Source organism: Terriglobales bacterium (assembly GCA_035651655.1).
Taxonomy (GTDB): Bacteria; Acidobacteriota; Terriglobia; order Terriglobales; family Acidobacteriaceae; genus DASRFG01.
Genome location: DASRFG010000028.1, coordinates 1 through 57671 on the forward strand (window position 1 = coordinate 1; position 57671 = coordinate 57671).

The 57671-nt window shown below is 57.4% G+C and carries 45 protein-coding genes (1 of these 45 running past the window's edge); 23 read left to right on the forward strand and 22 right to left on the reverse strand.

Going from position 1 to position 57671, the window contains the following annotated elements:
- Positions 1-5 precede the first annotated feature (5 nt).
- The 5 genes from VFA76_13750 to lpdA all read right to left on the reverse strand — a co-directional run bounded on the left by VFA76_13750 (position 6) and on the right by lpdA (position 5208).
- A complete protein-coding gene (locus tag VFA76_13750) occupies positions 6-503 on the reverse strand; it encodes a cytochrome c (GenBank protein ID HZR32904.1) in 498 nt (165 codons plus the stop codon).
- An 80-nt stretch (positions 504-583) separates the two neighbouring features.
- On the reverse strand, positions 584-1558 hold the full coding sequence (locus VFA76_13755; GenBank protein ID HZR32905.1) for an alpha-ketoacid dehydrogenase subunit beta: 975 nt from the start codon (positions 1556-1558) through the stop codon (positions 584-586).
- An 84-nt stretch (positions 1559-1642) separates the two neighbouring features.
- Positions 1643-2974, reverse strand: coding sequence for a thiamine pyrophosphate-dependent dehydrogenase E1 component subunit alpha (locus VFA76_13760; protein ID HZR32906.1), 1332 nt, complete (start codon positions 2972-2974; stop codon positions 1643-1645).
- Between the two features lie 39 nt (positions 2975-3013).
- Positions 3014-3769 (reverse strand): lipoyl(octanoyl) transferase LipB, encoded by a 756-nt coding sequence (gene lipB, locus VFA76_13765; GenBank protein HZR32907.1) that lies wholly within the window; start codon positions 3767-3769, stop codon positions 3014-3016.
- A gap of 20 nt (positions 3770-3789) precedes the next feature.
- Positions 3790-5208 carry a dihydrolipoyl dehydrogenase gene (gene lpdA, locus VFA76_13770; protein HZR32908.1) on the reverse strand — a complete coding sequence of 473 codons (1419 nt, stop codon included), beginning with the start codon at positions 5206-5208 and terminating at the stop codon, positions 3790-3792.
- A 199-nt stretch (positions 5209-5407) separates the two neighbouring features.
- Between lpdA and VFA76_13775 the strand changes: the two genes are divergently transcribed.
- Entirely contained in the window at positions 5408-5842 is a 435-nt protein-coding gene (locus VFA76_13775; GenBank protein HZR32909.1) for a VOC family protein, read from the forward strand.
- A 76-nt stretch (positions 5843-5918) separates the two neighbouring features.
- On the opposite strand, the gene hemB is transcribed toward VFA76_13775, so the two are convergent.
- Complete coding sequence (hemB, locus tag VFA76_13780) at positions 5919-7025, reverse strand: porphobilinogen synthase (protein HZR32910.1); 1107 nt, start codon at positions 7023-7025, stop codon at positions 5919-5921.
- Between the two features lie 80 nt (positions 7026-7105).
- Here hemB and VFA76_13785 point away from each other — a divergent pair, with 80 nt between their 5' ends.
- Entirely contained in the window at positions 7106-9562 is a 2457-nt protein-coding gene (locus VFA76_13785; GenBank protein ID HZR32911.1) for a Smr/MutS family protein, read from the forward strand.
- 11 nt (positions 9563-9573) lie between these two features.
- Here the strand turns inward: VFA76_13785 and VFA76_13790 are convergent, their stop codons facing one another.
- The 4 genes from VFA76_13790 to fusA form a co-directional block, all read right to left on the reverse strand.
- A complete protein-coding gene (locus tag VFA76_13790) occupies positions 9574-11259 on the reverse strand; it encodes a methyl-accepting chemotaxis protein (protein ID HZR32912.1) in 1686 nt (561 codons plus the stop codon).
- A gap of 63 nt (positions 11260-11322) precedes the next feature.
- Entirely contained in the window at positions 11323-11835 is a 513-nt protein-coding gene (locus VFA76_13795) for a hypothetical protein (protein HZR32913.1), read from the reverse strand.
- 10 nt (positions 11836-11845) lie between these two features.
- Complete coding sequence (locus VFA76_13800) at positions 11846-12817, reverse strand: hypothetical protein (protein HZR32914.1); 972 nt, start codon at positions 12815-12817, stop codon at positions 11846-11848.
- A gap of 545 nt (positions 12818-13362) precedes the next feature.
- Positions 13363-15468 carry an elongation factor G gene (gene fusA / locus VFA76_13805; GenBank protein ID HZR32915.1) on the reverse strand — a complete coding sequence of 702 codons (2106 nt, stop codon included), beginning with the start codon at positions 15466-15468 and terminating at the stop codon, positions 13363-13365.
- A 693-nt stretch (positions 15469-16161) separates the two neighbouring features.
- Between fusA and VFA76_13810 the strand changes: the two genes are divergently transcribed.
- Both VFA76_13810 and VFA76_13815 read left to right on the forward strand, forming a co-directional pair.
- The gene (locus VFA76_13810; GenBank protein HZR32916.1) at positions 16162-18378 is read left to right on the forward strand and encodes a TonB-dependent receptor; all 2217 of its coding nucleotides are present in this window, start codon (positions 16162-16164) and stop codon (positions 18376-18378) included.
- Positions 18379-18519: 141 nt separating this feature from the next.
- A complete protein-coding gene (locus VFA76_13815; protein HZR32917.1) occupies positions 18520-19122 on the forward strand; it encodes a thioredoxin domain-containing protein in 603 nt (200 codons plus the stop codon).
- On the opposite strand, the gene VFA76_13820 is transcribed toward VFA76_13815, so the two are convergent.
- A complete protein-coding gene (locus VFA76_13820; protein ID HZR32918.1) occupies positions 19119-20900 on the reverse strand; it encodes an amidase in 1782 nt (593 codons plus the stop codon). The two genes, VFA76_13815 and VFA76_13820, sit on opposite strands and share 4 nt — an antisense overlap.
- Before the next feature lie 168 nt (positions 20901-21068).
- Here VFA76_13820 and VFA76_13825 point away from each other — a divergent pair, with 168 nt between their 5' ends.
- Entirely contained in the window at positions 21069-21779 is a 711-nt protein-coding gene (locus tag VFA76_13825) for a tetratricopeptide repeat protein (GenBank protein ID HZR32919.1), read from the forward strand.
- A 15-nt stretch (positions 21780-21794) separates the two neighbouring features.
- Here the strand turns inward: VFA76_13825 and VFA76_13830 are convergent, their stop codons facing one another.
- Positions 21795-22676, reverse strand: coding sequence for a hypothetical protein (locus VFA76_13830; protein ID HZR32920.1), 882 nt, complete (start codon positions 22674-22676; stop codon positions 21795-21797).
- Between the two features lie 121 nt (positions 22677-22797).
- Positions 22798-23925, reverse strand: coding sequence for an aldo/keto reductase (locus tag VFA76_13835; GenBank protein ID HZR32921.1), 1128 nt, complete (start codon positions 23923-23925; stop codon positions 22798-22800).
- Positions 23926-24084: 159 nt separating this feature from the next.
- Here VFA76_13835 and VFA76_13840 point away from each other — a divergent pair, with 159 nt between their 5' ends.
- The 4 genes from VFA76_13840 (at position 24085) to VFA76_13855 (ending at position 29049) form a co-directional block, all read left to right on the forward strand.
- The gene (locus VFA76_13840) at positions 24085-25203 is read left to right on the forward strand and encodes a hypothetical protein (GenBank protein ID HZR32922.1); all 1119 of its coding nucleotides are present in this window, start codon (positions 24085-24087) and stop codon (positions 25201-25203) included.
- A 173-nt stretch (positions 25204-25376) separates the two neighbouring features.
- A complete protein-coding gene (locus tag VFA76_13845) occupies positions 25377-25871 on the forward strand; it encodes a ferritin-like domain-containing protein (protein ID HZR32923.1) in 495 nt (164 codons plus the stop codon).
- Between the two features lie 385 nt (positions 25872-26256).
- Entirely contained in the window at positions 26257-27396 is a 1140-nt protein-coding gene (locus tag VFA76_13850) for an acyltransferase (protein ID HZR32924.1), read from the forward strand.
- A 480-nt stretch (positions 27397-27876) separates the two neighbouring features.
- Positions 27877-29049, forward strand: a complete 1173-nt coding sequence (locus VFA76_13855; protein HZR32925.1) for a HEAT repeat domain-containing protein — start codon at positions 27877-27879, stop codon at positions 29047-29049.
- A 440-nt stretch (positions 29050-29489) separates the two neighbouring features.
- Here the strand turns inward: VFA76_13855 and VFA76_13860 are convergent, their stop codons facing one another.
- A complete protein-coding gene (locus VFA76_13860; protein ID HZR32926.1) occupies positions 29490-30488 on the reverse strand; it encodes a hypothetical protein in 999 nt (332 codons plus the stop codon).
- A gap of 1818 nt (positions 30489-32306) precedes the next feature.
- Between VFA76_13860 and VFA76_13865 the strand changes: the two genes are divergently transcribed.
- Positions 32307-35108: a valine--tRNA ligase gene (locus tag VFA76_13865; protein ID HZR32927.1), complete on the forward strand. Its 2802-nt coding sequence runs from the start codon at positions 32307-32309 to the stop codon at positions 35106-35108.
- 82 nt (positions 35109-35190) lie between these two features.
- Entirely contained in the window at positions 35191-36069 is an 879-nt protein-coding gene (gene nadC / locus VFA76_13870; protein HZR32928.1) for a carboxylating nicotinate-nucleotide diphosphorylase, read from the forward strand.
- Between the two features lie 6 nt (positions 36070-36075).
- Here the strand turns inward: nadC and VFA76_13875 are convergent, their stop codons facing one another.
- On the reverse strand, positions 36076-36522 hold the full coding sequence (locus VFA76_13875; protein HZR32929.1) for a hypothetical protein: 447 nt from the start codon (positions 36520-36522) through the stop codon (positions 36076-36078).
- A gap of 396 nt (positions 36523-36918) precedes the next feature.
- Between VFA76_13875 and VFA76_13880 the strand changes: the two genes are divergently transcribed.
- The 6 genes from VFA76_13880 to VFA76_13905 all read left to right on the forward strand — a co-directional run bounded on the left by VFA76_13880 (position 36919) and on the right by VFA76_13905 (position 44597).
- The gene (locus VFA76_13880; GenBank protein HZR32930.1) at positions 36919-37671 is read left to right on the forward strand and encodes an SIMPL domain-containing protein; all 753 of its coding nucleotides are present in this window, start codon (positions 36919-36921) and stop codon (positions 37669-37671) included.
- 216 nt (positions 37672-37887) lie between these two features.
- Complete coding sequence (locus tag VFA76_13885; GenBank protein HZR32931.1) at positions 37888-38904, forward strand: biotin--[acetyl-CoA-carboxylase] ligase; 1017 nt, start codon at positions 37888-37890, stop codon at positions 38902-38904.
- A gap of 23 nt (positions 38905-38927) precedes the next feature.
- Positions 38928-39794, forward strand: coding sequence for a type III pantothenate kinase (locus VFA76_13890; GenBank protein HZR32932.1), 867 nt, complete (start codon positions 38928-38930; stop codon positions 39792-39794).
- Positions 39795-39796: 2 nt separating this feature from the next.
- Positions 39797-40531, forward strand: coding sequence for a hypothetical protein (locus tag VFA76_13895; protein ID HZR32933.1), 735 nt, complete (start codon positions 39797-39799; stop codon positions 40529-40531).
- A gap of 31 nt (positions 40532-40562) precedes the next feature.
- Complete coding sequence (rlmD, locus tag VFA76_13900) at positions 40563-41930, forward strand: 23S rRNA (uracil(1939)-C(5))-methyltransferase RlmD (GenBank protein ID HZR32934.1); 1368 nt, start codon at positions 40563-40565, stop codon at positions 41928-41930.
- Between the two features lie 66 nt (positions 41931-41996).
- Positions 41997-44597: a ComEC/Rec2 family competence protein gene (locus VFA76_13905; GenBank protein ID HZR32935.1), complete on the forward strand. Its 2601-nt coding sequence runs from the start codon at positions 41997-41999 to the stop codon at positions 44595-44597.
- Here the strand turns inward: VFA76_13905 and VFA76_13910 are convergent.
- Positions 44569-44901 (reverse strand): DUF2007 domain-containing protein, encoded by a 333-nt coding sequence (locus VFA76_13910; protein ID HZR32936.1) that lies wholly within the window; start codon positions 44899-44901, stop codon positions 44569-44571. The genes VFA76_13905 and VFA76_13910 overlap by 29 nt on opposite strands.
- Positions 44902-45179: 278 nt before the next feature.
- Between VFA76_13910 and VFA76_13915 the strand changes: the two genes are divergently transcribed.
- The 3 genes from VFA76_13915 to VFA76_13925 all read left to right on the forward strand — a co-directional run bounded on the left by VFA76_13915 (position 45180) and on the right by VFA76_13925 (position 48401).
- On the forward strand, positions 45180-45446 hold the full coding sequence (locus VFA76_13915) for a hypothetical protein (protein ID HZR32937.1): 267 nt from the start codon (positions 45180-45182) through the stop codon (positions 45444-45446).
- Positions 45447-45517: 71 nt separating this feature from the next.
- Positions 45518-46717, forward strand: coding sequence for an acyltransferase (locus VFA76_13920; GenBank protein ID HZR32938.1), 1200 nt, complete (start codon positions 45518-45520; stop codon positions 46715-46717).
- Between the two features lie 76 nt (positions 46718-46793).
- The gene (locus VFA76_13925) at positions 46794-48401 is read left to right on the forward strand and encodes a hypothetical protein (GenBank protein ID HZR32939.1); all 1608 of its coding nucleotides are present in this window, start codon (positions 46794-46796) and stop codon (positions 48399-48401) included.
- Here VFA76_13925 and VFA76_13930 read toward each other — a convergent pair whose 3' ends face one another.
- From VFA76_13930 to VFA76_13950, 5 genes are read right to left on the reverse strand one after another with little or no spacing between them, the layout of a single operon-like run.
- The gene (locus VFA76_13930) at positions 48402-49226 is read right to left on the reverse strand and encodes a DUF3108 domain-containing protein (protein HZR32940.1); all 825 of its coding nucleotides are present in this window, start codon (positions 49224-49226) and stop codon (positions 48402-48404) included.
- On the reverse strand, positions 49226-49786 hold the full coding sequence (locus VFA76_13935) for an isoprenylcysteine carboxylmethyltransferase family protein (protein HZR32941.1): 561 nt from the start codon (positions 49784-49786) through the stop codon (positions 49226-49228). Before VFA76_13935 ends, VFA76_13930 begins: the two co-directional genes overlap by 1 nt.
- Positions 49779-50924: a glycosyltransferase family 9 protein gene (locus VFA76_13940; GenBank protein ID HZR32942.1), complete on the reverse strand. Its 1146-nt coding sequence runs from the start codon at positions 50922-50924 to the stop codon at positions 49779-49781. The genes VFA76_13935 and VFA76_13940 overlap by 8 nt, the downstream gene beginning before the upstream one ends.
- Before the next feature lies 1 nt (position 50925).
- A complete protein-coding gene (locus VFA76_13945; GenBank protein HZR32943.1) occupies positions 50926-51507 on the reverse strand; it encodes an adenylyltransferase/cytidyltransferase family protein in 582 nt (193 codons plus the stop codon).
- Positions 51507-52577, reverse strand: a complete 1071-nt coding sequence (locus VFA76_13950) for a PfkB family carbohydrate kinase (protein ID HZR32944.1) — start codon at positions 52575-52577, stop codon at positions 51507-51509. Before VFA76_13950 ends, VFA76_13945 begins: the two co-directional genes overlap by 1 nt.
- Before the next feature lie 100 nt (positions 52578-52677).
- Between VFA76_13950 and glyA the strand changes: the two genes are divergently transcribed.
- The 3 genes from glyA to VFA76_13965 all read left to right on the forward strand — a co-directional run bounded on the left by glyA (position 52678) and on the right by VFA76_13965 (position 56240).
- Positions 52678-53967: a serine hydroxymethyltransferase gene (gene glyA, locus VFA76_13955; protein ID HZR32945.1), complete on the forward strand. Its 1290-nt coding sequence runs from the start codon at positions 52678-52680 to the stop codon at positions 53965-53967.
- Positions 53968-54022: 55 nt separating this feature from the next.
- Positions 54023-55225, forward strand: coding sequence for a glycosyltransferase family 1 protein (locus tag VFA76_13960; GenBank protein ID HZR32946.1), 1203 nt, complete (start codon positions 54023-54025; stop codon positions 55223-55225).
- Positions 55226-55346: 121 nt separating this feature from the next.
- The gene (locus tag VFA76_13965; protein HZR32947.1) at positions 55347-56240 is read left to right on the forward strand and encodes an outer membrane lipoprotein-sorting protein; all 894 of its coding nucleotides are present in this window, start codon (positions 55347-55349) and stop codon (positions 56238-56240) included.
- A gap of 24 nt (positions 56241-56264) precedes the next feature.
- On the opposite strand, the gene VFA76_13970 is transcribed toward VFA76_13965, so the two are convergent.
- Positions 56265-57671, reverse strand: the 3' portion of a protein-coding gene (locus VFA76_13970) for a chloride channel protein (protein ID HZR32948.1). It continues 345 nt past the right edge of the window; 1407 of the gene's 1752 nt are visible here — the last part of the coding sequence; its start codon lies beyond the right edge, outside the window; its stop codon occupies positions 56265-56267.

Here is a 57671-nt window from a genome sequence, read left to right on the forward strand (position 1 = left end):
GCAGTTCACCTGATCAGCTTCTGTACTGCGGGCGGAAGCTTTTCCACGCGGCTGATAAACATGGTCACTCGCCAGAGATCGTCATCTTTGACAGTTTCGCCCCATGCGGGCATGCCACTCCAGCGGACGCCGTGCTTGACGGTAAAGAAAATGCGCCATTCCGGATCATCAAGCGGATGGATGATCAACTGCGGAGCCGGCGGATAAAACGAACGACCGAAGGCGGAGGGCTTTTTGTCCATGCCGCCGTGGCAGCCAGCGCAGTTCATAATGTAAAAACGCATGCCCTCAATCAGATGGGCGTCGGTGGCTGGCACGGGGCTGTTGATGCGCGGCGCCTGGTGCTGCATGGAAGCGTCCAGCGCGGTAGTGGCCAGGTAGTTCTCAATCGCTCCAGGAGTGCGGTCGGCCCGCAAGTCCATACCTCCGGTGCGGGTGTAAACCAGGCCGCCGCCCCCGATCAACAGCACCGTAATCAGAACTCCTAACAAAAAGCTGCGCATGCATACCTCCGCGGGTCACTCCCAGTGTGCCACTTCCAAAGAGATCGTGGAAAATGTGATTGGTCAGGGAACAGCTTACGTCAGTAGGCGTGCAGGCGGCGAGCCTCGCGTACCACGTCTGCTACCTGCGGCAGAAAGTGCTCTTCGAGCGGCGGGGAAAAAGGCACCGGCGTATCGCGTGAGGTGATGCGGACAATTGGGCCGTCAAGGTCGTCGAATGCCTCTTCGTTGATGATGGCAGCGATCTCGCCGGCGATGCCGCCCGTGCGGGTGTCCTCGTGCAGGATGATCACCTTGTTGGTGCGGCGGACGGTATTGGCGATGGCTTGGCGGTCGAGCGGCAGCAGCGTGCGCAGGTCCACCACTTCCAGTTCGATTCCTTCTTTGGCCAGGATTCCCGCTGCCTCCAGCGCGACGTGCAACATGGCGGCGTAGGTAATCACGCTGACGTGGCGGCCTTCGCGCGCCACGCGGGCTTTGCCGATGGGAACGGTGTAGTCCTCGGCGGGTAGATCTTCTTTGATCCGGCGATAGAGAAACTTGTGCTCGAAGAAAATCACGGGGTTGTTATCGCGTATGGCGGATTTAATAAGCCCCTTGGCGTCATAAGCCGTAGCCGGGCAGATCACTTTTAGACCGGGCGTGTGCACAAAATACATCTCCGGATTCTGGGAGTGGAAGGGGCCTCCGTGAACTCCGCCCCCACTCGGCCCACGCAGCACGAGCGGCGCTGGCGCTCCCCAGCGATAGTGAGACTTGGCCGCCATGTTGGTGATCTGGTTGAAGGCGCAGCCGATAAAATCCATGAATTGAAACTCGGCTACCGGACGCAACCCGGTGAGCGCCGCGCCGAAAGCTGCGCCCACGATGGCAGATTCGGCAATCGGGGTGTCAATCACGCGCTCGGGGCCGAAGCGGTCAATGAAGCCGTCTGTGACTTTGAAGGCGCCGCCGTAAATGCCAATGTCCTCGCCCAGGCAGAAGACCGCTGAGTCGCGTTCCATCTCCTCCCAGATACCCTGGCGAATGGCTTCGAGATAGGTGGTTTGGGACATCCTGTTACTCGCTAAATCGTCCTATGTGGGCGAGCTCTGCTCGCCTGCACAGGCGTGGGCGCCTGTGCCCACGTGGTTCGGTGGCTATTTTAAATGCACTGCGGCGTCTTGTGGCTTCTGGCGGACTCTGCCTTTCGGCATCGCAGTTTTCAGTACGCCGTACTTCGGTTTGATTTCATGGCAACCATCGCAGTAGGCATCGAGCGGCGTAGTCGCAGGATCGGGCATGGGCGAGTTCACTGCGAAGTCGCGGTCGGCCTCAAGCTGCCGGTCAACGTCGGCGATCAGCGCCTGGTTTTGAGCGGGCGTCAGCCATTTCTTTTGCAGCAGGAAATTTTCGAAACGAGTGATTGGGTCGCGCTTCCGCCAATACTCCAACAGTGCCTTGGGAACATACTCAGCGGCGTCGTGAATGGCGTGTCCTTTCATGCGCATCATTTTTGCTTCGATCAAGGTGGGCCCTTGGCCGCGCCGCGCCCGCTCGCAGGCTTCGTTAGTAGCGTCGTAAACCTGGCAAGGATCGGTGCCGTCAACGATTACGCCGGGAATCCCGTAGGCTATCGAGCGCTCCGCAAGATCTTTCACCGAGAACTGCATGTCCGCGGGAGTGGAGTATCCCCAAAGATTGTTTTCAACGATCAGCACCAGGCCGAGCTTCTGCACGGCGGCGAAGTTGATGCCTTCGTAAGTCACCCCGGTGGATTGGCCGCCATCACCGATGTAGGTGAGGGCGGCAATGTTGCGGCCCTGAAGTCGCGCTCCCAGCGCCACGCCCGCCAGCACCGGAATCAGGTCCCCCAGGGTAGAAATGGGTGAGACTACCTGTCGCTGGTAAATATCGCCGAAGTGTGAAGACGCATCTTTGCCGTGAGTCGGCGACCCCGCCTTGGCCATGTACTGCATCATGATGTCGCGCGCCGAGAAGCCGCGCACCAGCAGCGAGCCCTGGTTGCGGATCATGGGCGCGAGCCAGTCTTCCGAACGAAGCGCATAGGCCGAGGCGCAGGAGCAGGCCTCCTGGCCGAGACCGAAGTAAACCCCGCCCACCACTTTGCCCTGCTTGTAAAGATTTTCCAGGGCCTGTTCCATCTTGCGGTTCAGCAGCATCCAGCGGTAGATCTCGACGCATTGTTCGGGGCTGAGGTATTTGGACTGGCGAATGGGAGGCACGGGGGCACTCAGGTTCCCACGCACTTCATAATGAACTTCCTCGCCGGGAATCTGGCGGATTTCGATGTCGAGGTGCTCGAGGCGGTAGTCGGGAATGGTGTAGGTACGCTGGGCAGAGCGGCTTCCGTTACGTGACAGCCTATTTACGTTGCTGGATGGTATCGGCGCTACTTTTCCGGAACTGTCGGCCCGGGGGCTTTTCCGGGCGGCCCGCTGTTTTGGGGAGTGGGAATTCTTCTTCGCCATGGTAAGGCGGCTGCTAAAAAGCCAAGTATACCGTGCTCACTAGGCCAGAAAGATTTCTTCCTCGTGCAACTCCCTTAGCTCCGCCGGAGGGCGTAGGGGTACGCCGACAGTTCGGCCAAGCAGGGCGTCGAGTGTATCCAGCCAGCGTATTTCAGCCGCGAAGACCTTGCCGAAGTGTTGGGCCACCGATTGCGCAATCTTATCGAGGGCAAGTTGACGCTGCAATTCTTTGTTCAACGAGGTCACTGGTCTGGAGGTAATTCCGCAGGGCACAATCAGGTTGAAATATTCCAGATCAGTGTTCACATTCAGCGCGAAACCGTGGGAGGTGACGCCGCGGGAGATGTGAACGCCGATGGCGGCAATCTTGGCGGGGACTTCACCGCTCGTCCATACGCCAGTCAATCCGGCGATTCTTTGGGCGGCGACTCCGAAATCGGCACAGGCGCGAATAATGACTTCTTCTAACCGCCGCACAAACTCCACTGCGCCGAGCTTTGGCTGGAAGCCGCGCAGATCAAAAATGGGATAGCCGACCAGCTGACCCGGGCCGTGGAAGGTGACGTCGCCGCCGCGATCGCAGTCGAAGAGCTCGACGCCCTTTTCCGCCAGCAACTCCTGAGAGGCCAAGAGATTGTTGCGGCTGGCGTTGCGGCCGAGGGTGATTACGGGAGAGTGCTCCAGCAGCAGCAGCGTATCTCCGATTCCCTCTTGTTTGCGCAGATCAACCAGCGACTGCTGAAGGCGCAGCCCGGTGGCGTAATCGAGCGTGCCGAGTTGGACGACAGAGATCATGGTGTCCAGCAAATCAGCAGCTACACATTGATGGCAATGCCTTCCACGCTGTTGGCGGCGTCGAGCATAGCCTCAGACAGCGTCGGGTGAGCGTGGATGGTCCACATCAGGTCCTGTGCAGTGGCCTCGAGGTCCATGGCGGCTACCGCTTCGGCGATCAGCTCAGTGGCCAGGGGGCCGATGATGTGCACGCCCAGAATCTCTTCGTACTTTGCGCCGGAGACAACTTTGATGAAGCCTTCGTGCGCTCCCAGAATGCTGGCTTTGGAGTTGGCAGTGAAGGGGAACTTTCCGATTTTCAGCTCCATGCCGCGCTCCCGCGCCTGGGCTTCGGTAAGACCGACGCTGCCAATCTGCGGCTCGCAATAGGTGCAGCCGGGGACACGGGACGGGTGAACCGGCCGGGCATTGCGTCCGGCAATTTTGGCCACAGCAGTAATTCCTTCCATGGCGCCAGCATGTGCCAGTTGTGGCAGACCGGCGACAATGTCGCCGACAGCATAGATGCCAGGCTCAGCGGTCTGCATCCATTCATTCACCTTTACGAAGCCGCGGTCGAGCTGGATTTTTGTCTTCTCAATTCCCACATTCTCGGTGCGCGGCTTACGGCCGATAGCAATCAGGATTTTTTCCGCCTCCACTTTCTGCTGCTTACCTTCTGCGGTGAAGGTCACCGCCACGCCGTTCTTTGTCTTTTCCACTTTTTCCACTTTGGCGCCAGGCTGGCAGTTGATGCCCTTTTTGCGGAAGGCGCGCAGCAACTCCTTGGAGATCTCCTCATCCTCTACCGGAACCAGGCGCGGCAGCATCTCGAGCAGGGTGACTTCGGTATCAAAAGACCGATATAAGGAGGCAAACTCCACGCCCACGGCGCCGGCGCCGACGATGACCAGGGATTTGGGAATGGAATTTAGAGACAGAATCTCGATGTTGGTCAGCACGCGCGCATCCGGCTGCAGCCCGGGAAGCATGCGGGCTTCTGAGCCCGTGGCAAGAATCACGTTCTTCGCCCTGATGGCTGTCTTTTCACCGGCATCGTTTGAAACCTCTACCGTGATCCAACCGTCTTTTGCGGGCCCGGTGAGACGGCCATAGCCGGCCACGACCTCGACCTTGTTTTTGCGCATAAGGAATTCGAGGCCTTTGGTGTGTTTGGTGACAATCTTGTTTTTGCGTTGCTGGATGGTGTCCCAATTGATCTTGGGAGCGGTGATGCCTTCAATGCCGAACTCTTTGGCGACTTTAATATGATCGTAAATCTCGGCGCTGTAGAGCAGCGCCTTAGTGGGAATGCAGCCAACGTGCAGGCAGGTGCCGCCCAGCTTGGCATCTTTTTCGATAAGGCAGGTCTTCAGCCCCCATTGTCCGGCTCGAATTGCGGCGGTATAGCCAGCCGGACCGCTGCCGATGATCGCGAGATCGCAAGTCTTATCAGGCAAAGTGTTGCTCCCCACCGCTATGAATTTCGGCCGATGGCCAAACTCATGATTCTACGATACGAGTATTAGATTCGGCGAATAGGGAGCCGGGTTCAGTGCCGGGCCTCCACCCGGTTCACACGGAAGTGCCAGGAAGGCTCGAAAGGCAAAAGTATAATGTCCGCTAACATGCACAAAATCAGCGCGCACGAGGCTTCGCATGGGTAACAGGCCGCAGAGCAACGAGGATCAGCAGACCAGTATTGCCCCAATGCTCTCGGTCCGAAACGGCGCGAAGGCGATCGAGTTTTACAAGGCGGCGTTCGGAGCTAGCGAATTGTTCCGAATTGACGCCGAGGGTGGGGCCGTGGTCGCTCGGCTCTCCGTTGGAGGGTCAGAATTCTGGGTGGCAGACGAGTCGCCGGAGCACTTGAATTTCAGCCCCGAGTATCTGGGAGGCGGTTCGGTACGGCTGGTGATGGTGGTCAAGGACCCGGACGCGGCTTTCAGTCGCGCCGTAAAAGCAGGAGCGACCGTGGTTCGAGCGGTTGAGGATCAGCCATATGGTTGGCGCGTCGGACGAATTATGGATCCCTTCGGACACCATTGGGAAATCGGTAAGCCGTTGGAGGCTAATGCACCGGCCCAGGAGTAGCAGCGAATGCAGCGGAAGCGAGCAGAAGAGGAGCCAGGCACCAGGCGGGAGATGCGCCCGGTTGAGTGTTCCCAGATCAGGCCAAAAGTCTCGCGGCGTCCTTGGCGAAGTAGGTCAGGATCACGTCTGCCCCGGCACGGCGGATGGCGAGCAGTGATTCCATCATGACGCGCTGGCGGTCGATCCAGCCATTGCGGGCGGCGGCCTCGATCATGGCGTACTCACCGGAAACCTGGTATGCGGCCAAAGGCGCGTCGAAGCGTTGGCGAGCGGCAGCAATGACGTCGAGGTAAGGCAGGGCGGGTTTTACCATGATCATGTCCGCGCCTTCCTCAAGATCAAGTTCGATTTCCCGCATAGCTTCGCGCAGGTTGGCCGGATCCATCTGATATGAGCGGCGGTCGCCGAACTGGGGCGCCGAATCGGCAGCCTCACGGAAGGGGCCGTAGAAGGCGGAAGCGAATTTGGCAGCGTAAGAAAGAATGGGCGTGTTGAGCAGGCTGGCTTCGTCCAACGCCTTGCGGATGGCGGCGACCCGGCCGTCCATCATGTCGGAGGGGGCAATGATGTCCACGCCCGCGCGCACCAAAGAAACCGAGGTGCGGGCCAAAATCTCCAGCGTGGCGTCGTTTACGATTTCATACTCAGTTGCGGCTTCCCGGGCAGAGGCGGCCGCATCGCCAGGCTGCGAGGGCTTCGTTTTAGGGACAGCGGATTTAGCTGCGGCCGCTCCCAGCGGCTTTGCCGCGGCCGCTCCCAGCGAGTTCGGAGCGCCAAGCTTGCGCACCACTCCACAGTGGCCATGCGACATGTACTCGCACAGGCAAACGTCGGCAATCACCACCATGTCAGGAATCTCACTCTTCAGTGCGCGTGCGGCCTGCTGCACGATGCCATCGTCGGCCCACGCTCCGGTCGCGACTTCGTCTTTCTTTTCCGGCAGCCCGAATAGGATTACCGCCGGAACACCCAAAGACTTCGCCTGCCGAGCCTCCTTCACCGCCTGGTCAACCGAGAGATTGTGTACTCCCGGCATGGAGCGTACTTCGCGGCGGATGCCCTCGCCGGGACAGACAAACATGGGATAGACCAGCGACTCGGGGGTGAGGCGCGTCTCGCGGACCATGGAGCGCAGTGGCTCACTCTGGCGCAGGCGGCGCAACCGGGTAACCGGGAAACTCATAGGCAAATCTTAGCACCTCACGGCCCAGCTTCCGCCGCACTCGCGATATACCATATATCCAGACAATGTTGGCCCAGTCCATGCCGGTCCAGCCCCAACCTCTGCTCCACAATAGCGGGCGGGTGCTGGAATTTGAGTCAGTGCGCGATTTGCTGCGGGGGTACGCGCCGTCTCTGTTGGGTCAAACCCGGATCGCGGGCCTGGCGCCGACCAGTGACCGCTCCTGGATCGAGCGCCAACAGCGGCTCACGGAAGAGGTCCGCGAATTCCGGCGAGCCGGAGGAAATTTCGATTTCTCCGGGCTGATTGATCCCATGCGCCTGGTAGACAAGGCGCGGATCGAAGGCGCCGCACTCGAGCCCGGCGAGATCCGGGAAGTTCTAGTGGTGGTGGACCGGGCGGCGGAGTGGCGGGAAGTGGCATTGCATCCGCCAGCCGCACTGAAGTCCGACTGGATCTCTATCGCGGAGCTCTCCGCCGGAATTGCGGATTTCACTATTTTCCTGCGCGGCTTCCGCAACAAGATCCTACCGGACGGCACGCTTGACGACCGCGCGTCGCCCGAGCTGGCCGCTGTCCGCCGGGAGATCGAAAAGCAGAAGCGCCTCATTCAGGAATCGTTGCGCGGTTATGTGCGCCGGCTCGCGGAGGACGGGGCCGTGCAGGAGGAGCTGGTCACTATTCGTGGCGAGCGCTTTGTGATTCCGGTGAAGGTGGAGCAAAAGCGGCGGGTCAATGGGGTGGTGCACGGGGTCAGCTCAAGCGGCCAGACGGTCTTTGTGGAGCCGCTGGAGACCATCGAACAGAATAATGAGCTAGTGCGCCTTCTGGAGGACGAGCAGGCGGAAATCCATCGCATCCTGCTGGAGATGACTCGACTCATCCGGGAACAGGCGGATGCAATCGTCTCGGCCGCCGACGCATTGAGCGAACTGGAGTTGCAGTTCGCCAAGGCGCGGTTTGCAGAAGATTACAACTGCGTTGCGGCGGTGATTCCGGACGGGACCCCAGGTGCGCGCGAAGCGGGGCTAGTGCTGCGCAATGCTCGCCATCCTCTGCTGGAGCGCAACCTCAAAGCCAAAGGTGGCAGGGTGGTTCCCACCAGCATTGAAATGGAAGGGCCACAGCGGCAAATCATCATTACTGGTCCCAACACCGGTGGAAAGACGGTTGCACTAAAAACCGTGGGCCTGCTGGCGCTGATGGCGCAATCGGGAATGCCGGTGCCCGCGGAACGAGCTGAGCTGCCGATCTTTGACGCCGTGCTGGCTGACATCGGTGACTATCAATCCATTGAGCAGAACCTCTCGACTTTTTCCGCCCACGTCACCAACATTGATTTTATTTCGCGTACTGCGACCCCACAGTCGCTGGTGCTGCTGGACGAACTGGGTTCGGCAACCGATCCCGAAGAAGGGGCAGCCCTGGCGGTGGCGATTGCAGATCACTTCCGGCAGCTGGGCGCGCTCTCCATTATTTCCACGCACCATACCTCGTTGAAGGTTTATGGAGCGAATACGACCGGAGTATTGAACGCGGCAGTCGGGTTCAACGAGAAGACACTGCAGCCGACCTACGAATTGCATGTCGGGGTGCCGGGGGCTTCGGCGGGAATCAACATTGCGAGCCGGCTGGGCTTGAACTCGGCCATTGTGGAGGCGGCGCGCGCCCGGCTGGGGGAGCAGACGCGAGACATCTCAACATTTCTGGATCGGCTGCATGCTGAGCTGCGCGAAGCCGAGTCTGAGCGCGGCAAACTGCAGTCCGGCGAGCAGGAGCTGGCCCGCGAGAAGGCACGCCTGGCTGCGGAGGGGATGCGCGAGCAGCGGGCCAAGGTGCGCGAACTGGAAAAGAAGCTGGATAGCGTGTTACGGGATTTCGAGTATCGTGCCCGGGAAACGGTGAATGCGGTACAGGAGCGCGCGGCCGCCCTCAAGTTGTCAAAAGACGCCGAGCGACGCATCGCAAAATTGCGACGGGAGTTCAAGGAGCAGTTCGATTCCGCCGTGGTGGCGCACACCAGCGGGGCGGATGTCGGCGATCCGCACGCCCGGCCGCAGGAGGTGCGGCAGGTGGCGGAGGGCGACACGGTAAAGCTGAAGTCACTGGGTCGCTCGGCTGTGATCAAGCGCAAGCTCGATGGCGAAGGCTTCGAGGTGGAGGTCGGCGCCATGAAGATGCGCGTGGGACGAGACGATATTGCAGAAGTTCTGGCGCGCGCATCAGACAATCCGGTGCAGGCTGCGAGGGCGCGCGGGGTCACGGTATCGCTTGCCAAAGACGATCCAAGCGCGTCCAGCGAAATCAATGTGATCGGGCACAATGTGGACGACGCGACGCGAGCGGTGGAGAAGTTTGTTGACCGGGCGTTCCTGGCTGGGATGCCGCGGGTCCGCGTGGTGCATGGCAGCGGCATGGGAGTTTTGCGCAAGGCACTCCGGCAATTCCTGAAGCAGCATCCGCACGTAGAAGCCGTTTCTGAGCCGCCGCAGAATGAGGGTGGAGGTGGAGCGACGGTGGTGGAGTTGAAGACCTAACCGAGCGCGGCTCAGTCCGCGGTTGCCGCCATTGCTTTTCCTTTGGCTTTGTTAGAGGCGCTCGCCAGCAGAGCTTTCCCTTGCAGCGTGGAAGAGCTTTTTCCTGATCCGTCATGGGTCCTTAGTTTGAAACTGCCCACAAGTTTCTGCAGATCAATGGCCAGCCCGGAGAGATCCTGGCAAGCTTTGGCGGCATCTTCCGCGCGTCCCGCGGAATCGTGAACTATTTTCTCAATACTCTCAAGGTTCCTATTCACCTCCTCGGTCGCACTCGACTGCTCCGTAGAAGCGGACGCTATCTGAGTAATCATGGAGCCGACCTCCTCCGCCATCTGAATGATTTCTTTGAGGGAATCGCCCGCTTTGGCAGTCGTCAGAACTCCTTCCTCGGCTTGTCTGGTTCCAGCTTCCATGGCACGAACCGACTTCTGGGTTTCGTCCTGCACCTGCTTGATCATTTGTGCAATTTCCTTGGTGGCGGTCGTGGTCCTTTCGGCCAGTTTGCGTACCTCGTCGGCCACCACGGCAAAGCCGCGGCCTTGCTCTCCAGCACGAGCGGCTTCAATAGCGGCATTGAGCGCCAGCAGATTGGTCTGGTCGGCGATATCGTCAATTACATTGATAATGCGGCCAATGTGGTCAGAACTTTTTCCCAGTGCGGTGATTTTCTGTCCAGTGCTGCTGACGGATTCCGCAATGGCGCGCATTTTGACGAGAGTCTGGTTGACAATGTCGCCTCCAGCGCGGGCGGTTTCGGAGGCATTTCGCGCGGCTCCCGCTGCCCTAGCTGAGTGTTCGGACACTTGCAGGACGGTGGAGGACATTTCCTGCATCGCCTTGCCGACCAGCAAAGCCTGCTCCTTCTGAGCGGCTGCGCCTTGTGCTTGTTGGCTGGCGCCGGAAGATATCTGATCGGTCGCGCTCGCAACATGTTCAGCGGTGCCGGCGATTTGGGCGACGATATCGTGCACTTTCTGGATGAACATGTTCAGCCATTTTCCTAATTCGCCGATTTCATCCTTGCGGTCTTCATCCACTCGCCATGTCAGATCGTTGGCGCCCTTGGCCATTTCCTCGAATAAGGCGGAGAGCGACGCCAAGGGTCGAGTGATGCTGGCCGTGGTGCGCAAGGCGATGACCAGTAGCAGCAGAAGGGAAAGGCCACCCATTACGAACATAAGGTGGATGGCGCGTGAGGCCTTAATATTGGCACTGCGCTCGGCGTCCTTGGCCTCAGTTTCGAGCTGGTCGCTGGTGACTTCAATTTTTTGCTGAAGGTCTTTATATAGCTGCAGGAAATTGCCGAGCTGTGATGCGGCGGCGCTGGGGTTGTGAACGATGGTGTCCACCAATTCCTGGCTACTGGTGATGTATTGCTCGGTGAGGCGGTGTTCGTCGGCAAGATTGGCCTGCATGGTGGAGCTCACTGCCAGCATTCTCGCCTTAGCCATTCGTTCTTTGAGCAACTTGGCATGCTGGAGGAGTTCTTCCACCTTATTCTGCTGGTCCTCTCCTTTGTGCATGAAGACGGCAGAAACGTCTGCCCGCGCCATATCGAGATAAACGCCGGCTTCGACGTGGTTTCGAATAGCTGAACTGGTGGCCGACACCTCAGCGATTGTTTTTGTGACGGTAGAAATGCCCCAGTATCCAGCCGCGCTCACGGCCGCCACAAATATCAGGCCGCTAGCCGTCATGCTCAACAGTTTTCGTCTAATGGTCCAGCCCACCATATGGCTTCCCACCCTTTAGTTGGTTGCTTACAGTTTTAGCTTGTAGCCTGAGTCGCTGGGGGACAGCCCGTCCACTTTGACCGTTTTGATGGCGCCATCGGAAGCGTCACCATGTAGATCGCTAGCGCGAACGAAGCCGACACCGCCGGGTGAGGAAGCGACAAAAGACCGCACGTCACGCGAGCTGCTGACTTCTTTGGGAGGAGAAACAATCTTGCCGGTGAAAGCGGCTTGCACAAAGTATTTGTTGAAATCGGCCTCTTTCATGCCGCAAACGATTTTCAGGAAGGCAACTCGGTCGGCCTGGCCGCTGGCCGGCATTACTGGCGCTACGGATTTTCCGGTGTCCCAGCGGCTGCGTTCGGCCAGGAACAGTTTGCGGATTTCTGAGGTGGTGAGATTGTCCACCGGGTTGGAGTTGTTCAAGATCACTACGATGCTTTCGTCGCCAGCGCCAAGAGCAGGAGGGGCCCCGACTATCGCCCAAGCGATGACTCCAACCAGGGGCAGCATTCTATAGAAGAGCCGGTGATTGTTCATTTCGATCTCCTCAGAACGTAAATGCAAATTGCGTCGCCAAGCCGTTACTGCTGGGGCCGCCGCGAACCTCCACCCGGTCATACTGGAGCTTTACGGCCGCATAGTCGCTGAAGTCGTAGCGAATTCCGGCGGAAGGACCATTTTTACGGCCTACCTCAGTTGCGTCCTCCGCATCGCTGTAAATCGGGTCACGTGCGTTGGCGTTCATGTATGAATAACGAAAGTACGGGCGATAACTGCCAAAGCGCCGCGAGAATTGGGTATACCAGCCGGGGTTATAAAAAACTGGTCCGTCATGCTCGTCGGTGTGGCGTACCAGAAGGGCCTCATTGAGGAACTCATACTCGGAGGTTTGATAGACCACATGTGCCGCCATAATGGACTCTTTATGATTTATGGCGTCCGGAAAGGTCAGGCGGTCCTGATAGTAGGAGAACCCGGTTTGCAGACCGGAAACCCAACTGGGGCGTGAGAAGATGGCGAGATTGAAAGACTTGCCATTATTTGAGTCCACAATATTCTGGGCCGGCTCAGAGCCGAGCAAATGCGACCGACCGTTACCGATCTCAGCCACATAATGCAAGCCAAGTCTTCCCGAAGGAATCGTTCCGTGGGTGGTGACCCCTACCTCTTGCAGAGGCAAAAAACCGCCATGATCGTCAAACTCATACATGAAAGGGCGGCCGATGGCGGTCTGGAACCATTGTCCCTGGTGAAATGCGGTGTTGTAGTAACCGATTGAGGAGTGGTAGCGCCCAACTGCGAAGTTGAAGTGCTCATCGTGCTCATACTGGAACAACAATCTTTCCAAATCGGTATTCACCGCATTGTCTTGAGTGGAGATAAAAAGCACTTCTCCAAGCAGAGAAATCTTATCGGTGAGGCGCGATGTGGCAAACAGGTCGAAAGAGCCAATATGGAAGGCGTTGGTTGAGCCCTTATGATCAGTGGCGGCATAGCCTACGTCGCCAAAAATGTGCATCTGCAGTCTGCTTCCTTGGGCCGCGGGCCTCGGTGTCTCTGGCGATTGCGCCTCCACAATTGCAGGAGCTGGGACCGCCACTGGCGCCGAAGGATTAGACGCTTGCTTATCCTCCAACTGCTTGAGCCTGGCTTCCAGTTCGCGAATACGATCCAATAATTGTTTACTGGTTTCATCCTGACTCGACGTCGAATTCGCCGCCTGCTGTGCAAAGGATGGAAAACCCCACAGGAGACACAGGAGCAGACACACGACCGTTAATTTGCGGGCGCCGATTGAACATAGGTTTCGCATTATCGTATTCACCTGCGGTGCACACCTCGGTCTTCAAGGTGGCTTAGATTGAACACACGGTTATCTTCGGCAGCAGCCCGGCTTGGCTTTATAGGTAACTGCTAGGTAGCAAGCTTGGAGAGTGGAGTAGGGAGATCAAAATGAACACTTAGGTACGGGGAAGGTTGGGGTTGAAACAATGGTCCAGCGCTGCAACCGATGTGCGCGCCACTGATTGCGAACCGTGGTCGGGGACTGGACAGAGTACAGGCTTACTCTTCCACTACTACCGCTTCGCCGCGCTCTGCCTTCACCTGAGCGATGATCTTCTCCTGCAACTGCTGCGGGACAAGATCATAGTGGGCCATTTCCATGTGGAAAGTGCCGCGGCCTTGTGTCATGGAAGTGAGATCAACCCCGTAGGTGAGCATCTCCGCCATGGGCACTTCGGCTTTGATCAAAGTTTTGCCGCCCTTGTTGTCCATGCCCTGGATGCGGCCACGGCGGCCGTTCAGGTCGCCCATGATACTGCCGGCAAATTCATCAGGCACCGTGATCTCAACCGCCATGATGGGCTCGAGCAGCGTGGGTTTGGCTTGTTCCATGGCGGCGCGAAACGCCAGCCGGCCGGCGAGTTGGAAGGAGAGGTCGTTTGAGTCCACGTCGTGATATTTGCCGTCATATAGGATCACCCTGAAGTCCACCACCGGATAACGGGCCAGGTAGCCGCGTTCGGCGGTATCGCGGATTCCCTTCTCCACCGCAGGGATAAAGTTTTTGGGAATGGCGCCGCCGAAAATATCGTTGACAAACTCGAACCCCGCGCCCCGCGGCAATGGCTCCATTTTGATGCGGCAGACGCCGAACTGGCCGTGGCCTCCGGTTTGTTTCTTGTGGCGTCCTTCTACGTCAGCCTTTCCCCGGATGGTCTCGCGATAAGGCACCTTGGGGGCCTTGAGGTTGACTTCCGTGTGATAACGCTTCTTGAGCTTCGACACCACGACCTCGATGTGCTGCTGACCGGTTCCGGCAATCAGGAATTCTTTGGTCTGCTCATCACGGAAGAAGCGCAACATGGCGTCTTCCTCCATCAGTTTGTGAATGCCGTTGCTGAGCTTGTCTTCGTCGGCTCGGGTCTTGGGTTCAATGGCAAATGTAATGGCGGGCTCGAGCAGGCTAACTTTGGGAAATTGTATGGGGCTCGATTTTTCGCTCAGGGTGTCGCCGGTGAGGGTGTCTCTTAGTTTTGCCACCGCGCCGATGTCGCCGGCATGAAGTTCGGTGACCGGAATGGCGTTCTTGCCCTGCATCACGGAGAGGTGCGAGAGCTTCTCGCTGGTGTTGCGGGTGAAGTTCTGCAACGTGGCATCGTTCTTCAAAACTCCGGAATAGACCTTGAGATAGGAGATTCGTCCGGCAAATGGATCAGAGACGGTTTTGAAGACATATAAGGAGACGGGCTCGGAGTCGGCAATCTTCCGGGTCGGCGGTTCGCCGTTATTGGGGGTAGCGATGGCCTTTACCGGAGCGCGATCGGTAGCTGCCGGCGCGTACTCCACTATGAAGTCCATGGCGAGATCGGCGCCGATGTTGCCCAGTCCAGAGGTAAACAGGACCGGGAAAATGCGATCCTCGCGGATGGCGTCGTGCAATGCTGGGACGAGGTCTTCTACAGGAATAGTGCCTTTCTCAAAAAATTCTTCCATGAGCGCGTCGTTGCCTTCGGCAATCATTTCGACCAATTTTTCGTGCGCGCTTTGCACCGCGTCGGCCATGTTGGAGGGGATTTCAATCTCTTTCCCTTTTCCGCTACCGCCCAGTTCATAGCTGTAAGCCTTCATCTTCACCAGGTCCACGAGGCCGCTGAGGTTCTTCTCACTGCCGATGGGAAACTGCACCGGCATTACGGCGCGCCCGAAGGCCGCGCTCAGCGATTGCAACACACGGCTGGCGTCGGCACGCTCGCGATCCATGCGGCTGGCAATGATGATGCGCGGCAGATTGACCTCTTCGGCGAAGCCCCACACGCGGTCGGTGACCACTTCAACGCCGGAGACGCCGTCCACCACGACGGCCACCGACTCGACCGCCGGCATGGCCAGCTTGGCCTCGTGCACGAATATGCTGAATCCGGGAAGATCAATGAGGTTGATTTTGCTCTTGCCCCATTCGGCAACGGCCAGAGTTCCGGAGATGGACATCTTGCGGGCAATTTCTTCTTCGTCGTAGTCGGTGACGGAGGTGCCGTCATCTACGCGGCCCAGGCGCGGAGTTGCGCCGGCTGTGGCCAGCATGGCGGAGACCAACGATGTTTTGCCGGCGTGGCCATGACCGACCACCGCTACATTACGGATATTTGCGCCTTCATAGGTTTTCACGAGCGACTCCTTTGATCATGCCAGACGCCTGTTGCGTCGGTGGAGTCCCGTCGGTTGTGTAGGCGGGATACGGGCGCCCGGCAGAGGGCCTGCCAAAACCTCGATGCTACCACGGCTGGATTTGGAGGCTCAATAGAGGGTTGGAGGGCAGACAGCAGCCGGGTTGAGCATTCGACACGCGGGCCACAAAGCGGTAACCTGAGTCGGTTTGCCCCATCTGAACGTGAGCAACCCGCCCATGCAGCGCTTCGTCGTCAGGTTGTTTATGCCTCTGCTGCTGTGGGGGACGTTTGCTCCGCTGGCGCTAGCGCAAACGCAGAGGCAGGCGCATAGCTGCTGCGTTCGGAAACAGCACAGCTGTTCCACGACGCATGATGCCGGTTTCCAAGCTGCTGATTGTTCACACCGCTGTTGCCGAGGGTTGGCGGTGCGGCGTAGTGCGCTTCCGGTGGCTTCGATTTCGGCAAGGTACGACAGCCGCGCGACTGTCGCTGCGGATTTAGTTCCTGCTTCTGCGCGAGCCCTCATTTCCGCTGGTACTCACTCCTCCAGAGCCCCACCTGTAAACGCCTGATCAATCTAAGCTGCAATGTGTGTTGGTGACGTGCCTACATCCGCCCAAACGAAGCTTGGACGGGGCACCCACGGACGCGGCGTTTTTGGAAGGGCACTCTGGCGCCACAGGAGAAGTTCATGCGATGCATCTTCGCGTTCTGCGGAATAGCGATCATGTTGTTGTCGGGAGAAGCAAGCGCGACCATTTTCGGTAGCATTCGTGGCCTGATACACGACCCGCAACATCGGCCAGTTCAGGGCGCACAAGTCACCCTGAGCGCGGCGAACTCCGCGTGGACGAAGTCAGGCAGCAGCGACGATTCGGGGAGCTTTCGTTTTGACGCGGTGCCGATTGGTGAGTACAAGGTCACGGTGACGAAACCGGGATTTGATTCGGTTACACAGACGGTTGTCGTCAAGTCAGACAGCGAGCCGATCCTACATTTTCAGCTCTACCTGCCCAAGCTGTCGGAAACTGTGAACGTCTCTGGCGAACCGGAAGCGGCCCAAACCGCCGAATCCGCGACTCCTTCGACGCTGGTGAATCGAATTGATGTTCAGCGCACTCCCGGGGCGGACCGCACTAATAGCCTGGCAATCATCACCAATTTCGTTCCCGGATCCTACATGGTGCACGACCAATTGCACGTTCGGGGCGGCCATCAGGTGAGCTGGCTGATTGATGGGGTACAGGTCCCCAACACCAATATTGCCAGCAACGTGGGGCCGCAATTCGATCCGAAAGACATTGACTACCTTGAGGTGCAGCGCGGCAGTTATGAGGCGCAGTACGGTGACCGGACTTATGGCGTATTTAATGTGGTGCCCCGCACCGGCTTCGAGCGGAATAACCAGGCCGAGCTGGTTACAACATTCGGCAACTTCAAGCAGACCAACGACCAAATTAATTTCGGTAGCCACAGCGAGCGCTTTGCTTATTACGGCAGCCTGAACGGGAACCGAACCGACCTGGGTCTTGAAACTCCAGTTGGCAAAATCATTCACGATGCTGCAAACGGATACGGTGGGTTTGGCAGCTTTATTTACAACATCAACCAGGCCAATCAGCTGCGATTAGTTACGTCAGCGCGTCGCGACTACTATCAGGTGCCGAATACGCCAGAGCAGGAAGCCACGGGCATCCGCGACGGGCAACACGAGGGCGATGCCTTCGTTAACTTTTCCTGGGTGAGGACCTTCGGTTCAGGAGTCCTGTTGACGGTGTCGCCTTTCTATCACCACAACAGCGCCAATTTCGACGGTGGAGCGAATGACTTCCCGGTCAGCACCACCGATCACCATACGTCAGAATATGCCGGAGGCCAGGCCACGCTGAGCGCCAGCTTATGGCGCAACGATGTGCAGGCCGGGTTTTACGGATTTGGCCAGCGCGATAATCAATTCTTAGGTTTGACGTTCAATGACAACAGCAGTCCCGATCTGCGGGAGCGCCAGAAGATTGCCGGAAGTGTTGAAGCCGTATTTCTGGAGGACAAATTTAAGGTCACGCCCTGGCTGACAGTCTTGGGGGGTGTGCGTCAGACTCATTTCTCCGGCGCAATTGTGGAGAACGCAACCAGCCCGAGGGTGGGCGCTTCCCTGCGGGTCCCTTATCTGAACTGGGTGTTCAGAGGATTCTACGGGAAGTTCTACCAACCGCCTCCTCTGATCACAGCCTCAGGCCCGCTGCTCCAGTTTGTGAACAGCCAGAACCTGGGGTTCATCCCGCTCCATGGAGAGCAAGATGAAGAACACCAATTCGGGGTGACAATTCCGTTCAAAAACTGGACTCTTGACACGGACTATTTCCGGACGCGTGCCCGCAACTATTTCGACCACAACAGTGTGGGCAACTCCAATATTTTCTTTCCGCTGACCATTGATGGGGCTTTGATTCGGGGGTGGGAAACGACCTTACGCTCGCCCCGAATTGGGGGCCGTGCCCAAATTCATCTGGCATATTCCAATCAAATTGCCCAAGGCCGTGGAGGAATCAGCGGGGGGCTGACTGACTTTTCCCCGCCCGCAGGCTTCTTTCTACTCGACCACAACCAGCGGCACACGCTCAACGTGGGCGCGGACATTAGTCTGCCGTGGCGAACCTTCGCTTCGACGAACGTGTACTACGGCTCCGGATTTGCCCTGGAGGACGGTCCGCCCGACCACTTGCCTGGCCACACGACGGTGGACCTTTCTCTGGGCAAGGAGTTCGGAGAGAGACTGGCACTTTCGGTGAACGCGTTGAACGTGGCGAACCGGCACCTGTTGATAGACAACAGCTTGACCTTTGGGGGAAGCCACTACAACAATCCGCGGGAGATTTATGTGGAGCTGCGCTACCGGTTCAAGTACTAGGAGGCAGAATTACCGGAGTACCCGGGACGTGAGCTTTCAAGTAACATAGATAAGAGTACAGAGTGGCCGCAATGCGGCCCAAACTGCATCTAATTCAAGGTACCGGAAACGGTCCCTAAAAACTCAACCAAGGTCAATTCAATGAAGTCGCTTGCTATTTATCTAGTCGCAATAATCGCTGTGCCCCTGCTGATGGCGGTGATGGCGCTGGCCGCTGGTCCCCAGGACACTTCTGCGCTCCATCCGCCCAAGGGGGCAAAGGTCGCCATTGTGGTTTTCGAGGACCTGCAATGCCCGCAGTGCGCCCGGACGGCGCCGCTGCTGGAGCAGGCGGCAAAGACCTACAAGATTCCGGTGGTGCGCCACGATTTCCCGCTGCCCAAGCATAATTGGTCTTACGATGCTGCGATCCTCGCCCGCTACTTCGATACTCATTCGGTAAAAGTGGGGAATGAATTCCGCGACGCGGTGTTTGCGAACCAGATTGACATCACCCCGCAGAACCTGCGCGCATTCGCCGAAAAATTTGCCAGCGAGCACAAGGTTGACCTTCCTTTTGTGGTTGATCCGCAGGGCGAGCTGGCGGCAAAAGTGAATGCCGATCGCACTTTGGGAAATCGAGTCGGCATTGATCACACGCCTACGGTTTACATCGTGACCGACAAAGCCTCAGGCACCCCGTTCGTTGAAGTGAAGGACAACACCCAGCTCTTCCAGACCATAGACAGCATGAAGCGGGACTAGGCCCGCAGCGGCGGATGCTTCAGGTGAAAGCCGGTCAGGTCCTGATAGGCTTTAGCCACAGCTAGCAGCTTTTCTTCTCCGAATAAATTGCCGAGGAAAGTCAGGCTTGACGGTGTGCCATCCTCGCGGAAGCCATTGGGCAGAATCAGCGCCGGATGGCCGGTAAGGTTCGTGATGGTTAGCTGATCGGAATCACTGGACGCCAGCAGCACGTCAACGTTCTTGAAAATCTCCGCCATTTTCTCCATCCATAGCGTGCGCGCGCGGTTTGCGTTGACGTAGTCCACCGCAGGAATAAAGCGCGCAGCGCGCCAAACGTTGGGCCAGTCATCTTTGGCTTGCGCGGTGAGCAGTTTGTCGCGGCCGGTGCGAGTCAGTTCGTCAAAAGCCGCTCCCGATTCTGCCAGCAAAATGATTTGCAGCTCGTCCACCGGTAAGTTGGGCAGCTCGATGGGAACGGGCTTGATGCCAAGCTGCGGAAAACGAGCGAGGGCTGACTGCAGGAAGGCCACATCCTTTCGCCGGCGCTCGAGGAAGGTTGCGCGCTCAGCCTTTTCCTGTGCAGTCATGCCCTGTTCGCTTTCTGTGTCAGGTTTGAACTTGCCTTCGAAGTCGGCCTTGATGTATCCGACGCGTACGGTTTTCGGACCCAGAGTGGCATCCCAGTTAAAGGGCACGTTCAGCGTGCTGCGATCGTGACCATCCGGGCCGTTGATGGCGCGCATGACGATGGCGCAATCTTCCACCGACCGGCATATCGGGCCGAGGTGGTCCATGCTCCAGGTGAGCGCCATGCCCCCGCTGCGGGGAACGCGACCGAAAGTGGGACGCAGGCCGGTAGTACCGCAGCGCGAAGAAGGCGACGAAATCGAGCCCAGAGTTTCAGAGCCAATCCCGAATGCCATGCAGCCGGCAGCAGTGGCCGAAGCCGATCCCGCGGATGAGCCGCTGGATCCTTCCGCGGGGTTCCACGGATTACGGGTCTTGCCGCCGAACCACACGTCGCCGTTAGCCAGGGCGCCGAGTGTGGTTTTGCCCAGCAACACTGCGCCCGCTGCATCCAGTCGCTGCACCACGGTGGCGTCTTGGTTGATCTGCTGATGTTCGAAGCCCGCAGCGCCCCAGGTGGTCGGATAGCCCTTCACGGCCAGTAGATCTTTGGCGCCCCAGGGCAAGCCGTGCAAAGGACCGCGGTACTTACCGGCTGCGATTTCGCGGTCAGCTTCACGCGCCTGCACCCGCGCTCGATCTTCGGTGTAAGTGATCATGTATTTCAGCAGCGGGTCGTAGCGCTTCAAGCGCTCAAGATACATATAAGTGAGCGCCGAGGAAGAAACCTTCCGGGTGCGAACCAGTTCGCCCAGTTCGCGGGCGCTGGCGAAGGCGACATCCTCCAGGTTGCGCGGAGCCCTTGCCACCGTGATACGGCCCAGCCGCATGGGCCGGGTTTGACGTTCGAAGCTCATGCCCGGCAGCACGGGATTGAAAATCAGGGCCATCTGCACGTCGTTTGGCAGGTGGAGCTCGCGGATCTTCTCGTAGGCCTTCAGCTGATCATTCAGTAGGCTGAGCATGAGCTGCTTTTGGCTGTCTTCTATGGTCACGCCTGCGATGGCGGCTGCGCCGGCGATCATCTCAGCGGTGATCTTTTTGGGAGTTGGAGAAGGCGAGGGCTGGGGCCCAGGCGTGGCTGCTGGAGAAGAGCTTTCCTGCGACATTCCCCACAGCACTCCTGGGAAAAGAGTAGAACCCAGCCCAATAGAGGAACATACGGCCATAAATTTACGGCGATCGAAGGTGTCCATAGGGGTTAAAAGCGAAGGCGAATTATACAGGCGCGACTCTGCGCCCCACCTATAGACGGCGGAGTTCCGGGTTTGACGCTGCGTTTTTTGGGCTGTTAGACTGGTTTCAACCCGCCGAAGACCAAGTCCAGAAGGGAAATTGTGCGCGCAGAAGCCCGGCATAGACTAAAAGAAGATAGATTCGCTATCGCGACCCAGGAAACGATCCACTGGACGGTGGAGCACCGCAACAAGTTGGTTCTATCTGCCGTAATTGTCGGCGCGGTGCTCGCGCTGGCGCTGGGCGGCTGGTACTACTTGCGGCGCCAGGATCAAGCGGCCAGTATAGCGATGGGCCAAGCGCTACGCACTTATCAGGCTCCCATTATTTCCGCCGGAAGCTCCCCGGAACCTGGGATGACCAGCTTTCCTTCCGCGCAGGAGCGGGCCAAGGCCGCACAGGTGCAGTTCCGGAACATTGCCGCCAAATACTCACATACCCGGAATGGCGAAATCGCCCGCTACTTCGCCGCGCTTGCGGACAATGACCTGGGCAACACAGCCGCCGCCGAGAAGGAATTGAAAGAGATTTCGGAGGTGCACAACGCCGATCTCGCGTCGCTGGCGAAATTCGCATTGGCGTCGCAGTACAAAACCTCCGGCCAGGACGCGAAGGCCATTGATCTCTACAAACAGCTGATTGCTCATCCCTCGCGGACGGTGGGCAAAGCCGAGGCCCAGCTCGAACTCGCGTCCTTGTACGCAGCCAAGCAGCCGGCCGAAGCCAAGAAGATCTATGAGGAGATCAGCAAGGACAATCCCGCCACTGCCGCCGCCCAGATCGCCCAGGCCAGGATGCAGGACCTGAAGTAGTCTACTTACCCAACTCTACTTACCCAACGTCTCGCAGTTGTTCCAGCACTTCACCGCCTGCAACTCGATTTCAGCTTTTTTATGGGGGACGTGTGTCAGTGAACTCGGCAGCACGACCAGCGACTGTGGGCCATCGGCCAGGTTAAACGCGCAATCGAAATTTAACGACTGCACTCCGCGCTGCTTGCACGAGGTGTTTGCCAGGGCGGAGGGCAGGGTTTCAGGGTTGTCGTACACCTGGTCGGCAAACTTCGAAGGCAGGACGGCGATGGTCATGGGCACCGGCGCCTTGATTCTGACGTTGACCGGCTGGTGGTCGCGTTCGGGAGTCAGCAGGCTGTAAATCTTCGGCGTCGCGGTGAGCTGATACTTTTCTTTCACCAGGCGAACCCAGCGAAATTCCGGCTGGTTGCAGTTGTCCACGCACGCCCAACTGTAGTACTGCACATGAAGGCTGTTCGGCGAAATAAACTGCTTCGCCCCATGAGTCAAAACTGCGCCAATCCCGGTAAGAATCGCGCGATCAGGAGTGCGCTCGTCGTGGATCAGTAAGACCATCGGCCGGTCCCGCCCTAGATGACATTCATAAGTCGTGTTCACCACATGCTGCTGCAGGCAATGATACTCAATGGTTCCCGCGGTCCCAGGATGTTGCAGGACTGCATTCCAATCATCAAGCCACGCCAGCGCGATGGTGACAGGCTGCTTGGCCGCGATATCAACGTGGATATTCCCACCGTCGTTGCCGGGGCGGTAAACCCGTCCAGTGTGATAGTCGGCAGGGTCCAGCTGCACCGATTCATCATTGGCTCGCACCCAGTTGAAAGTCTTCTCTTGGCCGAATGATGCTCCGGCCAAAGCGCATGTCAGCAGCCCAAAAATCAGTATTTTTCGCATAGGAGTTCAGCATTATTTAAGGACAACAAAGACGTGCGCTACAACGTGATTCGTCGCAAGGAGGTTACGCAGGTAATCGAAAGGCATGCGAACCCGAAAGCGCGGCTTTGGAAGAGAGGGATTACTCACCGGTGAACAGTTTGGCCCATTTATCCGGCGGTGTAGGAGGCGAGAATGCCGGTTTCAGGTTCGCGAGTACGTGTTCTTTACGTCCCATGCCAATGAGTGACGTGGTTATTCCGGGCGCTGAACGCGCGAACTGGATTGCGTTTTCGGCGTCGGTGCTCATTCCGAGAGTCTTGCTTACGACGCCGGGCAGGTCTCTGGTCAATCGTCCTTGATACAGGGTTGCGCTTCCCATCACCGCAACGCCTTCCGCAGCGGCCACTTTCATGGCCGACATCTTGGTTCCAATCAGTTGATGGTTGGAGAGGCCGAAGGCGTCTGTCATTCCCAGGTTGAAGGGGAGCTGAATCACACGAAGATGGTGGGCATCGCCACCGGCTGCTCGCGCGATTTCCAGCACTTCGGCGAGGCCCACATAATCGCTCTCCCCTTCCAGCACGCGGAAGGCATTCCAAGTAGCCACGCCGTAGAACCGTATCTTGCTGGCGGCAACAGCTTCCTCAAGCATTACAAATGCATCTCTCAGCCGATCGCGGAATAGGGCGCGAGAAACCTCCGAGAGCTGGGACTCCGGATTGTGCACGTAGAAAACGTCGATTGTGTCGAGACCCAGGTTGCGACGGGAGCGATCAATCTGGTCGGCCAGATAGCGCGGCGACAAGCAGTGGCTGCCGGCGGCGACTTGGGCCGGATCCAGAATGCCTGGCTTCACGTATTCACTCATGAAGTAGCCACGCACGTCGGCAGGCATATCGGCGTCGAATGACAGAAAACCCGCCTTCGTACATACCAGCACCTCGTCACGGCTCAATTCACTGGAACCGATAAGCTCCTGCAGAGCAGAGCCGATGCTGCGTTCGGAACGCTGGTGGCGATAGTTGATCGCCGTATCCAGCACATTGATGCCGGAGCGGAGAGCGGTGCCGATGGCGTCGGTGTAGGCGGCGTCAGCGGCGGGGGTCGGTTCCCCCAGGTACGTACCCAGTCCAATGGAAGAAAGCCAGAGATCACCGATTCCGGGGACGTGTTCTTGGCGGCGGAAATGACCGGCATCGCGCAGTTGAGGGAAGCGATTGCGATAGCGCAGGGTGCCTTCGGAGGTAGCGAAACCGGAGATTGACATTGGTTTGAGGAACTCTCCTGAAAGGGCTGTTCTGTCGCTCGGCGACGCGCCAAGCGACATCACACAATATAAATTAACTCCTTGTAATTTAGTAGCTTAGCAAGGGTGGAGGGTCGTTCGATCCTTGTGCTACCGCCCCCCATCTACTAAGCTTAAGCCATGGCGGAGCAAGTTCTAACCCGACCCCAGGAAGCCGTTGCCTCGCCTGTTGCCCTTCGCGGGTCGGTTCTGGTGCTTATCCTCTATGACGTCTGCGAGGAGATCCGGCTGGAGGAGTTGCGGCGGATTTTCGGCGCGCGGACGGTGGCTCCAACCTTCAAAAGTGCAGCACCGGAGTATGTCCGTTTCGCTCGTCCGCCGGTGGTCGAGGCTCTTGAGACCAGCACCTTGGGCGGCGAGCGTCTAGATGGACAGATTAAGTATTACGACTACGGCGTGGTCAGCATTGTGTTTGAATTGCCGTTTGCGGGCGACTGGCGGACCCTGGTCCAAAGAGCGAGCCAATGGATGTGGGACGCTGAGTTCGAGCAGCACGCCCGTGCCATCGTGCGCGAGCGGTTGAAGCGCGCGGCGCCGGCCCTGGTCAAGCCTTACCCCGAGCCGTGGCTGAACGAGGACTATTTTATATTCCAGATGCGCGAAATCGAGGGCGATCCTACGGCGGCAGAGTTGCTCTCACGCCACGGCGAGGAGATTGCGCAAGTTGTGCGTGGTGAAACCGGAAAGCTCTCTGAGACTGAGAGCAACGAAGTATTGCAATCCAGTATTTCCTATTATCCAAACGATCTGGTGGTGATCGGCTGGAATGCTGCCTTCGTTTATGACAGTGCTTCCGGGTCGCAGACCGCCACCGAACTGTTGGAGTATGCCAACTCACAATTGCTCGAGTTCCGCCACTACGATGAATTGCTCACCCGCGAACTGGAGGGTGTGTATCGTTCGCTGGATCGTGGCACAGGCTTGCTCGCGCGCTGGCGCCTGGCCCGCGAAGCTACCCGGTTGCATACCGTGCTGCTCGATGTGACCGAGCTTTCCGAGCGCGCTGACAACGCCATTAAATTTCTCAGCGACATGTTCTCCGCCCGCCTTTACCGACTGGCTGCCGCCAAGGTGGGTGTGATTGACTACAAGAACCTGGTAAACCAAAAAATCCGCACCGCCGAAGACTTGTACCGCTTCATGGTTGACCAGTTTCACCAGAGCCGCGCCTTCTTTCTGGAGCTGCTGGTGGTGATCATTCTGATGATTGAGATTGTGTTCTTATTTCATGGCAAGTAGCAGCCGTTCCGGACAGCCGCTTTCAATTCGGATTTAAACCCGCCGGGTGCTCCGCAATCCAGCTCTGCAAGGACAACCTCAGCCCTACGGTCTACTTCTTAAGTCCTAAATAACGCGGTCGAAAATTTTCCTCGTCACCATACTGCACAGATCAACAAAAAAGGAGCATGACTATGAAACTAGAGTCCTTACGCGAGCTGTTTATTCAGGAGCTGCAGGACCTGTATTCGGCAGAAAACATGATCATCAAGGCCCTACCCAAGATGGTGGAGAAGGCCTCGTCGCCAGAGTTGCGGAATGCACTCAACGAACACCTGGAGCAGACCCGTGGACAGGTAAGACGCCTGGACCAGATTTTCGATCAACTGCGCGACGTGGATCGCGAAGACAAGAAATGTAAAGGCATGGAGGGCATCATCAAGGAAGGCGAAGAGATGGTGAAAAGCGATTCCGATGCGGAAGTGCGGGACGCTGGAATGATTGCCGGCGCGCAAAAAGTGGAGCACTACGAAATAGCTTCCTATGGCACAGTACGTACTTATGCCAGCTTGTTGGGGCATAGAGACTGGGCCCAACTGTTGCAGCAAACGCTGGATGAAGAGAAACAAGCGGACAAGTTGCTGAACGGTCTAGCCGAGCACATCAATCTGGAAGCAAAGGCAGCTTAGTAGACACTCACTCCCCAGGAATGAGGGCGGATCCCCGGATCCGCCCTTTTATCGTTATATAACCCCTGGCCTTGGGGATTTTCCTAATCTCATAAGTGCCAGCTAATTGATGCGCGCGCAGGTCGCCGAAGACCCCCGTCCGAAAAACCAGGAGCCGCTCACGAAACTGGTACAAAAAGCTGGTAAAGTCTAGTCCCGATTTCGCAAACTCTGCGGAACGTAACCTATTCATCCAGAAGACAAAATCACTTGGACCCGATGGAGGGAGCTGCACTGCATATACCAGCGGCCTCTATGCAATGAGCGGAAATGGGAAAGGCCTTTTATCTTCTTGTGGGCGAACATAATCGTCTCATTAATTGAGGTCTTATGCTAAGTATGGTCGGTGCACGAGCTGCTCGAGGATCGCGGGGAAGCCTCCATCGGACAAAAAACAGCACCCAGCAATTCTATTTTGCGGGCGTACATGCCGGAACTTGACACGGTTCGAGGCCTCGCCGTCCTGCTAGTGCTTTTTTACCATGGCATTGCACCGCAGATCGGCGGAGAGATCTCACATCTCGGAGCGACATTGTTATTTATTGCTCAGTATGGGTGGACAGGTGTCAATCTGTTTTTTGTGCTTTCGGGATTTCTTATCACCGGCATTTTGGTTGAAAACCGAGAGCGGTCGGATTATTTCTCGCGTTTCTACATCCGCCGTGCACTACGCATCCTTCCAGCTCTTTACGCGGCTTTGACGGTGCTTTACTTGGCTGGTTGGATCTCCTTACGATTTATGGGAGCTGCAATGCTGTTTTTCGCCAACGGTGCTCCGCTACTTGGGATTCCAATGCAATATGGCCCATTGTGGTCGCTGGCAGTTGAAGAGCATTTCTATATGTTCTGGCCAGCTGCGGTTCGGAAGTTCCCCCATCGTTCACTAGTTGTTCTACTCGCAGTCGTGTGCTTTACGAGTCCCATTGCGCGTCTAATAAGGTTTGTTGTTTACGGAGAGAGCCTAAATTCACTTTATACCTGGTTTAACTTGGATGGGCTGGCGTTCGGTGCAATGCTAGCCCTATGGTGTCGGCGGTCATGGTTTCGCCGTTCGCAGCTGGAATGGTTTAGCCTCTGCTCTTTGGTGCTGGGTTTAATCACATTTGCCAGGGTTCAGGCTTACCCAGCCGCGAGCGCCGCGCTTCAGATTTCAGCCTGCAATGTGGCATCTGCAGGATTCTTGGCTGGAGTATTGCTGCTCGGGACCAGTCGATGGAAATTTCTGGTGGACCGGCCGATACTTAAGCTACTAGGGTACGTAAGCTATGGTCTGTATCTCATACATGTGCTGATGTTCAGAGTGACCGAACTGCTCTTTTCTCGCTTGTGGCCAATCTTATCCTCGCTCGGTTCAACTAGAGTTATGCTGATTCGTTTTCTGCTTGGCAGCTGTTTGGCAACGCTAGTCGCTTATCTATCGCGACGTTCGCTAGAGGAATTCTTTTTAAGAATGGGATTTTCCTCGCGAAATCGACGGGCCCGATAAAAGCGGTCCCTTTTTAACGAGTAAATCAAATTTCACGGGCAGATTTAGCCGGAGCTGAATACATTTAGGGTAGTTTCTCAGTGGCCGCGACGTAAACCGCTATAGGATAAAGAGGACCCAGTGGCCCCGCCATAAAGTCTCAGGTTAACCGTACCGATACTGACCAGAATGCCCAGCCGCACCGGAAGGAGACCAGTTCCGAGCGCAGCTAGACCTGCCGCCCACAAGAAGTTGTTCGCATCGCTTCGGCTGTCGGCACGTAAATCGGCCGCCGCTGCTCCTCAGTCGCATTGGAGGTTTATACCCGTAAGTGATTGATTCTACAGCTAAACAAATGATGATCGCACTACTGATAACCACGATAACCGAAGCTGACACCCGGTGCTATGATCTACACGGCGCGAGCATTATTCCCCGCAACATACCTGCTCATTCTCATGTGCCCGCTCTGCCTGACACATTCCATTGGTAAGGTTTTGCATGCACCGAGCTTCTCTAATTACGTTCGTGCTTCTCTGCGCTCAACTAACCGCAGGCCAACAACCGCAAGGCCGCTTCTATCCTGAAAAGGACAGCTATATGTTGGGCGAGCCTCTGTTCTTCAATATGGAAGTGAAAAATACGGGAAAGGGCGCAGTTGGACTTGGCCCAAATAATCCTGCGAACTGTGTAGACGAATATGACTTCCTCGTACAACGTGAGGGTTCGGGCAGCTGCTCAACATCGTGGAACGCACAGTGCGGCCGAGATTTCATCAACCTCCAGTCGGGCGAATCTTATTCGGTGGGTTGGCCGCTAGAGATGTGGTACACCATCAGGAAATTAGGCCTCTATCATGTGACCATCAGCTACCGAGGCAAAACGGTAATTTCTGGCCAAGCACTTGACTACAATTTCTCCTCTAAGTTCGACATTCAAGTCGTAGCAGCTGACGACCAGCGCATGCAGGAGGTATTGCAGAAGTTCGAGCGGGAGCTGCAAAGTAACGATCCTGACGTCCACCACCGCGCCCTGGACGTTATGTCGTCGGTATCTTCACCCTACTTCTACGATACGATTCTGCGGCTTGCGCGGGACAAGGACGCCTTTAATGTCTTGCACGCGATTGGCGCCCTTAGGCGAATGAACACTCCCGATGGCCGGGCCGCACTAGCGGAGATAATTGAGAACCGCCAGCCTAACAGCCCGGATGAGCTCACCGCCCGTGAAAGCGCCATTCAGGCTTTAGGGGAGTCAGGCGATACCAGTTATCTGCCACTTATTGCCTCTCACACCGAGGAGAGCGAGCCCAATGTCCAATTAGCCGCGATGATCGCAGTGGCGCAACTGAGCCGGGACACAGCGGCATCCGAGTTGCAGCGGTTTCTGTTCAGTTCTAATCCTGTGACGCGGAAAAATGCGGCGTACGGTCTGCGCTTTGCGGTGAGCCGCAGCGCAGTCGAAGTACTGATCGGAGCACTTGCCGACAAAGACGCAGCGGTACGCGACCGAGTATTGACTAGCCTGCAGCAATTGACCGGTCGGCCGGCTGATACCTCCGAGAGTGCATTGTCCCTCTCGGAACTCCAAAACCGCTGGCGCAGATGGTGGCAGCAGAACTCGTCAAAAGCATCGCTCCAGGAAGTTGCCGACTTCTTCTGCAAGGTCGAATAGCTGCTAAAATTGCAAGTTTTTTAGAATCCGCTAACCCTCGCAACTTACTGCAAGATACCTAACCGTTGAGAAATCCCCGTCTGACCTTTATTCCAAACCGAGTGCGTTTGCCGACTTAGACTAGTTCACGCCAGAGCTGCACTTGACGCGGTCCGGACGAACGTCATAGTCTCCGGGCCCGCATACCCCCTGAGGAATGTGCGATGGCGGAACGGGAGGTGTGCTGCACACGTGTACACACTTCCACTTCTGCCTTCGCATATTCCCCTGTATTCATAAGGGTGAGAGCGCTATGGCATGCGTCCGAGCCGCGTCAAGTGAGGGTCCAAACAGCGAAGTTCGGAACGGAAAGATGAACGAACCTATGCGAGGGAGAGTCCCCAAAACCCTGCTTCATCCCGTAGGCATTTTAAGCTGTGCTAGTGGTGAGAAGGGCTGTTTTAGGGTAGCGAAGTCGTTGGGTGCGTCGACTCTTTGACAAGTGCAAGCCACTCGGTCGCAAGTTGATGCGACGGAAGCCAGCCAGACGGAATCATGTCTGCCGGAGCAGCACGCCCGACCCGCTGAATACTGGCGTCACACGCATCCCAAGTCGGTGTACCCCAGTCGTCGTACACCTCCGACGGGCACGTGCGAATGTATCCTACCCAGCCGCGGCTATCGTCGATCTTGCGCAACGGCTTCGTTGGGGACGGGTGGCGCAGTTTGATGATCTGGTCAAGCCACGCGAGTATCAGAGATTTCACATTGATGATGCAGCAGTGTGGCGTCTTATTCTGAACGAGGAATGCCCAAGGAGCACCACGGTCTCGATACTGACGGAAGTAGTTGTAGGGGCGTTGAGTGCCGGAAATCTTGTCCGCACCTCCCGTCATAATCAGTTCAGGAACGGAGATGGCATCAAGGGAAAGGTGTACGTTGTCAATTCCAACCGGATCGTAATGACCGGGATCGGCGGGAATAGATGCCACAACACGATCCGGCGCGTAACCGACGAAGTGAGCAAACAGAGCCCCCGTTCCTGAGAAGCCGAGCAGGATCAGCTTCGCTGAAGATAGTTCGGCATGGCCAGACTGATGGGAGAACTGGTCCAGAGCTGTAAAGAGGGCGCGCCCAACACCATGCGACGGGTCCATGTCCATCTCTTTCGGTCCGCCAGGGGCACTCTTTGCAGGGCACTGGTGCGGCATCATCAGTGCGAGATCGTTTCGCCGCGCAAATGCGACCACATCGGGATCGGAATAAAACTTCATAATGTCCTCTCCTCGGTCGAAGGTCACCCAAACGGCTCGAACTGCACGCTGCCCAGCAGGCAAGGTAAGGTCATAGTGACAGGGCACTGCGAGCGTCTCGCTCGCTAGTGGGGCAACAGTGGTTTCGAACGACTGCGCATGGGCAAGCGAGGTTTGTATGGTCAATGCAATCAAAATCCAGCGCACCTGTCTCTCCTGTCAAACCAAAGATCTGATTGTAAGGCCTCTCCCTCGCATAGTTCGTTCATCTCTCCGTTCCGAACCTCGCTGTTTGGACCCGCATTTGACGCGGTTCGGACGAACGTCATAGTCTCCGGGCCCGCATACACCCTGAGGAATGTTTTTCAGGGACTGAACGGTCGGGCCATGAAGAAAAAACTCAACATAATCGCAATCTCAACACGTTTTTTGCGATGCCCTGCGCAACAAGAAGGGTTTCCGAACGCTGCGAACCGTTTCTGCCGAACGGCGCGAATTTTGCCGAGATGTCCGCTTTAAGCTAAAGAACTATATTTTGAAAATGTGAAAGATGGGCCCCCGGATCCTCGACGTTTTCGCCAAATTATGAGAGTTTTCAGTAAACTCAGCATTTTAGTGGCAAAAATGAGCCAAAATTGCCCCCAATAAGCTGGTGAGAAGAGGGTTTCTCGCCAGTAACCGGCAGCGCTGAGCTACTTTGCAATCCAAACGACAAAGGTGAAGATCGTCCTCTTCGTATTGCCCGGTGATCTCCCAACATCCGAGCGTGGGAAAGTTGATTCCGGTGAGCATGTACTGCTGATCTGGCTTTACAAAAGCGTTATTGGCGCGGTCAGCGAGAAGTGGCGGAGCCGGGGCTTCCAGGCGTTTACCGGTGACCCTCAGTTTCGGCTCTGGCTCTCTACGCCAGACCTAGAACTATGAACGTGTTCAAGACCATACGTAGCCGACTCTTAGGGTAAAACTGTCGGTGTAGTCTCTCAACTCTTGTTAGCAGCCCCGGATACCCAAACAAAGGACCTATCTGTTCCTGCTCCGTCAGTTTTGCATTAACTTCTACTCTCATGAGGTAAAACAGCCAGGAGCAAATCACAGCAGAAGAGAGTGCACAGGCGAACCAAAAAACGAAGTGAATCGAAGTAAATTCAGACATGTCAGTGACACCCTTGGCGGGCAGCGAATAAAAGGAGATCCGGCTTCAGCTATGAAATGGGCGATAGAGACATTCCCGTCAGTCGCCAGCGAGGCGCCGTACCTTTCAGCACTTCAAAACCAGATGGTCATCCTGAACGGGCGCCTCTTGAATCTTTTTCCTGTACACTAAGGAGAAGATACCCCTGATGACGCATCTGACAGTCGGCATCCTCCTTATAACTGCTGAGGTCTGCGTCGCCCAAAGTCACGGTAGTGCATCGAACGGGCTTGCCGCTACTTCCACGACTATTAAGCATGACCACCAATGTGTCAATTTGTTTGTGGGCATTAGCAGGAAGCCCAAGGATCAAGCTTCGCAAACGCTGGGCAAGGATGATGTTGAAGTTTATATGGGTTTAAGTCCCAATTGCGGGCATGGTTTCGGAACCCTCCGAACAGGCGTCTGGCCTGAGTTCTCGAAAGATTTGCGCTTCAAGTTTGCATTCTCGAAAGGAACGGAGCCGCACGACACTCAGCCCCAACCCCTTTCAGGTAGGCTGACTGAAGACAACACTCCGGTTTGGCGCGAATCCGGGAGCACACGGACGTTGAGATTCATATTGGATGATTTGCCGCCCGATACCCCTGGGGAACTCTTTATAACAGTGTTATCGGCGGAAACGAGGCTAACACAGCTGAAATTTAGAATCACCGTGGGCCGTGGCAACAAGCCTAAACAAAACAGGAGCTAGTGGGTACCGGGGGGTGCACTTTCAGAGGGCCCTATCTCCTATCCCCCCCGTTTGACCCCCTTTTTTCCCCGCCTGTAATATCAATCTTTACCCTCCATGGTGGTTCCCGGTGTGCGGTTAGGGACCAGCCCTGAACAATATGGCTAGCGAGTCACCCAAGGCGCATGATTTGCCTAAAGCCTACGACCCGAGCGCTGTAGAGAAGCGCTGGGCCGACTACTGGGTGCGCGAAAAACTTTTTTCGGTGGCCACGCCGCAGCCGGGATCGCCGGAAGCGCGGCGTCCGGTGTTTGCCATGCTCCTGCCGCCGCCGAACGTCACCGGCCGTCTGCACATGGGCCACATGCTCAACCACACGCAGATGGACATCATCGCGCGCTGGCACCGCATGCGTGGGTTTCTGACGCTCTGGCTGCCGGGCACCGACCATGCCGGCATTGCCACGCAAATGATGGTGGAACGCCAACTGGCGAAAGAAGGCAAGAGCCGCCGCGAGATGGGCCGCGATGCGTTTCTGAAACAGGTATGGAAGTGGCGGGCCGAGTACGGCAGCGCCATCCTCGACCAGATGAAGCGCCTCGGCGACTCGGTTGAGTGGGACCGCGAATACTTCACCATGGATGAAAACCTGTCGCGGGCGGTGCGCGAGGTGTTTGTCCGGCTGTATGAAGAAGGCCTGATCTATCGCGGCAAGTACATCGTCAACTGGTGTCCGCGTTGCGGGACGGCGATTTCCGACCTGGAAGTGGTACACGATGACGTTCCTGCCAAGCTGTATGAGATTCGCTATCCGGTGATGGGCAGCAGCGAATCGATCGTGGTGGCTACCACCCGGCCGGAGACCATGCTGGGCGATACCGCGGTTGCGGTGAACGCGGCGGACGAGCGCTACCAGCACCTGCATGGAAAAAAAGTGCTGCTGCCGTTGATGAAGCGCGAGATTCCCATCATCACTGACGAGCTGGCGAATCCTGAGTTTGGCACGGGCGCAGTGAAGGTCACGCCGGCGCACGATCCCAACGACTTCCAGGCGGGACTGCGCCACAAACTGCCGCAGATCGAGGTGATAGACGAGACCGGTCGGATGAACGCCAACGCCGGCGACTACGCGGGGCTTGATCGCTTTGAAGCGCGCGAGCGCGTGATCCACGATCTGCGCCATCAGGGGCTTCTCGTCGGCGAAAAAGATTACGTTGTGCCGCTCGGCAAGTGTGACCGCTGCCGCACCATCGTGGAGCCGCGGCTTTCCACGCAATGGTTCGTGAAGATCGAGCCGCTGGCGCGTAAGGCGACCGAAGTGGTGGAAAAGGGCGAGGTGCGCATTACGCCCGAGAACCACACCCGGACTTATTTGAACTGGATGAATAACATCCGCGACTGGTGCATCTCGCGCCAGCTCTGGTGGGGGCATCGCATTCCGGCGTGGCATTGCGTGGGCTGTGAGGAAATTGTGGTGGCACGCGAGGAGCCGACGCGCTGCCCGAAGTGCAATGCAACACAGTTTGAGCAGGACCCGGACGTGCTCGATACCTGGTTCTCCTCCGGACTGCTGCCGTTTACGACCTTAGGATGGCCGGAGAAGACGCGCGACCAGGAAGTTTTTTATCCCACGTCGCTGCTGATCACCGGCACCGACATTATTTTTTTCTGGGTGGCGCGCATGATCATGTTTGGCTGCCACTTTATGGCCGGCCATCACCAGGATGCGGCGGTCAAGCAACTGAGCGGCTGGGCCGACCGCAAAGACGACAGTGTTCCCTTCCGCGAAGTGTACGTCCATGCGTTGGTGCGAGATGCCGAGCGGCAGAAGATGTCGAAGACCAAGGGCAACGTGCTTGATCCCATCGAGGTCATCGAGAAGTACGGCACCGACGCCACACGATTCACGCTGGCTTCCATGGCATCGCCGGGAACGGATATTGCTTTCAACGAGAAGCGCACGGAAGGCTACCGCGCCTTCGCCAACAAAATTTGGAATGCCGCGCGGTTCATCTTTATGAATGTGGATCGCGCGCAGCAGGCGGGTGTGTGGTCGCTGGAAGAATTTCAAGAGGGTGGATCGGCAGCCAAGGGCCGCGGAATAGGAACTTTCCAAGCTGCCGCACTCGAAGACCGCTGGATCATCTCGCGCTTCAACCGCGTGGCGGAAGAGCTGGACTCCGATCTTAAGGGCTACCGTTTTGACGAGTCCGCGAACCGGGTTTACGAATTTTTCTGGGGGGACTTCTGCGATTGGTATATCGAGTTAATGAAGCCGCGGCTTGCGCCGGAGAACGTCGACGATCGTGAAGGCGCCCGTATCGCCTTTAACAACGTTGTCGGAGTGTTCGAGGGCGCGCTGCGGCTGCTGCATCCGTTTATGCCGTTCATTACGGAGGAGATCTGGCAGGCGATCTATGACGGCAAGCCTGCGCTCAAGTCCATCGCGTTAGCGTCGTTCCCGCAGGCCTCGAAAGAGCAGATCAACTCCGCTGCTGAGGCCGAGATGGCCATTCTGCAGAGCCTGATCGAGAGCATCCGCAACATCCGCCACGAACTCAAGATTGAGACCAAGCAGCGCGCTGCTGTCGAAGTCCACGCCGACCAGAAACTGCATAAGTTGATGCAGCAGAATCGTGGTGCTCTAGAACGGCTGGCAATGGTGGATGGGATCAAGTTTTCCGAATCATCACTGGCGAAACTGCCGGGAGCGCGGACCACTCCCAGCTTCGAAGTCCGGGTAGTGTACGAACGGAAGGTAGATGCCTCGCTCGAACGCGACCGCCTGCAGAAAGAACTCGCGCGCATGGAGCAGGAGATCGGGAACGCCCGCCGCCAGCTCGGAAACAAGCAGTTCCTGGCCAAAGCCCCCGCCCATGTAGTGGAAGGAATCCGCAAGCGGGAGCAGGAATTGCAGGTTTTACTGCAAAAAACTCGCGGGGCGCTGGAAGAACTGAGATAACCAGTACTCAGTATCCAGTACTCAGTAGCCAGTCAAGCGAAGCCGCAGGCTGCACTCTGAGTAGTGAATACTGAGTACTGCCTTGGACTGGCAAAGCCGACGACTCACCGCGATCATTGAAAACGCGCTGCTCGAGGACCGGGCCACGCGCGATGCGACCACATACGCCTGCATAGATCCCCACCAGCGCGCCACCGGGACGATCGTTGCCAAACAGGATTGCATACTTTCCGGTATAGGCTCGGTGAGCCGCATTCTTGAGGTTTTCGCCAAGCTCGATGGAACGGTGACCGCGTATCCCGATGTCGCGAGCCACCCCGAGATTTTCGATGGTGTGCGCCTGCACCGCGGTCAGGCTGTGGCCGTCATTCGTCACAATGCGCGGGTGGTGCTCTCCTGCGAGCGGGTGATCCTGAATTTTATGCAGCGGCTCAGCGGCATCGCGACTCTTACTCGCAAGTTTGTGGACGCGGTGGCGGGAACCAAGGCCCGTATCCTCGACACGCGAAAGACTGTTCCCGGGCTGCGGATGCTTGACAAGTACGCCGTGCGCTGCGGTGGTGGCGAAAATCACCGCCTTGATCTGTCCGATGGAGTGCTCATCAAACATAATCATGTAGCCTTGGCGGGCGGCATCGGCCCGGCGTTGGAACGTGCCCAGCACAATCGGCGCGGCGAGCAGCCGCTGGAAGTGGAGGTCCGCTCGCTTAAGGAACTCGATGAGGCATTGCAACACGGGGCGGAGACCGTCCTGCTCGACAATATGAGTGTGGATGACGTACGCGCGGCGGTGCAGCGGGTTGCAAACCATACGCGTCGCGTGCAACTCGAATGTTCCGGAGGAATCACGCTGGAGAACGTGCGCGCCTATGCCGAGGCGGGTGTGGATTACATCTCAGTGGGCGCGCTTACGACTTCCGCCACCTCGGTGGACATGAGTCTTCGGGTTGCGCCGGTCTAAACCTGCTTACCTGTTATGTCGCAACTTGGCGATGCTGACACTCGCTTCGGCTTCGGACAGAGCATGGCGTGCCAGGGCCTTTTTTGCTTCCGGTGTCACCATCTGATCAAGGGTCATTAGTACCACGCCTTCGGCGAAGAAAGCCTTGTCCCAGTGCGCAAGCTTCAGTTCGTCTTTGGCTAAGTCAGCCGCGTTTTCATTGGCTCCGAGGATGAGTGTAAAACGTGGCCTGACCGGCGACGAAAGCCGGAATTCCCGCTGCACTGTTCGGGTTGCCACCAGGTAAATCTGGTCGGCCTCCTCTTGTGGCCACTTCTGCTGCTTTGCATTCTGCACCTCAAACAACTCCTGGGCGCAGCAGACGTGACATAGGCCGACGGTGAACAATATCGCCACGACCGGGATATGCAAAACACACCCAAGCACACCAACGGAACTGCGTACCCCGTTCACGATTCGTTCTCCTGTTCACAGTCAATACGTAAGACGGGGTACGGGTGAATTTGTCAACGACGCGAGCGATGGTGTAACGCGTCAGTTTGCGATTTCTCGCGTAACCTGTCAGCTGTTACAGGTTAGAACGGGGCAATGGATAAATTTGCACTTGTGAATTGCGCGGTAAAGAGCAATGAAAGCTGGTGGGACTGCTGAACCAGTGCCAGCCGATCAGCACGACGAAGACAACCGCTAATCCGATGCGAGGGTGAACCAACAGAAATTGTAGCCCGATTGTGCCAAGCCCAGCCCCGGTTCTCAAAAAATACGCTGCAAAATACCGAAGGTGCGTCGATCTTCTGGTATAAGAACATCGGTTGTTCCGGCTGGCCATATCTTGTGGGAGGCAGGCAAATGCGGCAAGTCGCGAGTCTGTTGTGCGTTCTGATGTTGACAATGCTGGCGGAAGCACAAGATCGCGCTATTCGGCCCACCGATGTCCTGAGCAGCATAACCGTAGAGGCTGATGGGCAGGTTGAGGCCGAACCGGATGTCGCCCAGATGCGATTTGACATCTCGGCTCAGGATCAATCGGCAAGAAACGCCTATGAGAAGGTAGCTAAGACATCGGACCAGATCCGGACAATCTTGAGAAGTAACGGAGTAGACTCGACGACCGCTGAGGTCGGCTCACTCTATTTCCAACCTTTGATTGAATACAAGAAGAACAAGCGAAAAATAGTGGCATACCGGGTCAAGAGCGCTGTGACGCTGAAGTTGCGAGACTTTGCGAAAGTGGGCGCAATTCTGCAGCAGCTTTCAGAGGGCGATATAACCGATTCTCAGTCGCTGAACTACATCCTGAGCAGCCTGGACTCAGCCAAGACCCGCGCGGCGGAGAATGCGATGCAGAAGGCACTTCGGGAAGCGACATCGGCGGCGAAAGCAGCTGGAGCGACGGTCGGATCCCTTATTAGTGCAACCGTGGATGTGCGTCAGCAAATCCGACCATTGCTCAATGCTGACTCAATCGGCAAGCTGGAAACGGTCGAGGTGAGCGCAGGTATGGCGAGCGCTCAGCCGCCACCTCCACCGCCAACGGCTGAGTTTACGCCACAAAGCGTGTCGATCTCCGCGCATGTGCGGGCAATCTTCTCGCTGAAATGAAACGAAGAGAGTCACTGGGCCCTGAAAACCCGCGCGGCATTGGCGCACCCCACAAACCTAGCCACGCCAGGGGTGCACTTTGATACCGGCTGGTCTTTGGCTTTTTGCAGACTTCTCCTTGATAATTCACTTATCCCCCGCTCCTCCACAGCTCGGCTGCGTTCGATTTCGAAAGCGCGCGCCGCTCTGCCCGCGGTCGCTCCGACTGATGCCCACTTGTGCCGCATCGTTCGCCTGCTAACAGATCACGCCACTGTTGTCATAAGCGGGACGAAGATCGCGGATGAAATCGGTACCAGCCGCTCAGAGGTTTGGCGACTCATACAACAATTGCGGGCCTCGGGAGTGGAGATTGCCGGCCATCCAGCCACGGGGTACCGCCTGCAAAAAGTTCCCGACCTGCTTCTGCCGGACAGCCTTTCGCCACTTATAAAGGGGACGGTCTTCGCCAACAGAATTCACCATTTCTTTCGCATCGGCTCTACGAATGTGGCTGCAATGGAAGCTGCTGCCGCAGGGGCGCCCGAAGGAGCCGTGTTCGTGGCCGAAGAACAGACCAGCGGACGCGGTCGAGGCGATCACGGCTGGCACTCCGCGCGTTCACAAGGCATTTACTGTTCGGTCATTCTGCGTCCGGCACTGGCTCCTGCGGATGTGCTGGTGTTATCGCTGGCCGCGGGGTTGGCGGTACGGGAGGCCGTGGCAGAGGTGATTGCCAGCACGAATGCTGACGCGCTCGAGAAGGCGAAATCGCAATTCAAACCGCCGCATCTCGATCTGCGCTGGCCCAACGATGTGCTGCTGAATGGCAAGAAATTCGCCGGCTTACTCACTGAGCTGACCGCAGAAGCCACGCGCGTTCGCTATGCGGTTTTAGGAGTAGGGCTCAACATTAATCAGTCCAGCTTTCCGGCGGAACTGGATGGGGTTGCCACCTCGCTGCGCATCGAGGCTGGACATAAGTTCTCGCGGGTGGAACTCGCCGCCGGTTTGTTAAAATCGCTTGATCGCGAATATCGCAGCTTGCTAAGCGGCGGAGCCCAGACACGCGACGCAATATTGCGTCGTTTCGAGTTGCATTCTTCCTACGCGCGCGGCCGACGCGTGCTGGTGGACGAGAACGGTGGATTCGAAGGCATAACTGCAGGTCTGGACGCCCGCGGCTTCCTGCTGGTTGAAACCGCCAACGGCATGCGGACGGTGATCTCAGGGGGCGTGCGCGCGCTGGATTAGGAACGGGGGTTCGGCAGTAAGACATGCTCTTAGTTCTTGACGTGGGTAATACCAACACGGTTTTGGGCGTCTTTGCGAAACCCGAGCAGGGCTTAGCGCAATACACGCGCCTGCTTGCCAACTGGCGCGTGGCCACTAATCGCACCCAGACTGTGGACGAGTACGGTGTTCTCTTCCGCAATCTTTTTGCTATGGCCAATATCGCGGTGGAGGAAATCCGTGGGATCGTGATCTCCTCCGTCGTACCGCCCATGGACTCAACTCTGCGCGAGGTCTGCGAGCGGTACTTCTCCACCAAGCCGCTTTTCATTGAGCCCGGCGTGCGCACGGGGATGCCCGTGCAATATGAGAACCCGTCCGAAGTGGGCGCCGATCGCATCGTGAACGGGGTTGCGGCATTTGAGAAGTACGGCGGGCCATGCATCGTGGTGGACTTCGGAACGGCGACAACGTTCGATGCCGTCTCGAAAAAAGGTGAATACCTTGGCGGCGTGATCGCGCCTGGAATCGGCATTTCAGCCGAGGCCTTATTCGAACGCACCGCGCGGCTGCCGCGTGTGGACATCCGCAAGCCCCTGCGCATTATCGGCACCAACACCGTGGGCAGCCTTCAGTCGGGGCTTTACTACGGATATCTCGGCTTGGTGGACGGCATTCTCGAACTTCTTTTGGGGGAAATGGGCAAAGAGACGAAGGTCGTCGCAACCGGTGGCCTTGCCTCCATGATCGGCAAAGGATCGAAGTACATCAGCGAGGTAGATGATCTGCTCACTCTCGAAGGGCTGCGCATCATCTGGGAGCGGAACGCCGCGTCGCGCAAAGGCGCCCACGACTCCGATGGCGAAAATAGTGGTAAGCGATCGCTCGACAAGAGCCGCGCCGCTCGCTAGCTGTGGATAACTACTTCAATTATTTCACCGAAATCGAAGAGCACTTTTGCCGCCGGCGGGGAACAACTCTATTGCTCTCCACCCTCGATTGGGCGTTGATTGAAACCTGGAAAGACGCTGGTATTCCTCTCGAAGCTGTCTTGCGGGGGGTTGACGAAAGTTTTGATAAGTACGAGCGCCGCCCATTCCGGACGCGCAAGATCAACAGCCTCGCCTATTGCGCACAAGAAGTGCTTTCTGCTGCCGAAGATATGAAAGAAGCAGCGGTGGGGAGTGAAACGCAGCCTGGAAATTCGTCTCAGGGGACACTGGCCGGAAGTGAGATTGCTGCGTTCTTCAAGAGGAATGCAAGTCATCTGGAAGCCACAGTTTCTGCGCCGGAAGCCAAGTCAGCGGAAGCCAAATCCGTGGTGCCCAAGGCTGCACACGAGGTGATCCGAGAGGCGGCTCATAGCCTTCGCCAGCTTGCCGGGGAATACGACTCACCGAACGCTCAGCCCCGCCTCGAAGACCTCGAGCGGCGCCTCACCGTAATGGAAGAGAAATTGTTTGCGGTTCTGCTGGCTGCCTCCGCCGACGAAGAACTGGTCGCTCTGCGCGCCGAAGCCGATCGCGAGCTAGCCCCCTACCGGCGGAAGATGCCTGCCGCACAGATTGATCAACTGCAGCGCCAGTACGTGCACAAGCGGCTACTGGAACGGCACGGCCTTCCGCGGCTAAGCCTTTTTTACCTGTAGTTCAACACGGAGAGCTTCTTGGGATTAGTCAGTGACTACTTCACATCGTTCCCTCTGTGCCTCCGTGGTGACCCTCAAGGCCGCCGTGCAACAATGGACTGTGCAACTGGAAATCGAAAAGCTCATCTACGGTGGCGACGGTCTGGCACGCCTTCCAGCGGATGACCAGGGACGCAGGAAGGCCGTATTTGTCCCCTTCGTTCTCGAAGGTGAGCAAGTCGAAGCCCGGCTTGACCAACACAAGCCAGAATTCGCGCGGGCGCACGTTGATCAAGTTCTGCGCCCGTCGCCGCATCGCATTGAGCCGAAATGCCCTTACTTCCACCGTTGCGGCGGATGTCACTACCAGCACACAACCTACGAGCACCAACTCGAAATTAAAGCTGCGATTCTCAAAGAGAGCCTCACTCGGATCGCGAAGTTCGAGTTGATGGCTGATCTGCAGGTGCACCCTTCACCACCCTGGAATTATCGGAATCGCACACGCATGCGAGTGCGGCCTAGTCCCTTCGCTCTCGGGTATAACCGCATGTGGTCGCACGTGTTCTTGGCGGTAGATCAATGCCCAATCAGCTCACCGCTGATCAATCGAGCTATTGCTGAAATCTGGGAACTCGGACGTACGGGCGTGTCTTTCGATCAGATTAGCGAAATCGAGTTTTTCGCCAGCGCAGAAGATTCTGAGCTGCAGATTGAGTTGCACCCCGCTGAAGACACCCCTGAGGCCGGCGAGGCCGCGCGCCACCTGACACCGCAGCTGGCAGGGAAGATTCCAGAGATGGCGACCGTCGCTGTGTCGGTTGCTGCGCCCATACCTCCCCGATCGCCGGAGGTCATTGTTGGGCCGGGCGCAATCTTTTACAAGACCCGAGACGCGGCATATCGCGTCAGCCCGGGTTCTTTCTTCCAAATCAATCGCTATCTGACAGACGAGCTCATCCAAATCGTAACCGCTGGTCGCACCGGCAACACAGCCATTGATTATTACGCCGGCGTCGGCCTGTTTGCGGTTCCACTGGCCAGGCGTTTTGAGCGCGTTATAGCCGTGGAGTCGTCACAGACATCGTTTTCCGACCTTCAGTACAATGCGCCGGCTAACATCCGGGCGGTGCAGGCTACCGCCGAGCAGCATCTGAAGAATGCGACGTCCAGTCAACAGAAAATTCGTGCCGATCTGGTGGTGGTTGATCCGCCACGAGGCGGGCTTGGGCAAACTGTGGCTCAAGCTCTGGGGCGGCTCGGACCTCCGCGAGTCACTTACGTCTCTTGCGATCCGGCGACGCTCGCCCGAGACCTCAAGGTACTGCTCGAGTTCGGGTACAAAGTGGAACAGGCGCACCTGGTGGACCTCTTCCCACAGACGTATCATTTGGAGACTGTGCTCAACCTCGTACGCTAGTTCGGCGGCATCCCTCAAGTTCACATTCTTCCTCCGCGAGCTCAACCCACTCAGAATCGGGAAGCTATGACGTCCCGTTCGAAGTTGCCGGCCAGGGACAGAGTCTTTCCACGCCAGCCGCTGTTTTATGCCGCGCTCGCATATGCTGCCGGAACGCTGGTTGGCGCTCGTCTGTGGCGGCCGCCGGTTTTCTGGATTGTCGCTATTGGGGTCGTCGCTCTGGGAGCAACTTACTTTTCTCGCCGTCGTCCCGTTTGGGCAACTGCATTAGGACTGGCCGGACTGGTGTTGCTCGGCGCTTTCATGATTGAGCTACGGGGCTCGGATGCGCCCAGCGATGCTGCTCTTGCTTTCACCGATGGAAACGAGGTGACACTCATCGGCCACGTCACCCAGGAGGGATTTGTTCGGGATGAGGGGTTTGGAAGGCAGCGACAGATCGTCGAACTTGAGAGCGAGCAGATTACTTCCGAAAGAACATCAACCAATCTACCTGCTGGAATCCGGCTGAGTCTGTTCTCCTCGCCCAAAAAGACGAGGTCCGCGCCTCCGGTCACAATGAAACAATTCCTTTACGGACAACGGCTGCGGCTGAAGGCCAAGCTAAGATCTCCCCGCAACTTCGGCAATGCGGGTGAATTCGACTACCGCAGCTATCTCCTGGATCGCGGAATCGTGGCGCTCGGTTCGGCGAACTCGGAAACAGTTGAGGTCTTGCCGGGATTCAAGGGTAGTCAAATTACTCTGTGGCGCAACCGTGCGCGGCGCAGCGTCCTGGAAAAGGTCCACCAGCTCTGGTCGCCGCTCGATGCCGCCCTGATTGACGCCATGGTGGTGGGCGAAATCTTTTTTATTGATCGCGACACCCGCGTGGACTACCAACGCTCCGGCACCTATCACATTCTGGTCGTCTCCGGGATGAACCTCGCAATTCTCGCGTTTGTAATCTTTTGGTGTCTGCGGCGCTTGCGTTTAAGCGAGTTCGCCGCGGCCATTCTCACGGTGCTGCTGGGTTTCGGATACGCCTACCTGTGCAATCTGGGAGTGCCGGTGTTGCGGTCCATCTTTATGCTGACCTTCTATCTCGGCGCGCGCCTGCTTTATCGTGACCGCGCACCGGTGAATAGCATAGGCGGGGCAGCGCTTGCCGTCCTGGTCATTGACCCGCGTTCGCTGCTCGATCCCAGCTTTCAGCTCACGTTTCTGGCCGTACTGGCGATCGCTGGAATCGGCCTGCCGTTGCTGGAGCGGACCTCGCAGCCCTATAGGCGGGCACTGCGGTTTCTTGATTCCGCCGATTATGACTTGAATTTCAAACCGTCACTGGCGCAAGTCCGCCTGGATCTGCGGATGATTGGCGGTCGGCTATCGCGGTTCGTCGGCCGGCGACTCGGGACGCTCGCCCCCGCCGCCGCTGGTGGATTCGTTCTCGCCGCTTACGAAGTGTTGCTGATTTCGGCGCTGATGCAGCTGGCCCTCGCCCTGCCGATGGCCTACTACTTTCATCGGGCCACCGCGGTGGCGCTGCCGGCGAATGTGTTGGTAGTGCCGCTCACAGAAGTGTTGATGCCGGCTGCGGTTTTGTCCGTGGGTCTGGGATATATCTCGCTCATGCTCGCTAAGTTGCCGGCACTGATCACCATGTTCGCCTTGCACGGCATAACTGGCACCGTAATCTTTCTTGGAACACTGCAAGTGGCGGACCTGCGTGTGCCAACTCCCAGCATTCCCGCCTGCATTAGCGCTGGGCTGGCGTTCGCTGTTGCGATGATGCTCGTCCGTCGCCGTAGCGTGCTTGTGGCCGCAGGTGTTGCCGCTCTCACCGCTAGCGCTATCTGGATAACTTCCATTCCGCCGCGCCCACAACTCCGCCGTGGGGCGATCGAGATGACAGCACTCGATGTGGGACAAGGCGACTCAACGCTCGTCGTATTTCCGGACGGCAAGACTCTCCTGGTTGACGCGGGCGGCAGCCTTGGAGATTGGGGCTCGGAGTTCGATTACGGAGAAGACGTCGTGGCGCCGTACTTGTGGTCGCGAGGCATCGCACATTTGGATGCCATCGCCCTCACTCACGGGCATGCCGACCACATTGGTGGAATGCGCAGTGTGCTTAAGGACTTTCGCCCGCGCGAGCTGTGGTTGGGCCCCAACCCAATGACTCATGCGCTGGCTGATCTGCTGCGCGAAGCGGCGGAACAGAGAGTGGTAGTCGTCCACCACGCTGCCGGCGATGCCTTCACTTTCGGTGGCGCCAAGGTGACCGTGCTGTCACCGCCTGCCGACTGGGAAACCCGTTTGCAACCACGAAACAATGATTCGCTAGCGATGAAATTCACTTTGGAACAAACCTCAATCGTGATGGAAGGGGACGCGGAAAAGCAGGCTGAGCACGGCATTGCACTTCAGCAAATTCATGCCGACGTTCTAAAAATCGCGCACAACGGCAGTACTACTTCCAGCACGCCTGAACTGCTCGACGCCGTTCAGCCGCATCTCGCCGTAATTTCGGTAGGAGTGCACAATTCGTTCAAGCACCCACGCCCGGAGGTATTGGCCCGCCTGGAAGCTCTTCACGTCCGGACTTATCGTACTGACCTCGACGGCGCCGTCACTTTCTATTTGGACGGGAAGCTGGTCAGGGTTCAGACGAGGGCTCTTCACTAGATTCTTCTTCCTCCCCCGAATCGAACCACTCACCGTCTTCGTCTTCGCCCGCCGCGGCGCTTTTGGCCCGTGATTCTTCAATCACTCTTCGGGCTTCATCGGCCTGCTCTGCCCGGACCAGGACTGAAACTCCACCAATCGGGAACAAGTCCTGGTCGGCATCGATGGACTGGGTGATGGCGTCGATCCCGGCAGACTCCAATAGGCCACGGACGATGAGCGCCTCCGCCTCCTGCTCACTCTCGAACACTTTGACCAGTTCCTCCTCGGGATCTACGTTAGGTTGATTGGGAGCAGTCGCCATGTTTCCTCCAGGGGGTTGGATGTGCAAACTACGGGTCATAGCTTACTCTTGCCCTTATTAAGGAAGCGAATGGTCTTGGACCGCAAACTTTGGTAATTGCAAGACCGTTGACTATCCGGTTTCATTTGACTGATTTAGCCATCCATTCCGTTGCCGAGCTTAAAAACGCAACATCGTCGGGCGGTAAATCATCAAATTAATAGTAGAATCCCCCTCAAGGTGCTGGGCGGTTGAACTTTTTTGTCGATGTTTACCAAGGTCAGGGGTGAGGAGCAGTAATGGGGAGCCACGAACCTGGGGAAGTTACTAATCAGCCGGGCAACGACGACGAAAATCGAAAAATCCGCCGCCTCCAGATCATGATGAACATGGTGATGTCGGTCATCAGCCAGGATACCGGACTCACTGTCGAGGAGGCCTCGGAACTGGTAGCCAATACCAAACGGGCCGCCCTGGCTATGTTCCCTGACAAAGAGTTCGCCTATGACATCATCTACAAGCCCCGCCTGCAACGCCTGATGAACGAACGCTTCAGGTTGCAATAAGCGCTGTTATCCTGCCCGTCCTGCCAGAGAGTTTTCTTGCGAACTCGAGCTATTCTGATTAATGTTGAGCGATGGGCGCCCCGCCTGTAGAAAGCGCGCCAGTCCTGCAATCGCCCCGAGCGCTGGTTTCGTCGCGTTTGAAGTCTATTGATCTGTTGCGCGGTTGCGCCGCCCTCTTTGTAGTCGTTCATCACGCATTCGAGCATGACTTTGACTTCAGTTCTACCCCACTCTGGTACCGTTTCTTGCGAGCGTTCGCCGCGCAGGGCTACCTGGGAGTTCCTCTCTTTTTTGTTATTTCGGGATTCTGTATTCACCTGCAATACGCACGCAGTCTGGTTTCGGGGCAGAAGCCCAGCGTGGGGTTCGTGAGTTTCTGGAAGCGCCGACTCCATCGCCTCTATCCCCCTTATTTCGCCGCGCTTTGCGCCAGCATGTTGATCGTCGTTGCTGCCTACCTGGCAGGGATACATTCGGGATTGCTCGACCTCTATCCGCTTCCTCGTGGCCGCTGGATGGTGTTCGATTTTCTCGCTCACGTCACCATGCTTCACGGTCTGATCCCGAGCCTTGACCAAATGGGCGGGAACGCGGCATTTTGGACGCTGGCTCGCGAAGAGTACCTGTATCTGCTCTACTTTTTCGTCTTAGCCTGGAGGAAAAGATGGGGTCTTCAGGTTGCGATGGCGTTGGTTTTGTTCAGCGGTTTCGCGTTTCACTTCGCATTCCTTCCTTTCGTCCCGCGGTCTTCAAGGTGGTGGTACATCATTGACACCTCCGCAATTGTGCTTTGGATTCAGTGGTGCCTGGGGATGGTGGCGGTGGAGGCCTACTACGGCATTATCAAGCTGCCGTGGTGGCTCTCCCAATTATGGATTGCAGCCTTGGTGGCACCGTTAGCCAAGCTTAGCGAGACGTATCGCCACGAGCTTTCGCCTGCTCTTTGGGCGCTCACCTTCTTCATGGTTGTGAACTACTGCGTCAGGAAAGAGTCCACAGGGCGCCTGCCGGCTTCAGGCGTCTTTGCCTGGCTGGCTGCGGTAGGAGTGTTTTCTTACTCCCTCTACTTGATTCACGGTCCACTGCAACAGGTGATGTATGGGGTGCTTACGCGATCCCATGTAACGGTCACATTGGGTGTATCCGTCCTCTTTGCTCTGCTGACTATTGTCGCGAGTTACTACGGAGCTCGGGTGTTCTTTTATCTGGTAGAGAGGCGATTCCTAAATCCCCGGACACGGGTGGCGGTGGCAGCTTCGCGCACCGTCTGAGATGGCCTGGCTCGCACTTCCTGCCCATTGACCCTCGCCCCGACGCCGCATAAACTCCATTTCTCGGGAGTTTCCAATGCGAAAACGTCTCCTGCCGTCTCTTGGGGCTGCTTTGCTGTTGCCCTTCTTATTTCTCCAGATTAGCGCGCTCGCGGATGACGAGCACGAAGGTCACCACCATTCCGGGGGAGAAGACCTGGGCAACGTGAACTTCCCAGTGTCATGTTCGGCGGCCGCGCAGGCAACATTCACCCGAGGTGTAGCCCTGCTGCACTCCTTCTGGTACGAGGAGGCGGAAAAGGCGTTCAACAGCGTTGCCCAACAGGACAAGCACTGCGCAATGGCCCACTGGGGAGTAGCTATGAGTCTCTGGCATCCGCTATGGGAGCATCCCAGTTCAGACAGCCTCAAGCAGGGATGGGATGCGCTGAAAAAGGCCACGTCCATGGGCGCTAAGACGGATCGTGAGCGCGACTACATCAGCGCCCTCCGTGAGTTTTACCAGGACTCCGGCAAACTTGACCACGCCACCCGCGCCGGCAATTACGCTAATGCAATGGAAAAAGTGTACCAGCGCAATCCCGAAGACCATGAAGCGGCGATCTTTTACGCGCTGGCTCTGTTAGGCGCCGAGCCGGAGCATCATGTCTCGCTCGAACCTCGGAAGAAGGCTGCGGCCGTGCTGGAGAAGGTTTTTGCGGAAGAGCCGAATCATCCCGGCGTGGCCCACTACCTGATCCATTCCTATGACACGCCCCAGCTGGCGGCGCAAGGTCTGCCTGCGGCCCGCCGCTACGCCCAGATCGCCCCCGCGGCGCCGCACGCCCTGCACATGCCGTCTCATATCTTTAGCCGCTTGGGACTTTGGCAGGACGACATTAATTCCAATCTGGCCTCCGTGGCGGCCACGCGCAAGTCGGCGGCGATGCACATGGGCGGCGCAGGCCACCAGTTTCACGCCATGGATTTCCTGGTGTACGCATTTCTACAGAGCGGCAGCACGGGAAACGCCAAACGCGTCATAGAGGAAATGAAACGCACCACTTCGGAAATGGGCCAGTGGAACGACACTGCGGCAGTTTCGCAAGCGTCCTATGCGCTTGAAACCCGTGACTGGAAGGCTGCGGCGTCGCTGCCGGTTTACGACAGCACGGGCCCGCTGGCGAAAGCGTTCATCTACCGCGTGCGCGCCATGGGAGCGGCGCGAAAAGGGGACCGCTCCGCAACCCTCAAGGATGTGAAGCAAATTGAGGGGCTGGGAAAATCACTAGCCGGCAAGCACAAGAAGGACAGTTCTGAAGACGTGGACTTCAATCGTCGCGAGGCCGCTGCTTGGCTTGCCTTTGCTGAGGGAAAACCTGAGGACGCAGTCCAGCAGATGCGGGCCATTGCCGAGGATGAGGAGAAGACTGGCCCGGAGGCCAACCAGATGCCCGCTCGGGAAATGCTGGCTGACATGCTGCTCGAAACCAACCGTCGGCAACAGGCGCTGGCGGAATATGAAGCTGCCCTTAAGCTTACTCCCAACCGCTTCAACGGTATCTACGGTGCGGCACGCGCAGCCGAGCAGACAGGCAATTCGCAACTCGCGGCCACTTATTATTCGCAGCTGGTAAAGGTGAGCGATCCGCACTCGGAGCGCCCGGAACTGGAGCACGCGCGTAAATTACTGGCAAAAAACTAGCTAGTCGCGTTGCACGTTCGCTAACCGTAGCGTGAGAGTCCCCCAGCGCACCTTCACTCTAATCTGTACCAGCATGTGCTGCGCGTCATCGGAGTACCACGCCCACAGTCGTCCTTTGTTCTTCAGCGGTCCCGCGCTTGGCTCCAGAGCGATGCGAATGGCTTGAATGCTGCCCAGCGGCGTCTTCACCTGCTCGCGATTTTCCACCTGCGCAGCAATGTTGTTCGTGGGTCCGCCATCATTCAGGGGCAAACGGTAGACCGCCCCCGGGGCGAGCGGAAGCGAACCTAGATAGAGGAAGCCGGACATCAGGTCGGTTACACATTTGGGAATGTCATGTTCAACGTGCTTGAGATTTCCATTCTTCGGATTTCTCTCGTCGAACACACTCTTACCGCGGGCATAGTCGAAGCGCAGTTCAACTTCCCGTTTACGTGAGCCTTCATCCGTTTGCTTGGTGATTGCCGTGGAACAGAAGGTGTGCGGATCAATTGTGGTTTTGAAACGGTCGTGTACGGAGTACAGCATGTTTACAAAGCCCGCAGTATCCGCATTTACCACAGCATGGCGGAACTCACCCGAAGACTCTGTGCGCAGCGTAGCCGTACCCGCTGAGAACGAATGCCATTCAGCCTTGTAGACCCAGGTTTGATGAACGGGGAAGCGATAGTTCTGGGCCGGTGGGCGAATCTCAGCAATGGCTGCTGGGGAAACTGTGCCATTCGATGGCTTTGCTTCCTCATCTTTTGAGCCGGCAATCAGCAAGGTGGTCTCGGCAGCGATGACCAGCACAAATATGGCGGTGATACGCAAGCAAGGCCCCATTATTGATGCGCCAACCAGATCATCTTGGCCACTAGCGCAGCCATCATGCCTACTGCGCCCAGCACAGAATTGTACTCACGGTGCTGCCAGTATAAGTCGGTGGAAAAGTTGCTGCCCAGGGTACCCGTGGGCGAACCTGGCGTGCGCAGGCGGGGAACAAATCGCGGCACACGACGGGCGTATTCTTCGAATTGCGGGAACTGCTGCTGAAGGAATCTTTCTTCGGCATGAATCACGGGTAAGTACACAGCCACAAATATCACGATCATCCCAGCGCCGATCCACCAGCTACGCCCGGCAATCGCAAAGCCAGCTGCCAACATCAGTGAGCCCAGATACAAGGGATTGCGGGAATAGGCGTAGGGACCGCTCGTGGTCAACTCAGTATTTTTGCGAACGTGACCGGAGGCGAAGCCCCGCAGTAACAGTCCGGGAATGCAAACCAGCGCCCCGGCGATGATTGACTTCCAGGTTGGGTGCGCCAGCCAGAGGTAAACGGTCGCGAAACCGAAGCCTAGCGGCACGCGAATGCGGCGTGCAATGACGCTCCAACTAGGCAAGCCGAATCCCCAACAATTCCTTTGCGGCCCGCAGCACTTCCGCAGAGGTAATGGCGAGCAGCCCGGGATCGGTTTGCCGGCGGCGTGCGTGAGTGGTTTCGCTCGCCGGGTTGCGCAGCACGATGCTTCGAGTACCGAACGGTCCGTTGCGTACCGGGTTGGTGGGGCCAAAAATCCCAACTACAGGAACGTGTAAAGCGGCCGCCAGGTGCATGGGGCCGGTATCTCCGCCGATAAACAGTCGCGCGCGTCGAGTGAGAGCGATCAATTCACCCACCGAGCACGGCATTGCCCGCGCGGCTCCCCCACTCGCAGCCTCGACCTGCTTGGCCAATTCTTCTTCGCCGGGTCCAAAGTTTACTATTGAAGGTACGCCGGAAATTGCGAGCCCCTGGGCGACTTCGCCATATCGCTCGGCTGGCCACTGCTTCGCGCCCCATCCCGCGCCCGGGTTCAGGATGGCAAAATTTCGCACACCACGATCCCGTAGCTCCCGTTCGCACTTCTCTTCCACAGCATCATCAATGGGGAATTCGACTTCCGGCAAACGCGCCGCCACACCTGCAAAGCTCGCGGCCAGCGAGACACTCTGCTCAATCACGTGATTTCCGCGACCCGCGGCAGTTTGAGTGTAGAAAACTCCAGCAGCGTGCTCCCGTGGTTCTTCAAAGCCGACATACCGCGCCGCTCCGGTGCAGCGCGCAAGCAGGGCGGTTTTGGCAGCTCCTTGAAAATCAATGGCGACATCGTATCTGGCATCATGCAGTTCGCGCCAACTCGCCAACATTCCCTTCCAGGTGGCACTTGAAAATGGTGCTGACCGCCAGGCCATGGTGTCCACTACATGCACCGCATCCACCAGCGGCTTTGCGAGGTTGGGGCGGCCGAAGCGGTCGCCACCAGGCATACACAGCAATTCGGCCCAACGCTCCTCGATGATCCAGCCGAGGGTTGCTTCGGGAAAGCTTTCGCGTAGCAAAGCGACGGCAGGCATAGTATGGATAACGTCGCCCATGGAACTCAGCCGGACAACGAGAATTCGGTTCACGGAGGCGGGTGAGGTTGCAGCGTTGGTGGGCGCGACAGGAGAATTCTCCTCCCGAGGCGCTACGACAAGTGACGAAAGCTCTGTCGGCATCTTAAGACCGGCCGGAATTCTTGGTGCTGGACTCCTTGATCGAAGCCGCGCTTGCTCGGGCACGACTCTGCTGGCTCATGTTCTTCTGCTGAATCTTTCTCCGCGCCATGGTTCCTGAGATCAAACCGCTGCTGGAGTGAAGCTTCGAATCTCCCACAATCTCTACCCGGCCGCCGTACTCCATCACAGTGTCGCGTTCCGGGACACTATCCGCGGTGTAATCCGTGCCTTTGGCGTGGATGTCCGGGTGGATCTCCCGTACCAAAGCACGTACGTCAGATTCGGGAAAGATGATCACCGCATCAACATCAGCCAAGGCTGCCAGGATTTCGGCGCGTTCATCGGCGGGCATCAGGGGACGCCCTTCGCCTTTAAGCCCGCGCGCGCTCTCGTCAGAATTAATACCGACTACGAGCTTTCCGCCTAGTGCTTTGGCTGCGCGAAGGTAGCGCACATGTCCCACGTGCAATAGGTCAAAACAACCGTTAGCCAGCGTGATCTTCTCGCCGCTGCGCCGCCAATCGTCAGCTCGCTGCTGCAATTCGGTGCGGCTGAGAACTTTTTTTGTCCGCGAATCGGCCATTAATGCACTCTGGTAGCAGGAGGCGCTTTCTCCAGCGCCTCCAGCAGCTCCTTTTGAGAAACGGTTGCCGTGCCCCGCTTCATCACCACAATGCCACCGGCATAATTTGCCAGCTGAGCGGCTGCCTCGGTATCCGCGCCTGCCGCGAGCGCTGCTGTGAAGGTGGCAATGACGGTATCGCCCGCACCCGTTACATCTGCAACTTCGTCGCTGCCGAAGATTGGAATGTCCACCGGACTTCGCCGCCGATCGAACGCTACCATGCCATCGTGTCCGCGAGTAATCACTAGCGATTCCAGCTTCATACTTTTCATGACTTGCTCACCGGCTGAGAGGAGCTTGGTCCACTCATTGCCGATGCTAGCGCCCAGGGCTTGCTCAACTTCGGGTTCGTTGGGGGTTGCGGCTGTGACGCCTGCGTATTCAAGCATCCGAGCGCGTGAATCCAAAGTGACCGGAATCTTGTTCAAGCTGCCATTTGCGCGTACCGCGCTGAAAATTGCCGGAGTTGCTGCTCCATATCCATAATCCGAAACCAGCAGGGCATCGGACGCCCTGGCGTATTTCCGCGCAGCCTCGATCAATTCCCTGCTCACATGCGAATTAGGAGGTGACTCGGGCTCACGATCTACCCGCACAACCTGTTGCCGTCCCCAATGACTGATGCCCGCTAGTATGCGGGTCTTGGTCACGGTGGTGTAATTCTTGTCTTTGAGGATGCCGCTGGTGGGAATATGTTTTTGCCGAAAGCGTTTGAGCAGCTGCCGGCCAGGCTCGTCTTCCCCCACAACGCCGACGGGCAACACGTTCACACCCAGGTCGGCCAGGTTGTACACGGCGTTGGCGCCACCACCCGGCAGAACAGTGCGACCGCGATGCTTGAGGATCAGCACCGGCGCCTCTCGCGACACCCGCGAAATCTCCCCGAATACAAACTCGTCGGCTACAAGATCCCCGAGCACCGTAATGGTGAGCTTGGGAAAGGCCGCAACGATCTTCGTCAGCCTTTCGGTCTCGCTGGGATGCCTGCTCATCGTGTAGGTGGATTTTCTCACAAGGCGGCGCTCCATTCTAAAACTCCGGCTTATCGGCGTAGAATGCCTCCATTGGGACTCTTGGCAGGTGAGAGCGCTCGCGCTATTTTGTTGAAGCCCAACACTCAACTAACTTATGAATTCTGACCCGATGTACCGCCCGCTCGCCGATGTTGATCCGCAGGTTGCTGCGGCCATTGATAACGAAGTCCGACGCCAACACGAAGGCCTTGAGCTGATCGCTTCGGAGAATTTCGTCAGTGAAGCTGTGCTCGAAGCGATGGGCTCGGTGTTCACCAACAAATACGCGGAAGGCTATCCCGGTAAGCGCTACTACGGAGGGTGCGAGTTTGCTGATGTGGTTGAGAACCTGGCGCGCGATCGGGCCAAGCAACTGTTTGGCGCAGAACACGCCAACGTGCAACCGCACTCCGGCTCATCGGCCAACATGGAAGCATACTCGGCGGTGCTGCAGCCGGGCGACACCATTCTGGGCCTGAATCTCGCTCATGGCGGCCATCTCACGCACGGCCACCACCTGAATTTTTCCGGCAAGACCTACAAGGTGGTGCCCTATGGCGTAACTCGCGAGACCGAGACTATTGATTACGACGATCTGGAAAAGCTGGCTGAACGCGAACATCCCAAGCTAATCATCGGCGGCGGCAGCGCATACGCGCGCATCATCGATTTCAAGCGCATGCGGCAGATTGCGGACAAAGTCGGCGCCCTCTACCTGGTGGACATGGCGCACTTTGCCGGGCTGGTGGCTGGAGGAGTACATCCTTCACCGATTCCCCATGCACAGATCGTGACCACCACTACTCACAAGACACTGCGCGGGCCACGCGCAGGAATGATTCTGTCGAAGGCCGAACACGCCACCGCGATTGATAAGACCGTCTTCCCTGGCGATCAGGGTGGACCTTTGGTCCACATTATCGCAGCCAAGGCAGTGTGTTTCCACGAGGCGCTACAACCCGAGTTCCGCGAGTACGCCCGCCAGATCGTCGCGAACGCCAGGGTGCTCGCCGAGACCTTAGCTGCCGAAGGGTTCCGGGTGATCTCCGGGGGTACCGACACTCACCTGATGCTGGTGGATGTTTTCTCTCAAGGTATGCTGGGTAGCGAGGCAGAAAAGGCGCTGGGCGAGGCCGGCATTACTGTGAATAAGAACGCCATTCCTTTTGACGTTAATCCTCCGCTTAAGCCAAGCGGCATCCGCCTGGGCACGCCCGCATTGACTACTCGCGGGATGCGTGAAGGTGATATGCGGCAGATCGGACGCTGGATTTCAGAGGCGCTACATCATCGCAATGAAGCTGACGTGCTGAAGCGCCTTCGCCGGCAAGTGCTGGAGCTGGCGGAACAATATCCCTTATATCCAGAGCGGCGGGCCAGAGCCCAGGCTGAGAGCAGGGTCTGACAGACCAGTCTGATAGATCAAAATAGCTGCTGGATTTGACGCTATACTCATCCCCGTGAAGGTGGCCATTGATATCCGCCGGATCGCCGACTTCGGGGTCGGTACCTATATCCGCAACATAATCCGGGCCTTGGGACGGCTGGACCAGGAAAATCACTACATCATGATCGGCGCACCGGAGCGGGTGCGCGAAATTGGGCCACTCCCCCCAAATTTTAAAAGCGTCACGCTGACCGCGCCCGAGGTCTCGTTCCGTGGCTACTCCCAGTTCCGCGCCATTGTGCGGCGGCTGGGTTGCGACCTGGTCCACATTCCCCACCTCTCCTGGGTACCGCAATCCATCTTGTGTCCTTATGTCATTACGGTGCACGACGTGCTGGAGCACATGTATCGAGCGCGCAACCACTCTGGTTTACGGCGAGCAGCGCATTTCCATCTCACGCGCAGGGTGCTGAACGGCGCCGAGCGCATATTTGCGGTCTCAAACTTCACCAAGCGGGAGGTCGAAGCTCTATTTCACGTCCCCGGCAGCAAAATAGAAGTGGTTTACAACGCTATTGACGAGCGTTTCCGGCAGGGCCACGCGACTGAGGCTGACCGGCAATTCATTGCAGAGCGTTATCAGGTCAATTATCCGTTCCTGCTTTATGCTGGCAGGATCAGCCCACACAAAAATGTTGGGCGAATCATCGAGGCGTTCTCCGCGCTGAAGGCAGAATTGGAGAAGCAAGACAAATTCCCGGACCTGAAGCTGATCATTATCGGGGATGAACTCTCACGTCAGCCGGAACTGCGCCGCACCGTGATTCGAAGCGCTGTGCAAAATGACGTGCGCTTTCTTGGTTTTGTGCCCATCGAGGTGCTGCGCATTTTCTACGACTCAGCGAAACTTTTTGTTTTTCCATCGCTGTATGAGGGCTTCGGCCTGCCGCCGCTGGAGGCCATGTCGCATGGCACGCCCGTAGTCACATCCAACACCACCTCACTGCCGGAAGTCGTGGCCGGGGCGGCAGTCCTGGTGAATCCAGAGAATGTTTTTGAAATTATGCACGGACTGCACCGTGTGCTGCTCGATCAGGGTTTGCGTGAAAAGCTAAAACAACGGGGATACGATCAGGCGAGCCGCTTCTCTTGGGAGGCCACGGCAAACCGCATGTTGGCCGTGTACAAGGAAGTGGCGGGCGGCGAAAAAATACGCACCGGGGGAGAGAAAATACCCGTCCCCGCCACTGCTGGAAACCTTAAACAGGGTTCCTGAGCCGGTGGTTCGCTTTTCCCAGGCGGAAATTTACCTGTTTTCGGGCCCTAGCTGAAGCCCACTCCTGGCAGGACAATTGCTTCTAATCACATGAAAGTACCTACCCGCGCCATCGGGTCTTATGCATCGCGAGTTACTCACTCTCGGGTCCTTGATTCTGGCGATCGCCGTGGTATCTGGCTACGGTCAGAAGGTTGCGTCCCCGTCAGCCGGCAATCTCCCCATGGATGGTCGCGCGCCCGCAAGCAAAGACATTAAAGATCAGTCAGTTAAAGCCGATGTGCCAGGAATTGTCACCCATCTGGAGCAAGCGCAGCTGGCCAGCCGTGAGCACCTGCGCGCTTATAGCGTCACCCGCGACTACCGCTTCTTTGCCCAGGGCAACGACAAGCCGGACTCCGAGGTGATGGCGCGGATCAATTTTGTCCCTCCAGATACCAAAACTTATTCCATCGAGGAAGTCCAGGGGAACTCGCGCGGGGCCAAGATCGTCCGCCAGATCCTGGATCATGAGGCCAAATTGGCCCATGGAAGCCAAAACTACGGGCTTACATCCGCGACTTACGACTTCCAATATGTGGGACGTGAGTGGGTGGACGGTCGCGCCTGCCATGTGCTGGCTGTGGAGCCAAAACACAAGAGCGAAGATCTGGTGGAGGGCCGGGTGTGGGTGGACGAAAGAACCTATCTTCCGCTCAAGGTTGAGGGCGACCTAAGCAAGAGTCCATCATGGTGGATCAAAAAACTTCACGTTAGCCTTGCATTCGGGAGCGTGGACGGAATGTGGCTGCAGACCACCTCGCGTGCCGTGGCTCAAATACGTCTCTTCGGCGAACATATCTTCATCTCACGAGCCTTGAACTTTCAGACCGGAGATGTCGTTGCTCAAAGCCAGGGTCCGTCTTCTGTCGCCACGGATGCCAGATTGAGCAGCGCTGTGCGGCCTCGAGCAAGCCATACCAGACGCACGCTTTCAAACCCAACCATTATTGGCGCCGGCGTTTTGGCGAAATAGCCTAACAGGATCCAGTGGCCTTTTTTATTCTCGATTCCTGCCTTGTAAGCCGTAGCGCCTAATCACATCCTCTAGAGAAATTATGCCCTCGAGCTTTCGAAAATCGGCGCGGTGAACCACCGGAATCTCAGCCAGATCATGTAAGTAAAGCAGCGCAGTATCGAGAGGCTGGTCGGGATGCAAATAAGGTAGCGCAGGACTGCTCAGAGCCGCTCCCACGGTAAGGTCGCCGTGTCCTGCTGCCACCAGGGCCTGCAGCGAGCTCCTTTCAACCCGGTTCCATCCTATCGGTGACAGTCGAACAAAGACGGTGTCTCCTGGAAGACGTTGCACTCGCTTCAGAGCAGGTTCCAACAGCTCGTCTGCTTCTACGACGGCGACGGCCGGGGTCCGCATTGCGTCCTCCACGCGCAGGATGGGTTGTTCACGCTGCTGCTCGAGCGACGGCAACTCGACGCCGTCCTGTCTTGAGAGCAGGTCAAAAATTGGAGTGGGTTGCAGGCTGCGGGAGATGAGATACGCGATGGTGTTCGCTACCATCACCGGAATTATGATTGAGTAATTCCCGCTGACTTCCAGCACCATGAAGACGGATGTCATGGGGGCCCGCAGAAAACCGGCGAACAATACGCCCATGCCCACCAAAGCATATGTTCCTACGGAGCCGGCCATGTGGGGGAAAAAGTGGCGTTCAAAACCTCCCACTGCTCCACCCAGCATTGCGCCGATGAACAAGGTCGGAGCAAACATCCCTCCCGGCGTGCCGCTGGTAAATGAAAGCGTAGTCGCCAGGATCTTCAGTCCTGCCAAAATCCCCAGGAACTCCCACGTAAATTGATCGTGCATCGCCTGGTCAATGAAGACGTATCCCGCGCCCATGACATGCGGCACACCGAGATAGCCGATGAGTCCAATCAGCAGACCCGCAACCGCAGGCTGAAAATACTGCGTCCATTGCGGTGCGGCCTTCAGGCGAGCGCGCGCGGCCGCGACACCTTTCGCGAATACGACAGAAGCAACTCCACCGACCAGCCCCAAAACCACGTATGCGGCCAACTCACCAGGGCGTACTGAGGTGACCGGCGGGATGTGAAACAAAGGCTCCGACCCGAGGAACCAGCGTGCAATGACGACGCTAGAGACTGCTGAGAGAACTACCGAACCTAGTATGCCCGCGCTCCAACGTCCAATGACCTCCTCGATTACAAACAGGACGGCGGAGATTGGGGCATTAAAAGCAGCCGCCAAACCTGCCGCAGCTCCAACCGGGGCAATCAAGCGCAACTTCTCTCGTGAGAGATGCAACCAGCGTCCGAGTGCTGACGCCAGTGATGCACCGATCTGCAGCGACGGATCTTCGGGTCCGAGAGAGTGCCCCGCCCCGATCGCCAGTGCAGAGGTGATGAACTTCCCCACCGCCGTGCGAAGAGG

What these genes read in the sequence shown, in the direction of transcription:
- VFA76_13750 (HZR32904.1), bottom strand. Translation starts at nt 503, where the DNA reads ATGCGCAGCTTTTTGTTAGGAGTTCTGATTACGGTGCTGTTGATCGGG.
- VFA76_13755 (HZR32905.1), bottom strand. Translation starts at nt 1,558, where the DNA reads ATGTCCCAAACCACCTATCTCGAAGCCATTCGCCAGGGTATCTGGGAG.
- VFA76_13760 (HZR32906.1), bottom strand. Translation starts at nt 2,974, where the DNA reads ATGGCGAAGAAGAATTCCCACTCCCCAAAACAGCGGGCCGCCCGGAAA.
- lipB (HZR32907.1), bottom strand. Translation starts at nt 3,769, where the DNA reads ATGATCTCTGTCGTCCAACTCGGCACGCTCGATTACGCCACCGGGCTG.
- VFA76_13775 (HZR32909.1), top strand. Translation starts at nt 5,408, where the DNA reads ATGGGTAACAGGCCGCAGAGCAACGAGGATCAGCAGACCAGTATTGCC.
- hemB (HZR32910.1), bottom strand. Translation starts at nt 7,025, where the DNA reads ATGAGTTTCCCGGTTACCCGGTTGCGCCGCCTGCGCCAGAGTGAGCCA.
- VFA76_13785 (HZR32911.1), top strand. Translation starts at nt 7,106, where the DNA reads ATGCCGGTCCAGCCCCAACCTCTGCTCCACAATAGCGGGCGGGTGCTG.
- VFA76_13790 (HZR32912.1), bottom strand. Translation starts at nt 11,259, where the DNA reads ATGACGGCTAGCGGCCTGATATTTGTGGCGGCCGTGAGCGCGGCTGGA.
- VFA76_13795 (HZR32913.1), bottom strand. Translation starts at nt 11,835, where the DNA reads ATGAACAATCACCGGCTCTTCTATAGAATGCTGCCCCTGGTTGGAGTC.
- VFA76_13800 (HZR32914.1), bottom strand. Translation starts at nt 12,817, where the DNA reads ATGCACATTTTTGGCGACGTAGGCTATGCCGCCACTGATCATAAGGGC.
- VFA76_13810 (HZR32916.1), top strand. Translation starts at nt 16,162, where the DNA reads ATGCGATGCATCTTCGCGTTCTGCGGAATAGCGATCATGTTGTTGTCG.
- VFA76_13815 (HZR32917.1), top strand. Translation starts at nt 18,520, where the DNA reads ATGAAGTCGCTTGCTATTTATCTAGTCGCAATAATCGCTGTGCCCCTG.
- VFA76_13820 (HZR32918.1), bottom strand. Translation starts at nt 20,900, where the DNA reads ATGGCCGTATGTTCCTCTATTGGGCTGGGTTCTACTCTTTTCCCAGGA.
- VFA76_13830 (HZR32920.1), bottom strand. Translation starts at nt 22,676, where the DNA reads ATGCGAAAAATACTGATTTTTGGGCTGCTGACATGCGCTTTGGCCGGA.
- VFA76_13835 (HZR32921.1), bottom strand. Translation starts at nt 23,925, where the DNA reads ATGTCAATCTCCGGTTTCGCTACCTCCGAAGGCACCCTGCGCTATCGC.
- VFA76_13840 (HZR32922.1), top strand. Translation starts at nt 24,085, where the DNA reads ATGGCGGAGCAAGTTCTAACCCGACCCCAGGAAGCCGTTGCCTCGCCT.
- VFA76_13845 (HZR32923.1), top strand. Translation starts at nt 25,377, where the DNA reads ATGAAACTAGAGTCCTTACGCGAGCTGTTTATTCAGGAGCTGCAGGAC.
- VFA76_13855 (HZR32925.1), top strand. Translation starts at nt 27,877, where the DNA reads ATGCACCGAGCTTCTCTAATTACGTTCGTGCTTCTCTGCGCTCAACTA.
- VFA76_13865 (HZR32927.1), top strand. Translation starts at nt 32,307, where the DNA reads ATGGCTAGCGAGTCACCCAAGGCGCATGATTTGCCTAAAGCCTACGAC.
- VFA76_13880 (HZR32930.1), top strand. Translation starts at nt 36,919, where the DNA reads ATGCGGCAAGTCGCGAGTCTGTTGTGCGTTCTGATGTTGACAATGCTG.
- VFA76_13890 (HZR32932.1), top strand. Translation starts at nt 38,928, where the DNA reads ATGCTCTTAGTTCTTGACGTGGGTAATACCAACACGGTTTTGGGCGTC.
- VFA76_13905 (HZR32935.1), top strand. Translation starts at nt 41,997, where the DNA reads ATGACGTCCCGTTCGAAGTTGCCGGCCAGGGACAGAGTCTTTCCACGC.
- VFA76_13910 (HZR32936.1), bottom strand. Translation starts at nt 44,901, where the DNA reads ATGGCGACTGCTCCCAATCAACCTAACGTAGATCCCGAGGAGGAACTG.
- VFA76_13915 (HZR32937.1), top strand. Translation starts at nt 45,180, where the DNA reads ATGGGGAGCCACGAACCTGGGGAAGTTACTAATCAGCCGGGCAACGAC.
- VFA76_13920 (HZR32938.1), top strand. Translation starts at nt 45,518, where the DNA reads ATGGGCGCCCCGCCTGTAGAAAGCGCGCCAGTCCTGCAATCGCCCCGA.
- VFA76_13925 (HZR32939.1), top strand. Translation starts at nt 46,794, where the DNA reads ATGCGAAAACGTCTCCTGCCGTCTCTTGGGGCTGCTTTGCTGTTGCCC.
- VFA76_13930 (HZR32940.1), bottom strand. Translation starts at nt 49,226, where the DNA reads ATGGGGCCTTGCTTGCGTATCACCGCCATATTTGTGCTGGTCATCGCT.
- VFA76_13940 (HZR32942.1), bottom strand. Translation starts at nt 50,924, where the DNA reads ATGCCGACAGAGCTTTCGTCACTTGTCGTAGCGCCTCGGGAGGAGAAT.
- VFA76_13945 (HZR32943.1), bottom strand. Translation starts at nt 51,507, where the DNA reads ATGGCCGATTCGCGGACAAAAAAAGTTCTCAGCCGCACCGAATTGCAG.
- VFA76_13950 (HZR32944.1), bottom strand. Translation starts at nt 52,577, where the DNA reads ATGGAGCGCCGCCTTGTGAGAAAATCCACCTACACGATGAGCAGGCAT.
- glyA (HZR32945.1), top strand. Translation starts at nt 52,678, where the DNA reads ATGAATTCTGACCCGATGTACCGCCCGCTCGCCGATGTTGATCCGCAG.
- VFA76_13965 (HZR32947.1), top strand. Translation starts at nt 55,347, where the DNA reads ATGCATCGCGAGTTACTCACTCTCGGGTCCTTGATTCTGGCGATCGCC.